This is a genomic window from Tatumella terrea (assembly GCF_039523755.1).
GTDB lineage: Bacteria > Pseudomonadota > Gammaproteobacteria > Enterobacterales > Enterobacteriaceae > Tatumella > Tatumella terrea.
Genome location: NZ_BAAAFX010000013.1, coordinates 173,015 through 230,685, shown reverse-complemented (window position 1 = coordinate 230,685; position 57,671 = coordinate 173,015). Strand labels below are relative to the sequence as shown.

51 protein-coding genes and 2 pseudogenes (1 of these 53 cut by a window edge) are annotated in these 57,671 nt (G+C 48.7%); 7 read left to right on the top strand and 46 right to left on the bottom strand.

Annotated features, from left to right (window positions below; all coding sequences use genetic code 11):
* From rfbB to ABD035_RS09130, 13 genes and pseudogenes are all read right to left on the bottom strand, one after another.
* Positions 1 to 787: the 5' portion of a dTDP-glucose 4,6-dehydratase gene (rfbB, locus tag ABD035_RS09190; RefSeq protein ID WP_343869896.1), read on the bottom strand. Its footprint begins 281 nt before the window's first position; only the first 787 of its 1,068 coding nucleotides appear in the window; the start codon lies at positions 785 to 787; its stop codon lies beyond the left edge, outside the window.
* A gap of 388 nt (positions 788 to 1,175) precedes the next feature.
* Positions 1,176 to 2,342, bottom strand: a complete 1,167-nt coding sequence (locus tag ABD035_RS09185) for a nucleotide sugar dehydrogenase (protein ID WP_343869554.1) — start codon at positions 2,340 to 2,342, stop codon at positions 1,176 to 1,178.
* Between the two features lie 158 nt (positions 2,343 to 2,500).
* Entirely contained in the window at positions 2,501 to 2,962 is a 462-nt protein-coding gene (locus tag ABD035_RS09180; RefSeq protein ID WP_343869552.1) for a DUF986 family protein, read from the bottom strand.
* 51 nt (positions 2,963 to 3,013) lie between these two features.
* Positions 3,014 to 3,862 (bottom strand): PTS mannose transporter subunit IID, encoded by an 849-nt coding sequence (locus ABD035_RS09175; RefSeq protein WP_212714197.1) that lies wholly within the window; start codon positions 3,860 to 3,862, stop codon positions 3,014 to 3,016.
* A 12-nt stretch (positions 3,863 to 3,874) separates the two neighbouring features.
* Positions 3,875 to 4,675, bottom strand: a complete 801-nt coding sequence (locus tag ABD035_RS09170) for a PTS mannose/fructose/sorbose transporter subunit IIC (RefSeq protein ID WP_212714198.1) — start codon at positions 4,673 to 4,675, stop codon at positions 3,875 to 3,877.
* Between the two features lie 51 nt (positions 4,676 to 4,726).
* Entirely contained in the window at positions 4,727 to 5,692 is a 966-nt protein-coding gene (manX, locus tag ABD035_RS09165; protein WP_343869549.1) for a PTS mannose transporter subunit IIAB, read from the bottom strand.
* Positions 5,693 to 6,060: 368 nt separating this feature from the next.
* Positions 6,061 to 7,242, bottom strand: coding sequence for a mannose-6-phosphate isomerase, class I (manA, locus tag ABD035_RS09160; protein WP_343869547.1), 1,182 nt, complete (start codon positions 7,240 to 7,242; stop codon positions 6,061 to 6,063).
* A 377-nt stretch (positions 7,243 to 7,619) separates the two neighbouring features.
* Positions 7,620 to 8,057 (bottom strand): hypothetical protein, encoded by a 438-nt coding sequence (locus ABD035_RS09155; protein WP_343869545.1) that lies wholly within the window; start codon positions 8,055 to 8,057, stop codon positions 7,620 to 7,622.
* Complete coding sequence (locus ABD035_RS09150; RefSeq protein ID WP_343869894.1) at positions 8,054 to 8,353, bottom strand: tlde1 domain-containing protein; 300 nt, start codon at positions 8,351 to 8,353, stop codon at positions 8,054 to 8,056. Before ABD035_RS09150 ends, ABD035_RS09155 begins: the two co-directional genes overlap by 4 nt.
* Positions 8,354 to 8,519: 166 nt before the next feature.
* Positions 8,520 to 8,951 carry a hypothetical protein gene (locus ABD035_RS09145; RefSeq protein ID WP_343869543.1) on the bottom strand — a complete coding sequence of 144 codons (432 nt, stop codon included), beginning with the start codon at positions 8,949 to 8,951 and terminating at the stop codon, positions 8,520 to 8,522.
* A pseudogene (locus ABD035_RS09140) lies at positions 8,948 to 9,184 on the bottom strand (tlde1 domain-containing protein); the annotation flags it as partial. The pseudogene ABD035_RS09140 and the gene ABD035_RS09145, both read right to left, overlap by 4 nt.
* A gap of 488 nt (positions 9,185 to 9,672) precedes the next feature.
* Entirely contained in the window at positions 9,673 to 10,107 is a 435-nt protein-coding gene (locus ABD035_RS09135) for a hypothetical protein (RefSeq protein ID WP_343869541.1), read from the bottom strand.
* The gene (locus ABD035_RS09130) at positions 10,104 to 10,469 is read right to left on the bottom strand and encodes a tlde1 domain-containing protein (RefSeq protein ID WP_343869539.1); all 366 of its coding nucleotides are present in this window, start codon (positions 10,467 to 10,469) and stop codon (positions 10,104 to 10,106) included. Before ABD035_RS09130 ends, ABD035_RS09135 begins: the two co-directional genes overlap by 4 nt.
* Before the next feature lie 455 nt (positions 10,470 to 10,924).
* Between ABD035_RS09130 and ABD035_RS09125 the strand changes: the two are divergent.
* Both ABD035_RS09125 and ABD035_RS09120 read left to right on the top strand, forming a co-directional pair.
* A pseudogene (locus ABD035_RS09125) lies at positions 10,925 to 12,004 on the top strand (IS3 family transposase).
* Positions 12,005 to 12,448: 444 nt separating this feature from the next.
* Positions 12,449 to 14,734, top strand: coding sequence for a phage tailspike protein (locus ABD035_RS09120; RefSeq protein WP_343869537.1), 2,286 nt, complete (start codon positions 12,449 to 12,451; stop codon positions 14,732 to 14,734).
* Between the two features lie 506 nt (positions 14,735 to 15,240).
* On the opposite strand, the gene ABD035_RS09115 is transcribed toward ABD035_RS09120, so the two are convergent.
* The 20 genes from ABD035_RS09115 to ABD035_RS09020 all read right to left on the bottom strand — a co-directional run bounded on the left by ABD035_RS09115 (position 15,241) and on the right by ABD035_RS09020 (position 39,684).
* Positions 15,241 to 16,074, bottom strand: coding sequence for a beta-1,6-N-acetylglucosaminyltransferase (locus ABD035_RS09115; protein WP_343869535.1), 834 nt, complete (start codon positions 16,072 to 16,074; stop codon positions 15,241 to 15,243).
* Positions 16,075 to 16,089: 15 nt separating this feature from the next.
* Positions 16,090 to 17,037 carry a glycosyltransferase family 2 protein gene (locus ABD035_RS09110; RefSeq protein WP_343869533.1) on the bottom strand — a complete coding sequence of 316 codons (948 nt, stop codon included), beginning with the start codon at positions 17,035 to 17,037 and terminating at the stop codon, positions 16,090 to 16,092.
* 2 nt (positions 17,038 to 17,039) lie between these two features.
* Positions 17,040 to 18,335, bottom strand: coding sequence for an oligosaccharide flippase family protein (locus ABD035_RS09105; protein WP_343869531.1), 1,296 nt, complete (start codon positions 18,333 to 18,335; stop codon positions 17,040 to 17,042).
* Positions 18,328 to 19,305, bottom strand: coding sequence for a glycosyltransferase family 2 protein (locus tag ABD035_RS09100; RefSeq protein ID WP_343869529.1), 978 nt, complete (start codon positions 19,303 to 19,305; stop codon positions 18,328 to 18,330). Before ABD035_RS09100 ends, ABD035_RS09105 begins: the two co-directional genes overlap by 8 nt.
* Positions 19,306 to 19,315: 10 nt before the next feature.
* Positions 19,316 to 20,425, bottom strand: coding sequence for a glycosyltransferase (locus tag ABD035_RS09095; RefSeq protein WP_343869526.1), 1,110 nt, complete (start codon positions 20,423 to 20,425; stop codon positions 19,316 to 19,318).
* Entirely contained in the window at positions 20,415 to 21,218 is an 804-nt protein-coding gene (locus ABD035_RS09090; protein ID WP_343869892.1) for a glycosyltransferase, read from the bottom strand. The genes ABD035_RS09095 and ABD035_RS09090 overlap by 11 nt, the downstream gene beginning before the upstream one ends.
* Before the next feature lie 37 nt (positions 21,219 to 21,255).
* A complete protein-coding gene (locus ABD035_RS09085; RefSeq protein WP_343869524.1) occupies positions 21,256 to 22,473 on the bottom strand; it encodes an EpsG family protein in 1,218 nt (405 codons plus the stop codon).
* A gap of 16 nt (positions 22,474 to 22,489) precedes the next feature.
* Positions 22,490 to 23,920, bottom strand: coding sequence for an undecaprenyl-phosphate galactose phosphotransferase WbaP (gene wbaP, locus ABD035_RS09080; RefSeq protein WP_343869522.1), 1,431 nt, complete (start codon positions 23,918 to 23,920; stop codon positions 22,490 to 22,492).
* A 121-nt stretch (positions 23,921 to 24,041) separates the two neighbouring features.
* Complete coding sequence (locus tag ABD035_RS09075) at positions 24,042 to 26,207, bottom strand: polysaccharide biosynthesis tyrosine autokinase (protein WP_343869520.1); 2,166 nt, start codon at positions 26,205 to 26,207, stop codon at positions 24,042 to 24,044.
* 17 nt (positions 26,208 to 26,224) lie between these two features.
* Positions 26,225 to 26,659: an arsenate reductase/protein-tyrosine-phosphatase family protein gene (locus ABD035_RS09070; protein ID WP_343869518.1), complete on the bottom strand. Its 435-nt coding sequence runs from the start codon at positions 26,657 to 26,659 to the stop codon at positions 26,225 to 26,227.
* Positions 26,659 to 27,798, bottom strand: coding sequence for a polysaccharide export protein (locus tag ABD035_RS09065; protein WP_343869516.1), 1,140 nt, complete (start codon positions 27,796 to 27,798; stop codon positions 26,659 to 26,661). Before ABD035_RS09065 ends, ABD035_RS09070 begins: the two co-directional genes overlap by 1 nt.
* Positions 27,799 to 27,924: 126 nt before the next feature.
* The gene (locus ABD035_RS09060) at positions 27,925 to 29,418 is read right to left on the bottom strand and encodes a capsule assembly Wzi family protein (RefSeq protein WP_343869514.1); all 1,494 of its coding nucleotides are present in this window, start codon (positions 29,416 to 29,418) and stop codon (positions 27,925 to 27,927) included.
* A gap of 1,015 nt (positions 29,419 to 30,433) precedes the next feature.
* Positions 30,434 to 31,954, bottom strand: a complete 1,521-nt coding sequence (gene lysS, locus ABD035_RS09055; RefSeq protein WP_343869512.1) for a lysine--tRNA ligase — start codon at positions 31,952 to 31,954, stop codon at positions 30,434 to 30,436.
* A 9-nt stretch (positions 31,955 to 31,963) separates the two neighbouring features.
* Positions 31,964 to 33,062, bottom strand: a protein-coding gene (gene prfB / locus ABD035_RS09050) for a peptide chain release factor 2 (protein WP_343869510.1) whose coding sequence is annotated in 2 segments (ribosomal slippage) — positions 31,964 to 32,986 and positions 32,988 to 33,062 — 1,098 coding nt in all. Because the reading frame shifts where the segments join, the coding sequence is not laid out codon by codon here.
* A 141-nt stretch (positions 33,063 to 33,203) separates the two neighbouring features.
* On the bottom strand, positions 33,204 to 34,940 hold the full coding sequence (gene recJ, locus ABD035_RS09045) for a single-stranded-DNA-specific exonuclease RecJ (RefSeq protein WP_343869508.1): 1,737 nt from the start codon (positions 34,938 to 34,940) through the stop codon (positions 33,204 to 33,206).
* Positions 34,941 to 34,943: 3 nt separating this feature from the next.
* Complete coding sequence (gene dsbC / locus ABD035_RS09040; RefSeq protein ID WP_212714221.1) at positions 34,944 to 35,648, bottom strand: bifunctional protein-disulfide isomerase/oxidoreductase DsbC; 705 nt, start codon at positions 35,646 to 35,648, stop codon at positions 34,944 to 34,946.
* A gap of 28 nt (positions 35,649 to 35,676) precedes the next feature.
* Entirely contained in the window at positions 35,677 to 36,591 is a 915-nt protein-coding gene (gene xerD / locus ABD035_RS09035) for a site-specific tyrosine recombinase XerD (protein ID WP_212714222.1), read from the bottom strand.
* 1,483 nt (positions 36,592 to 38,074) lie between these two features.
* Entirely contained in the window at positions 38,075 to 38,509 is a 435-nt protein-coding gene (locus ABD035_RS09030; RefSeq protein ID WP_343869504.1) for a hypothetical protein, read from the bottom strand.
* 81 nt (positions 38,510 to 38,590) lie between these two features.
* The gene (locus ABD035_RS09025) at positions 38,591 to 39,229 is read right to left on the bottom strand and encodes a glutathione S-transferase family protein (RefSeq protein WP_343869502.1); all 639 of its coding nucleotides are present in this window, start codon (positions 39,227 to 39,229) and stop codon (positions 38,591 to 38,593) included.
* Positions 39,230 to 39,483: 254 nt separating this feature from the next.
* Entirely contained in the window at positions 39,484 to 39,684 is a 201-nt protein-coding gene (locus tag ABD035_RS09020; protein WP_343869501.1) for a hypothetical protein, read from the bottom strand.
* Positions 39,685 to 40,437: 753 nt separating this feature from the next.
* Between ABD035_RS09020 and fldB the strand changes: the two genes are divergently transcribed.
* On the top strand, positions 40,438 to 40,956 hold the full coding sequence (gene fldB / locus ABD035_RS09015) for a flavodoxin FldB (RefSeq protein WP_343869499.1): 519 nt from the start codon (positions 40,438 to 40,440) through the stop codon (positions 40,954 to 40,956).
* A gap of 6 nt (positions 40,957 to 40,962) precedes the next feature.
* Here fldB and ABD035_RS09010 read toward each other — a convergent pair whose 3' ends face one another.
* Both ABD035_RS09010 and sdhE read right to left on the bottom strand, forming a co-directional pair.
* Positions 40,963 to 41,391: a protein YgfX gene (locus ABD035_RS09010; protein ID WP_343869497.1), complete on the bottom strand. Its 429-nt coding sequence runs from the start codon at positions 41,389 to 41,391 to the stop codon at positions 40,963 to 40,965.
* Positions 41,354 to 41,638, bottom strand: a complete 285-nt coding sequence (gene sdhE, locus ABD035_RS09005; RefSeq protein ID WP_212715139.1) for an FAD assembly factor SdhE — start codon at positions 41,636 to 41,638, stop codon at positions 41,354 to 41,356. The genes ABD035_RS09010 and sdhE overlap by 38 nt, the downstream gene beginning before the upstream one ends.
* A 390-nt stretch (positions 41,639 to 42,028) precedes the next feature.
* Between sdhE and ABD035_RS09000 the strand changes: the two genes are divergently transcribed.
* Positions 42,029 to 42,646: a LysE family translocator gene (locus ABD035_RS09000; RefSeq protein WP_343869494.1), complete on the top strand. Its 618-nt coding sequence runs from the start codon at positions 42,029 to 42,031 to the stop codon at positions 42,644 to 42,646.
* A gap of 149 nt (positions 42,647 to 42,795) precedes the next feature.
* Positions 42,796 to 43,776, top strand: a complete 981-nt coding sequence (gene ygfZ, locus ABD035_RS08995; RefSeq protein ID WP_343869492.1) for a tRNA-modifying protein YgfZ — start codon at positions 42,796 to 42,798, stop codon at positions 43,774 to 43,776.
* 111 nt (positions 43,777 to 43,887) lie between these two features.
* Here the strand turns inward: ygfZ and trhA are convergent, their stop codons facing one another.
* The 6 genes from trhA to ABD035_RS08965 form a co-directional block, all read right to left on the bottom strand.
* Entirely contained in the window at positions 43,888 to 44,541 is a 654-nt protein-coding gene (gene trhA, locus ABD035_RS08990) for a PAQR family membrane homeostasis protein TrhA (protein WP_343869490.1), read from the bottom strand.
* Between the two features lie 149 nt (positions 44,542 to 44,690).
* The gene (locus ABD035_RS08985; protein ID WP_343869488.1) at positions 44,691 to 45,230 is read right to left on the bottom strand and encodes a GNAT family N-acetyltransferase; all 540 of its coding nucleotides are present in this window, start codon (positions 45,228 to 45,230) and stop codon (positions 44,691 to 44,693) included.
* Positions 45,231 to 45,307: 77 nt separating this feature from the next.
* Positions 45,308 to 48,181 (bottom strand): aminomethyl-transferring glycine dehydrogenase, encoded by a 2,874-nt coding sequence (gene gcvP, locus ABD035_RS08980; RefSeq protein ID WP_343869486.1) that lies wholly within the window; start codon positions 48,179 to 48,181, stop codon positions 45,308 to 45,310.
* A gap of 102 nt (positions 48,182 to 48,283) precedes the next feature.
* On the bottom strand, positions 48,284 to 48,667 hold the full coding sequence (gene gcvH / locus ABD035_RS08975; RefSeq protein ID WP_212715133.1) for a glycine cleavage system protein GcvH: 384 nt from the start codon (positions 48,665 to 48,667) through the stop codon (positions 48,284 to 48,286).
* A gap of 24 nt (positions 48,668 to 48,691) precedes the next feature.
* Complete coding sequence (gene gcvT / locus ABD035_RS08970) at positions 48,692 to 49,786, bottom strand: glycine cleavage system aminomethyltransferase GcvT (protein ID WP_343869483.1); 1,095 nt, start codon at positions 49,784 to 49,786, stop codon at positions 48,692 to 48,694.
* Positions 49,787 to 50,398: 612 nt separating this feature from the next.
* On the bottom strand, positions 50,399 to 50,839 hold the full coding sequence (locus ABD035_RS08965) for a GNAT family N-acetyltransferase (RefSeq protein WP_212715131.1): 441 nt from the start codon (positions 50,837 to 50,839) through the stop codon (positions 50,399 to 50,401).
* Positions 50,840 to 51,051: 212 nt separating this feature from the next.
* Between ABD035_RS08965 and ABD035_RS08960 the strand changes: the two genes are divergently transcribed.
* Complete coding sequence (locus ABD035_RS08960) at positions 51,052 to 51,294, top strand: hypothetical protein (protein ID WP_343869480.1); 243 nt, start codon at positions 51,052 to 51,054, stop codon at positions 51,292 to 51,294.
* Positions 51,295 to 51,468: 174 nt separating this feature from the next.
* Here ABD035_RS08960 and pncA read toward each other — a convergent pair whose 3' ends face one another.
* The 5 genes from pncA to ABD035_RS08935 form a co-directional block, all read right to left on the bottom strand.
* The gene (pncA, locus tag ABD035_RS08955; protein ID WP_343869478.1) at positions 51,469 to 52,125 is read right to left on the bottom strand and encodes a bifunctional nicotinamidase/pyrazinamidase; all 657 of its coding nucleotides are present in this window, start codon (positions 52,123 to 52,125) and stop codon (positions 51,469 to 51,471) included.
* 667 nt (positions 52,126 to 52,792) lie between these two features.
* Positions 52,793 to 54,001 carry an FAD-dependent 2-octaprenylphenol hydroxylase gene (gene ubiI / locus ABD035_RS08950; RefSeq protein WP_343869475.1) on the bottom strand — a complete coding sequence of 403 codons (1,209 nt, stop codon included), beginning with the start codon at positions 53,999 to 54,001 and terminating at the stop codon, positions 52,793 to 52,795.
* Positions 54,002 to 54,014: 13 nt separating this feature from the next.
* Entirely contained in the window at positions 54,015 to 55,193 is a 1,179-nt protein-coding gene (gene ubiH / locus ABD035_RS08945; RefSeq protein ID WP_343869473.1) for a 2-octaprenyl-6-methoxyphenyl hydroxylase, read from the bottom strand.
* Between the two features lie 18 nt (positions 55,194 to 55,211).
* Positions 55,212 to 56,540 carry a Xaa-Pro aminopeptidase gene (pepP, locus tag ABD035_RS08940; RefSeq protein ID WP_343869890.1) on the bottom strand — a complete coding sequence of 443 codons (1,329 nt, stop codon included), beginning with the start codon at positions 56,538 to 56,540 and terminating at the stop codon, positions 55,212 to 55,214.
* Positions 56,541 to 56,592: 52 nt separating this feature from the next.
* Entirely contained in the window at positions 56,593 to 57,171 is a 579-nt protein-coding gene (locus ABD035_RS08935; RefSeq protein WP_212715126.1) for a YecA/YgfB family protein, read from the bottom strand.
* Positions 57,172 to 57,336: 165 nt separating this feature from the next.
* On the opposite strand from ABD035_RS08935, the gene zapA reads away from it, so the two are divergent.
* A complete protein-coding gene (zapA, locus tag ABD035_RS08930) occupies positions 57,337 to 57,666 on the top strand; it encodes a cell division protein ZapA (RefSeq protein ID WP_025902723.1) in 330 nt (109 codons plus the stop codon).
* Positions 57,667 to 57,671: the final 5 nt, after the last annotated feature.

Sequence of the window (57,671 nt, the reverse complement as noted above, 5' to 3'; positions counted from 1 at the left end):
CAACGTCCAGATTAGTCAGCTCATTGCTGCCACCAATGTTATAGGTTTCTCCGACACTGGCGTGATTGATAACTTCCCAGAGCGCCCTGGCGTGGTCTTCTACATATAACCAGTCCCGGATTTGCTGCCCGTTACCATAGACAGGGATAGGCTTACCCGTTAATGCATTGATAATCGTGAGCGGTATTAATTTCTCAGGGTAATGATACGGACCATAGTTATTTGAGCAATTTGTCACAATCACGGGTAAGCCGTATGTTTTACCCCAGGCCCTGACCAGATGGTCACTGGCAGCTTTGGAGGCGGAATAGGGACTGCTGGGGGCATAAGGTGTATCTTCCCGGAAGAAATCATCGGAACGTTGCAGATCACCATAGACCTCATCGGTGGAAATATGATGGAAAATAAATTTTTCATCGGCCCGCGTTCGGGTATGTTGCAGGTAGTGACGGGTCGCTTCCAGCAGATGATAAGTGCCCAGAATGTTGGTATTAATAAATTCAGCCGGACCGTCGATGGAACGATCAACGTGGCTTTCCGCAGCAAGATGCATAATGGCATCCGGCTGGAAATGTGTCAGCAACCTGTCCAGTCCGGGACGATCACAGATATCAAGATGTTCAAAGCTGAAACGATCATTACCGGAAACAGGGGCCAGTGAGTCCATATTGCCTGCATAGGTGAGGCTATCAACAATGGTTACATGGGCGGTGGTATTCTGAATAATATGGCGAACGACTGCCGAGCCGATAAATCCTGCACCGCCAGTAACAATAATTTTCATAATAATAGATTCACTTAATACAGAGGTATAACACGTAAAAACCGTTGCCGGAACCAGAACGCTGCTTATCCACATGGCATACGGTAATCTGACCGGATAAACTGCGTTAGTTATTCTCCCATACTATTGAGGAATCACCTGCATTTATCCGCTCAGCAAGACTTTTCGTTAGCGCCCGGGCTCCGAAGATTCATACTTAGTCTAGCGTGATAACGAAAACACTGATTATCAGAATAGGCCTTATTTTAGCGATGAAGTGCTGCTATAGCTCATTGGCAGTAAGGATAGAGTTCAGGTAAGAAAGGTCCACTACAGGCAGCCCGACGGCTGGCAGCGGGATACGCTAAGGCGACAACACCAGCCCGGAGAGCCGGGCCAGTGTCAGTAACAGTTAGTCGCTGCCAAACAGATCGCGGGTGTACACTTTATCGCTGACATCTTTCAGCTCGTCCACCAGGCGGTTAGCAATAATGACATCACACTGCTGCTTGAGCTCGTTGACATCATGCGTCACCGGGGAATTAAAGAACAGAGGCTCGTTCAGCACCGGTTCATACACCATCACCTCAACCCCTTTGGACTTCAGGCGTTTCATAATGCCCTGAACAGCAGACGCACGGAAATTATCGGACCCGGCTTTCATCACCAGGCGGTAGATCCCGACTTTTTTCGGTTTACGTTTCAGAATACTTTCGGCAATAAAATCTTTGCGGGTGCGGTTAGCATCGACAATGGCATTGATAATATTGTTCGGCACGTTCTGGTAGTTTGCCAGTAACTGTTTGGTATCTTTCGGCAGACAGTAACCGCCGTAGCCAAAGGACGGGTTGTTATAGTGGTTGCCGATGCGCGGATCCAGGCCAATACCTTCAATAATCTGGCGGCTGTTCAGACCATGGTGTTCTGCATAACTGTCCAGTTCATTGAAATAAGAAATACGCAATGCCAGATAGGTATTGGCGAACAGCTTGATGGCTTCGGCTTCAGTGTCATCGGTAAACAGCACCGGGATATCTTCTTTTTCGGCCCCTGCGACCAGCAGTTCAGCAAAGACTTTACCTTTTTCTGACTGACTACCGACGACGATACGGGATGGATAAAGGTTATCGTACAGGGCACGGCCTTCACGTAAAAACTCCGGAGAGAAGATAATGTTCTCTACCCCCAGACGCTTTTTCAGCTGGCGGGTAAACCCGACCGGTATGGTTGACTTGATGACGATGGTCGCCTGCGGATTCATCGCCAGCACGTCGGCAATAACAGATTCGACACTTTTGGTATTAAAGTAGTTAGTAACGGGGTCATAATCCGTCGGTGTGGCAACAATCACAAAATCTGCGCCCTGATACGCCTGCTGCTTATCGGTAGTCGCTGTAAAGTTCAGTTCGCGGGTCGCCAGGTAGTGTTCGATTTCCTGGTCTGCAATCGGGGAGATCTTCTGGTTCAGTTTATCGACTTTAGCCTGATCGATATCTAATGCGACCACTTCATTATGCTGTGCCAGCAGAATACCATTCGAAAGCCCTACATAGCCGGTACCGGCAATTGCGATTTTCATAGTACATAAGTCCATTGAGTAAGCATGACTGTGCCAGGCTCGGCTTTGTCACTACAGAGCAAAATAATCGCTATTGTGCCGTCCGGAGCGACAACTACCAAACAAATCATACGTTTTTTATTTACAGTCAGTGTCGTAAAGTCTCCGGCCACTCAGGCTCAGGCCCGCAGGGTACTGAGTGTATGATAAATCTGTTGCAGGGAATCAATATCCCTGACACGGATCAGCAGGTTACGCTCCCCCAGCCCGACCACCAGGACTCCGTCTTCGGACAGATTCAGCTGCTGAATTCGTGAATAGGCAATATACATCATGCCGTACCACAGGCCCGCCGGTTTAAATAACAGCACCGGTCGCCGTATCCACGCCAGATAAATCCCACACAGCAACAGTAACGAAAGCAACCAGTTTGTCAGCGGACTGCCGGCCGATACCACGTTGTTATAGAGCAGAATGCCCACCAGCACGATAAATATTGTGCTATCGGTAGCTTTGGTGCGCAACAAACTGACCCTGAGTAACGTCTTTCCTTTCAGCCAGCCGGTGAGTACCTGTTCAAAGAACAACCCGCCCATCAGGCTGACGGAGAACAGTAACAGGGCAGCATCTGTCAGAGACATAGGTAGCTCCTGAAAAAACGGGGGCATGGCTGCCCCCGTATGAGTTTTACATTACAACCCGAGCAGACCGACGGAATACCCGGCAATACCGATAATGAAGAAACCAATGATTATCCATAATGCATTCACTTTCTTGCGTAACAACCACATACAGGCAAAGGTCAGCAGTAAAGGCATCATCCCCGGCATTAACTGGTCCAGTATCGTCTGAACGGTGGTAACCTTTTCAGCGCCGGTCTGATCCGTAATGGTAGAAACGACCAGCGGGATATTCACATGGGTCCATTTATTGACCAGCGCACCCATCACGAACAGCCCGAGAATCGAGGCACCTTCGGTCAGTTTTTGCAGAAATCCGCCGCCCATATCCTTAACAATATCCACCCCTTTACGGTAACCATAGGCCACTCCGTAATACCGTGTCAGCAGACGCACGGCGTTAAACAGAATAAAGAACAACAAAGGCCCAAGCAGGCTGCCACTCATGGCGATACCGGCCCCCAGTGCCGCGAATACCGGACGGACGGTTCCCCAATAGATAGGGTCACCGACCCCGGCCAGCGGCCCCATCAGACCCACTTTGATGCCGTTGATGGCACCGTCATCTATCGGCGCACCGTTCGCACGCTGCTCCTCAAGGGCCAGTGTCACCCCCAGTACCGGCGCGGCAACATACGGGTGGGTGTTGAAGAATTCCAGGTGACGTTTAATCGCCTGGCGACGCTCCTCATTGTTTTCGGGATACAGGCGACGGATAGCCGGAACTATCGAAAAACAGAACCCCAGCGCCTGCATACGTTCAAAGTTCCATGACCCCTGAAACAGATTCGAACGGATAAATACGCCTCGAATATCGCCGGGGGTGAGTTTTTTAACTGTCGGACGAGCTGAATCAACCATTTCTCTCACCTCTTAGTCGAGTTCGTTATCAAGGTCATTACGGCCCGGTGCGGCGGCAGGCGCTGCAGCAGAGCGATTATATTTCGGGCTGAGCTGGATATAGAGAATAGCCATCACTGCACCGATAACCCCCAACGCCACCAGGTTGAAGCTGGTGAAGGCGGCGGTCACAAAACCCAGGTAGAAGAAAGGCATCAGGTAGCCTGCACGCATCATGTTAATAACCATGGCGTAACCGACAACCACTATCATGCCACCGGCAATATTCAGACCGTTGGTCACGACTTCAGGAATTGAGTTCAGCAGACCCTGAACTTCGCTGGTACCGACTGAGATGGCGACAATGATCGCCGGAATAGCGATACGCATTGCCTGTAACAACAATGCCGAGACATGTATCCAGGACAGGGCCGTCAGATTGCCGTTATTTGCGGCTTTATCTGCCGCATGCTGGAAGCCGACGGTAATGGTACGAACAATAATGGTTAACACCTGTCCGGCGGCGGCCAGAGGGATGGCGAGTGCAATACCGGCACCGATCCCCTGATGCCCGGCGATGACCAGAATGGTTGAGATAATCGAGGCCAGCGCAGCATCCGGCGCCACGGCCGCACCGATATTCATCCATCCCAGAGCGATCATTTCCAGTGTACCGCCGATAATAATCCCTGTTTTCATATCACCGAGGACAGCCCCGACTAAGGTACAGGCCACCAGCGGACGGTGAAACTGAAACTCATCAAGTATCGATTCCATACCGGCGATACAGGCTACGATGAATATCAGTACAATCTGAAGTGTGGTGATCTCCATTGTACTTCTCCTGTGAGGTTAATCTGATTCAATGGCATCTGCGACAGCCGATCACTGTGCGATCTTGCCAATGAGATCCATCATTTTAAGTTTCTGATCGCTGGAAACCTTCCGCACTTCCAGCTCAATGCCACGGGCATTCAGCTTGTTAAAGGCATCAATATCCTGCTGATCCACCGAGACCGCATTGGTTACCTGGGTCTTACCCTGCCGGAATGCCATCCCCCCGATGTTGACCGAGGTGATTTTTACGCCGGCTTCCGCCAGACGTTCTACATCCGCCGGATTAGTAAACAGCAGCATGACGCGCTGACCGGCATACTTCGGGTTGTTATAAACCCGGATCATTTTGGCGACATCCACCACATGGGCGGTGACTCCCGGAGGGGCTACCTGAGTCAGTAACGTTTTACGGACTTCATCAGCAGCGACTTCGTCACTGACGACAATAATGCGCGAGACATTTGTTTCTTTGGTCCAGCGGGTCGCTACCTGACCATGGATTAAGCGGTCATCAATGCGGGCCAGACCAATCTTCATGTAATCGCTATCGGACATGGGGGTTGCAGGAACAGCAGAGGCAGCGTTAACCACCGGTTTTGTGGCCGGGACCGTCTCTGGAGTGTGTTTTAATGCCTTAACCCCTTCCCTGCCGGTTTCCAGCGCAACAGCCACCAGAGCCTCCAGGGTCGGGTGATCATCACGAGCCATAAAGGTTTCGACCAGCATAGGAACATTGACCCCGGCCACCACCTCGTAATTCTCTTTATCGACCACCAGCCGGCTGGCGGCATTAAACGGGCTTCCTCCCCAGGTATCGACGAGGAAAAGCACTCCCTCTTCAGTATTCAGTGTGTTTAAACGAGCGTTATACTTTTCAATTAATGTGTCAGCATTTTCGCCGGGCACAAAATCGATCCAGCCGACGTTATCCTGCTCACCTAATAGCATTTCTGTGGTTTTCAGCAGCTGTTCGGCAGCCCAACCGTGAGTACCAATGACAATAGCAATAGTCACTTGCTACCTCCCGTATGCACTACATCTCAAAGGTCCTGTATCTGCCATTGTTATCTTCAAATCCGCGCAGATATCAGGAAAGCGGTTTCAAAACGAAGTTATTTTATTACCTGAAAAAAATAAAATATGTGATGACACACGGTAAACTGAGGGAATTAATTTAATCCGCGCACGAAAAAACATTATTAAAAATAAAGTATAAAAATAAAAACCGTTGCTGAATCACATTATTTCCCGGCATAAACGTGTTAGCGCTGGCTGATGATAAGCTTCATTAAATTATTTTTATCTGAGTGATTAATTTATTTCTTAAATTACTCTTATGAGAAAACAGTGCTCATGTTCCCCCTGCGTCACCAGGTTAGCGGCTACCGGGGAAGGCATGAGGTATAGGCCACGGCAACCCTGCCTTGCCCGCTGAGTAAAACCTCCTGCTCTGAGGCCGGAATAAATAATGATTCCCCCGGGGATAAACCCAGGGTTTGTCCCCCGGCGGTACAGCGGGCACTTCCCTGCAGACAAAAGAATATCCTCGGCCCCTGCCAGCGGACCGGCTGTGGCGATGGCGGTAATTCTGCCACCGAGAAACAAAAATCAGGGACCGGGACCGGGAAAGCCTGCTCGCCGGGCAGTAACTCCGGCGGGGTAAGCAGAGAGGACGCGGGACGGCTACTGAAATCCACAGAAGCGACTAATTCATCAATATCTATATGCTTACTGGTAAGGCCGGCCCGTAAGACGTTATCGGAATTAGCCATAATTTCCAGCCCGTTGCCGGAAAGGTAAGCATGCGGAGTTCGGGCATGCAGAAACATAGCCTCCCCCGGTGCCAGCTGCAGCACATTTAACAATAGCGGCATAAAACGCCCCGCGTCATCGGGGTAATGCTGGCGGAGTGTTTGTACCGCGTCCCAGGCGGGCCCCTGTTGTCGCTGACAGCAGTCATCAAGCTGTTGCAGCGCCTGTGTTCTCTCTTCCCCCTGCAAACGCAGCAGACAGGTAAACAGCTGTTGCAGGGCATTCCTGTCCGGGTGCCGGACGAACGCGGCGATCTGTGGGTGGATAGCGGTAAGATGACGAAATAATGCCGTGATTTCACTCAGCTCACGAAAACCGTTCATCGCCAGAAACGGGGTCAGCGCATAAAGCAGCTCCGGCTTATGATTATCGTCTTTATAATTACGTTGCGGGGAGCCTTGCGGAATACCGGCCTGATTTTCCCGGGCAAATCCCAGTCCGGCCGAACGCTTATCCGGATGTACCTGAACTGAGAGTGCGCTCTCAGCACAGAGGACTTTAAACAGATACGGCAGACGCCCAAAACTTGCTGAAATTGCCGGGCCGAGCATCCCGGTGTTGTCGGCCGAGATCAGCGACTGCAGGCTTTGCGGCTGGCCGTCAATCACCACCCCGGAACTGGCTGCCGGATGAGCCCCCATCCAGAGTTCGGCCATCGGCTGGTTATGCGGATTACTGATGCCATATAAGTCAGTTAATGCTGTTTTACTGCCCCAGTCATAATGCTGTACAGGATTGATAAGTTTCCACATGGGTTACTCTCTGTTTCTGAAGTTTTTCAGCAACAGAACGTAACCTAATCATTCCGGAAAGAAGCGCTCTTTCTGGCGAAAGATATTAAAACCGGGATCCAGCGCAAATTAAATTTCCATCAGGACAAAAAAACGCTTTAAATAAAACCCCGGATAATAAAAAACAAAATATTAAAGATATCTGAATCACAAAATGAAAAAATATTGATAATCAGAAACAGATTTAATGGAATTAAACGATAGACCGAAATCACTGCACGGCAGATAACAGACAGAATAGTTAATAACATCAGTCAGCTGCTGATCAATACACCCTCCGCACAGTGAGTATGGATTTTTCAATATCCAAAAATTCTGCTTAACTCATCTCCGTTAGCTCAGAACTCACGCTGCACCGTGATATAGCCGTTAAAACGGATGGAGCACTCTTCTTCGTTAACCAGGGAAGACCCGATAAAAATATTTTTTTTACTGTCCGGTGAAAGATAAGTGTATTTCACAACCAGGTTAACCGCGTGATAATCATAAAAAGTGCTGAAATAATCGTCCAGTGTTAACACAATATCTCCCAATCGCAACTGATCCCTCGTGCGGGAAGCTGCTGCGTATTGCAATGCCAGTGGCTGGCTGACAGGCGTTTCTGCCAGTTGCTCCATGATCGGCAAGCCCGATACAGCCGCAGTGAGCCCCGTATCCTCCAGCATTTTCCGGGTCATCTCAAGTTCCACCGCCGACCCTGGCACCACACAAGGGTTGGCGGCAATCGCTGAGCCGGGAAGCAGAAAAAGTAAAAATATACCGCGGATAATTTTCATTTGATGACCCGCCGATGATCGCCACTATTCCATATCGTCCGGCGATAGCCGAAATCTGCAACAATACAACCCTTTGAGGCCGTGCCGGGAAACTTTTGGCTATCACCATGGATCACAAACCCCGTTCTGCCGCACATCGCATTATCTCTATGTGGAATGAGCGGAAGACTGTAAGGTCCGGTGAGTGGAGAGTATCGCGGAGGATTAATGGTATAAGTCCCTGCAGGTAACGGCCCTTTATTTTTTATACACTGGAATGCAGGAATATTTTTAAACCCGGGGGCACCCGCATACATTGCATCAAACTGATAAACGTCATTCAGGTAGAATTTTCTCTCCGAAACAATGTACGTCCATGTCATAATTCACCTCACAATAATATTTTAACGTTAAGAACTGATTTAACGCGGCAAGGCAGGCATCCTGTTAAAAATTCAGGCAGGTATGTCCAGACTGAATACATCAAAATTCACGCTGCACCGTAATATAGCCATTAAAACGGATGGAGCACTCGTCACTATTCACAATTGACGTCCCGATATATATGTTCCTCTTACCTGCCATTGAGGTATAGGTATATTTCACCGTCAGGTTGACTGCCTGCTGACCGAAATAAATATCATGATAACGGTCGATACTAAGAGTGGTGACGCCAGGTCTTTTTGTGTCACGGGTATGGTCAGCGACAGCATACTGCATCGCCAGAAAATGGCCGACCGGCACAGAACTTAATTGTTCCATTTCTGCTGCGCCTAAAACTGCATGACTGAGGCCTGTGTCCTCAGATAACTGAGAAGTCATGCCCAGTTCAACCGAAGCCCCTAAGACCACACAGGGATTGCTGGCATAAGAAACCCCGGGGATCAGTATTAATAATCCGGCTAACGCGTTCATTTTACAACCAGCCAGCGGTCCCCGCTTTGCCAAATCCGCTCTCTGTAAGAACGTGCCATCACGATACATCCTTTCGAGGCAGAGCCTGGTAAGGTCAGACTGTCTCCATGGATCATAAACGCTTCCCGCCCGCACATATTATTATCGGGGTCCGGCAGTAACGGCAGAGTGAAAGGCCCTGTGGCAGAAGAAATATAAGGCGAACCAATGCGGTATGTACCCGAAGGTAATGGTCCCTTATTTTTAAGACATTGATAACGGTCCTGATCTTTATAACCGGGAGCACCGGCATAACGGGCACTGAACTGATAACCCCCTCACGAAGAAATTGTCTGTCAGATATAATGTACGTCCATTTCATAAACACTCTCCTGAATAAAAGTAATCAGTGTCAGAATTACTTTTAAATCGATATGTGAAAAGTGTATTCGCTTGAAATGACGACCAGGATCACAATAATAATGCAAACAATGTAGGATTTTAATTGAGCTATTGCTAAAAGGGTTACTAAGAAAAGTAAGGAGGGTTAAAACAGCGGGTAGAAGGCAGAAAGTAAAAAGGCCATTAAGAGAAAAAATACCGGAGATAAGAATAAAATAGAAAATTCAATATAAAATGAAATCCCCTTTACCCTGCCGGCAGATAAAAAAGGCGAAGAAATTTCAGCCCTGGGAAGTTAAGGGCTGATACCCACACCAGGAGACATTAAAACACCAGGACATCAGAAATCCCGTCGCTGAGTAATATACCCTGCGAATGCCACCGAACATTCATTATCATTGATAATCGAAGCCGCAATATAAATATTCGTCTTGTTATTCGGGAAATGATAGATATAACGAACCGTCTCCAGCACGGGATGCGCCTCTGTAAAGATGCGGAAATAATCATCCCGGGTAAGAATGCTTCCTCCCGGGAGCTTGCTGGCTGCCGCATAGGACGCATCCGCTAACTGGCCCGCCAGTAAATCCCCGGCCGCGACTGTAGATAACACCTTCATCACTGGAACAGGAAATTTTCGGGTGACCAATCCGGTGTCTTTTTCGATTTGGTCTTTCAGCATGATTTCCGGTGCAGCCCCCGGAACAGCACAAGGTGTGCTGTCTGCGCAGGCGTTACCGGTAAACAGCGCAAGAATTAAAGGATAGATTTTCATAGAACGATTAACTCATGGTCATTACTCAGCCAGATAGCTCTGCGGTGTTGTGGATCCATAACAATACATCCCTGCGATGCTGTGCCGGGGTCCCTGCGGCTATCGCCATGGATCATAAAAGCACTTCGTCCACACATCTGGTTAGCAGCATCCGGTATCAGTGGCAGGGAATAATAACCTGTAGTTGAAGAGTTAACCGGTGCGGCAATCCGGTATTTGCCCGCAGGGAGAGGCCGTTTGTTAATAAGGTATTGATACTGTGAATCATCCTTATAACCCTGAGCTCCGGCATACAAAGCAGAAAACCGATAAATACCGTTATGGAAAAACATCCGGGTACTCACCCGATACGTCCATGTCATAACCACTCCTGATAGCAGTTAATGAAGATACACCCCTGTCTGAATTCACCGAGAGCACAGTACAGGAAGAAGGAAAGCTCACGGTTAGGTCTAAACCGGAAGTAGTATGCTGGCTGGGGGGAGAAGGGACAAAGTGCTGAAGCCGGATTTAAGAGCAGGATCACAGCTTATATCAGTAAATCAGAGGATTACATCAGAGGGACAGTGTAGCACGAAAGGCTCTTACAAAGGCTGAAGCCGTTGCGCAGATGGAAGGAATATCGGAAGCTACCCTGTATAACTGGCGCAATCAGAGGGTAAACCGGTGCCCGTCGCCGAAAAAAAGTGAACAATAATCTGAAGAAGCTCGCTTTGTCGCAATAGTCGAAACCGCTACGCGTTCTGAAGTTGTGTAAGCATTCCTGTAAAAAGAACCATTCATTTTTAGAGATCTTCAGACATACTGAATATGTTTACTGAAGGAGGTCGCTAAACGTAAAGGCCGATTTACTGAACACCAGATTATCGCCGTTCTGAAGTCCGTTGAAGCAGGCAGAACGGTGAAGGATGTCTACCGCGAGGCCGCAATTTCAGAAGCAAGCTATTACAACCGGAAAGCTGAATATGGCCGAATGGAAGCTTCTGATATCCAGGAAATGAAGGACCAGGAAGAAGAAAACCGGCGTATCAAACAGATGTTCGCTGATCTAAATCTTTAAAACCACGCACTGAAAGACGTTATCGAAAAAAATCTTTAAAACCAGTGATAAAGCGTGAGCTCGTCCATTATCTGATTTCGCAGTTTACAATGAGCACACGCCAGGAATGCAGGACATTATCACTGAGCAGGACGGTATTCTTCTACAAACCGGATACACGGCGTAATGACGGTGTTATTGAAGCCCTTACGGAACCCGCCGGGCGCTATCCGTGATACGGTTTAAGAAGCTTTTCAGGTCATTTGCCGGCAAGGCCATGTATGAAATCCTAAGCGGGTTTACTGCCTGCTGAAACTGAATTTCAGATGTAAAGGAAAGCAACGTTTGCCAGCACGTAATCCGGCCTGGCTGGTGACACCAGAGGCAATAATCCAGACTGGTCGATTGATTTTATGCACGATGCTCTGGTCAGTGGCAGACGTTACCGGACCTTCAATGTGATGGATGATTTTAACCGTGAAGCTCTGACGATATAATTTGATTTGAATATCCCGGCTCAGCGAATCGTCAGGGTGCTGGACAGGATCTTGATAAACCGCAGCTATCCTCTGAAGATGCGGATGTACAAAGGACCGGAACTGGTCTCACTGGCGCTGGCTCAATGGGCTGAAGAACATGGCGCGCAGCTCGAATTTATCAAGCCGTGTACGCCAACACAAAACGCTTTTAACGAACGGTTCAACCGGACATAAGTCCTTGATTTTTACCTGTTAAGAACACTGAATGAAGCACGGAATTTACATAGCGCTGACTGATAGAAAATAACAACGAACGGCCTCATGAATCCCTGAACAACCTGCGCCGGAAGAGTACCAACTGATGGCAGAAAAACCGTAACTCTCAGAAAGTGTATGGAGATAAAATGGGCATGCTTACTCAAACATATTAGTATAAATTATAGCACACTAAGGAGATATCTCTTCCCCTAAGCGGGTAAGTTAAGGGTGCCTTAGTAATACTCTATCCAATGTCGGAAATCTACTATTAGCAATACATCCTTACCCCCCCTGCCGCTCAATAATATAAAATACAATATAAATTCTCAAATTTTCAGCCGCTAGGTGTTTAACATAAATCGCACGGCGACACTGTACAATTCAGAGAGGTACGTGAACTGCAATGCCTTTGTATAATTTTCTCTTATGATAGCTGTTCATTTTATAAACTAACATATCAGTGTGTCATCTAATGCCATTTACAAAGTTCACTAACTATCAGAAACATCCATTAATTGTATTAACATATTCAAGCTATACTCCTTATTAATAATAAGGGGGTTTTATGAATAGACGTATATTTTTTAAGGGGCTAGCTGCTCTAACTGCGGGTTTCACAGGTGTTTCATGTAAATCAGAAGATAAGCCTGAAATGCCAGAAAGACCTGCCAAAGGATTAGTCTCCAATCCGGTGACGCCTTTTACTATGTCTCATTCTTTTGAGCCCTGCTCAAATGGTAAGATTTTCATCGGTAAACCAGATACAGATCCTACTCTTCGAAGGAACCAAATTCCAGTTTATGTAGAAAATCAATTTGGAAAGACCGTACAGGTCCCGCAACCTATTGTTATTAATACTGCAGGTTATCCGACATATCATAATCAAATAGTAAAATTTTCAACCATACAAAATTACTCGATGGCTGTATTCGATAGCAATATGATAGAGCAGTTTTATTGGGCTAATTTGTCCTCAATAGAATCCAGTGTATTCCAGTCATCCTCTGGATTTGGCTCGATAGGTCAGGTAGTTTCATTCGCTGATCTTCGCCAATTAGTGCCCGCTTATGAGGGACAGCGTGTGCTTTTGGCATCCTGGAATCAATGTGTAACATCTTTGGGTCCGTCTTCATCTTCATTCGGAGGAGATGAGTTTATCGCTGTGTCAGGGAGTTACGCGGACGATGGAGGTTTTACTGCAAAGGTTTCTAATTCCTGGGCATGGCAACGTTGCCGTAATAAAAACGAAGCTACGGTTCTACATTTTGGTGGTGTGCCCGGAGGTACTTTCGACAATCATGATGCAATCATGAGAATGCATCTGTGGTCCCAGAGATTAGACGGATCTGCTGCACCGGGCATAATATTTCCCGCGGGTGTTTTCTATACTTCTCCTATTGATTTCACATCAGCATCAGTGCCTGATAATAATCATACATTCAATCTTCATGGCCCGGAAGTTACACATGGTAAGCATTGTCAGTTAACAATTCTCAGTGATAAATCATCTTCGCCGGTTTTCAAGATTGAAGCGTACGACGGAGATATCGCCTTTTTTAATTTCGACGGACAGGCAATTATTTCCGGGACAACGCCAAGTAATGCTCAACCTTTTTTAGAGAACATACAATCAGGCCCTCAAAACATTCATATTCGCTTTTGGTATTTGAAGAATGTAGGCGGACTTGGATTTAAGCTGTCAGACACACTCGATACTCGCTTCGACGAAACATATTGTGATGGTGTTTACGGCGGACTATATGACATTGGCTTTGATAATCAGGCATCAGGAAACTGGGACCATCCGACGGCCGTCGAATGGTCGAATTTTAACTATCAAAATGTTTATCCGTTACCAGTATTTAAATCTCCACGGCTTCGTCAGGCGATTATTAAAAATGGATGGATTGAGAAGTCGAATCCAGGAAAACTGACAGATTCACAAATAACTATGATTACGTTCTGTATCGAGGACTGTTACAGGGATGCATCAGGTACTGCTTCTTATCTGGATTTACGGAATTCAAATTTTACATTGATTACTTCAGATATACAGCCACAATACTTAAAAACAGGTTATAACGTAGACACGGCCTGGAATACGTCGTACTTACCCGGACAGTCCCTGCTTGAACCACATGGGCTGTTCACTTCCCATGGTACCGTTGCATCGCGTATGGCTGCCGGTCCTTTACTCATTAATACTTATTCCAACTCTGTTGAAACATGGTATTACGTCGGTAAATTTTGGTTCCAGGACATAGGAAGTTCTTTACAAATAAAAGTCACCGGCGATGCCGGTGCTGCTTGGGATAAGACTGCTATCTATCCATGGTCCGCGCAACATGGCGGACATTCACAAATAAATATACAAAGGAAATCGAATGGTACTGCTCAACACATTAACTGGTCAAATCATGGAGGGCCAGTAACAGATGTTAAGTTCACAGGAGGGGGCGGTGAAAATATAAAGCTTTGGATAAAAGTCGGTATGAATGCAATGTGCTCACTACGTGCAGATGTTAGCACGCCGGGAGATGTCGTAGCACAATACCACAATACTAACCTATGTGCGACGCTTTGGTTTGGTGACATCATCAAAGAAGAACCACCATCTGATGCAAAAATACCGATGACTTCATGGATCAATCAGGCCGGATGGCAGCGGGATAATGCAGGTAATGTTATACGCGGTGGGCTTGGCATAGCAAGTGATGGGCGTTTAATTACCGGAGCAGCGACGCTGGATCTCAAGTCAGGAGAGTCGCCGTCAGGTGCAAACCGAAATCTAGTTATCTACATTGATGGTGTACCTTATGCAATTAATGTAACTGAAATAAAATCGGCATAGGTATTTAAAATGAATCTATACATTCATAAATTCACTTTGACAGAAAAATATAAAATTGGATCACTTATTCTTAAACGAAAAATAAAATAATTTGAGTTATGTCTAAAAATTCACAGTAAACAAATGGAAGTAAATGATAAAAGTAAGGGTTTTATGGGGATACTAGCTAATGTAATCTTACAGCCAGAGCCCCGTAAAACTCCTTGATCAGTTCAGGTTGTCGAACTAGTAACGAGCTAAGTCATAAATTTTTTATTCTTAGTCAGCTTCGACCAACATAATAAAATGACTTAAAAAATAAGCTTACCATTAAAATTCAACCTGTAGGTAAACACTATGAATATCCAACAATTACAATCTCATCATTAAGATAAAAATAACTGGACATTAAATATTACCATGTAAAACCAACAGGATAGATAACCATATAATTTAAAATCTTTTTTAGGATGAATAATTAACTGAACATTAATCAAGCAAAAAATAAAGCACTAAAGCTAACGAAATCAATTCGACTTTCTCTTTGAGAGATAGTGAAGTATTTCATCCGCTTCAAATTTACGGCTGGAAATTATAGATGTGTGTAAATTTTTTGGAAGATCATTATAAGTAATCACTAATGGGCTTCTACCATTTTTATATTTCTTATCGAATATAATATACCTAAGATTTCCTTGAGGTGATACTTTAGCTTGGAGATTAGCTTTTTTAATTATATATTGAAAGAAATGTTCATCCGGACATAACTTTCGTCTGAAAAAATTAATATCATCTATAGTTATTGAAGAAAGAACTGTAATTGCATCTTCTTTCGAAATTGAAAACCACTGACTACCAAAGAGAGAGTTTATTTTATGGTGCCATGGAGTTAACCTATCTAATGCTTTCAACAAAAAAGTATACACTTTACCGAAGAAACTGGTTTGCCATTTTTTATCTGCATGGAATGTATTAAAACGCAATCTATATCTATGCTTTATGGATTCTTTATATTCTATATATATTTTCTTATGGTCAATTTTTTCACGACAATTTTCAATGAAAAGCATATCATCGGCACTGACGAAATGAAAGTAGTCACTTCTGGATAATTCAGTAGCAAACCTGAGGAGGTTAATCATAGCCAGTACCATAGAGAAACCAGCCCATCTCACATCAACTCTCATATCATCAGGAAGTATAAAAGTATTTTTACGAAGGCTTTTTTTATCGAATAAATCATTGACTTCAACTTTCATATCAAAATGAATATAAAAATCCACATCCGGATATAAATCAGCATATTTTAATATGTGAGGAATTGGCTTATGCGTTAATATAAGGAAAGCTTGCCTGCTCATACTCACTCCTAAAAATTATAAAAATATCGTTAAGACTTTTATTGAATCTTTAAGTTTATAACTTAACGCTGTCTTAATAGATAAAAATCTAATATTTTTTAAAAAAAACACCAAACAACCACGCCTTTGCGTAATAAAGATATCGTTATACTTTTTTGATTTTTTCATATCATAAAGCAATAAAAACATCCTCATAAAAAGAAATGTATTAAATTTCTTTTGCGACTTCGAATCCACTAATTTAAAATCCTTGGATAAGATAAAACCCTTAATTAAATGAATGCGCTGCAATAAGCCATCATAATATTTCTTGCTCATTAATGAATTATCGTGACTATTATATAAATAAGTAACAACATTCTTAAATACTGCACTTCTCGTGGATTTCAAAAAGTCTAGATTAAAGAAAAAATCCTCACTCATACTTATATCTTCATTAAACTTGATACTATCTCTAACCAATAACTCTCTGCGAAAACACTTACCATGCAAATAACCTAAGGCATCTCCTTTTTCGAGCTTTGAAGCATAATCGAAAATATCTTTTCTGAGGTATAATTTTTGGCTGATTTTCCGAGTATCTATTAAATCACTATCAACAGCAGAGGATATAACATCTAGCTCGACATCTCTATAGGATGATATTATATCGTAAAATGACTGTAGGGCATTGGAGGGTAAGGAATCATCCGAATCGAGAAATATAACAAAGTCACCTATCGCGTGAGTTATGCCGTTATTTCTCGCCACGCTGACGCCTTGGTTACTTTGTGTGAAACACCTTAAGATGGGGTTATTACTTTCAATTTTAGATACGATATCAAAACTACCATCGGTACTTCCATCATTCACTATTATAAGATCAATATTTTTATAAGTCTGATTTAATACACTTTGTACAGTATCACCAATAGTATTTGATGCATTATATAATGGGATGATTACACTGAACTTTATATCCATAACTAGTAACTTCTCTGTTTAATTTTTTTTGCCAAATCATACAATCTTAGTGGATTAAAAGCTTGCTTTTGCAATCTGAAGACAGAAGCGTTCCTAAAAAAATAATTTACAAAAGTAAAGGCGCTAAATTCTGTAATAAGTACACTATAAGCTGCACCTTTAACACCGAACATATTAATTAATATCACTGAGCTGATTATGCATATAAGAAGAAGAGTAAAGGATTTTTTTATTAGAAACCTGAACCCATTCATTTTCATAATAAATCTATCCATTAAACCACTTAATACTGCAAACATTGCTGAAAAAGAGAGAGGCATTATCAATATGTTTGCTTCAGAAAACCCCTCACCATAAAGTTTATTAATAAAATATCCAGAAAAAAGCCAGAAAAATAAAATTATAAATAAGGAGACAATAACAACCATTACAGTCAAGTTAGATACTTTCTCATTGACTGAGGTGTTGTTCCGATCACCAAATACGGAGGGGTAAAATGAAGACAAAATTGCATTTGGCAGAAATATCCATGCTGTAGCAAGTGTCATAGCGACACTAAATATCCCTGAAGCTTTTATATCTATAAAATAACTGACGCTGAATTGATTAATTCTTGTATACAGTGCTACAGCGATGAAAGATAAAAGAACCGACCCTCCGGAAATCACTAAGTACGAAGAGTAAGTTTTTACCTCTTTATACGTAATAATTTTTTTTAAACTAACCTCGCACCTAAACAAGTAAAACTTTATAATAAAAGGAATTAAAGTAACGAGAACTATTGGAATCGATAGTAACCTGAAATCCATCTTAAAATATGATATAAAATAACGGAAAACAAGAGCTACAACAAGACCTATAACATTAGCAATAACATTTATTTTAGCTCTTAATAGTGCTTCATTATAAGAGTTAACTAAATCCAAACTTGAAAAAAGACATGCAATAAGAGAAGCCAATGCAAATACTAAAAAAAGGTTGGTTTTGTGTTGAAAAGTGAGAAACAATAAAGCGAATATTGACAGCGTCATATACAGAACAAAAACAAACCCCAGGGTTATTATTAATAACCTGACACCTGATTTTTTATTTTCTGATACTCTCTTAAGTATCAAAACATCACTTCCCATTTGGGATATTGACTGTACAAATTGAAATGTTAAGAGCGAAAGAGCCATAACCCCAAAAATCTCAGGGCCAACATACTTTGCAACATAAGAGTTAACAAAAATAAGTCCGAACACAGAGATTATTTTTTCTAACACCATCCAGATGGAATTTTTTAACTTATCAATCATCACCCCGCCCCTTAATAATATTAAAAACCCGTGGTGATAATAAAAAAATAAAAAACTGTGTATTTTTTTTGAACCCTGGCAATGGTTTCTTTAAATATTTGAAAAAATTTTCCTTATAAAAACCGTTGAGAGATTTATAACATCCTTTCAAAGCTTTTTTATCTTCAGCCGTCGAATCACAATTCATTACTCTTAACATGTAATCCATACTAATAATCATATTATTATAATAAAAATAGGGTAAATTTTTATCTGCTAATGTTCTCTCCATTCTGCTCAAAAAAGGCATGAAAGCAAGTTGATTCATATTCAAAGTAGATCTCGTCAAAGAAAACTTTGACTCAACATAGTTGTATACTACTTCATTAGTAAAAACAACCTCATTGCCAAAACTCTTTTTTAAATATTCTGTTAAAAAACAAAAATCCTCAAAATTACTAAGGCCTTTCTCGAAGTGAATGTCGTTATTTTTTATAATTTCTACTCTGAAAACTTTATCACAAACACCAAATTTTCTATCTTTATAAATCAATCTATTCAATGCAAGGCTAGATTCCAAAAATTCATCATTTTTTTTATAGCCTTTTTTTTCTGTTATTTTTTTTAGGTCATAAGTATAATGTTGGCTTGCTCCCACAACCATACAAACATTAGATTTCATAAAACCCTGATAGATCTCAAGACTATTATCTGAGAGAAAATCATCTGAATCCAGAAAACAAATAAACTCTCCCCTAGCCGTTTTAATTCCTAAATTCCTGGAATATGAAACCCCATGATTATCATTATTGATTACTTCGACAAGACCATCATATTTTTTTAAAAGTTCTTTGGTATTATCTGTTGACCCATCGTTAATAACAATTACTTCTTTCGAGACATTTTGCCTTAAAGCACTTGATATGCACTTATCGAGTGAGGATTCAGCATTATACATGGGGATTATTATTGAAAATAAAGGTGTATGCATCTTTTATCTCTTATAATTTTAACATTTCACAAATTCTATGCACGTATGAATCAGGGTAAAATTCTGACATTGTTTTAGAAATTGAATAACGATCATAATCACCTGATTGATAACATGAATCAATTATTTTTGATAAAGCTGAAATATCAGATACTGGGTATATATATCCGTTTTCTGGTGTTACAAAGTCTCTAGGCCCTGTTTTACAATCAGAGGTGATAACCTTAATACCTCTTGATAGAGCTTCACCTAAAACAGTTGGTAATCCTTCATATGCAGACGTGAGTATCAAAAAGTCTACATTTTCAACTTTCTCCCATGGATTATCATGCCATCCTTTCATAATTTTTACATTATTTTCTAATTTTTTTCCCTTTATATAATCGACTATTTTATTGTAGTCTTGTCCATCACCTATTATAGTTAACTTAACAGGATTTATAGTTTTAGATATGGCTTCTAATAAATCCTTTACCCTTTTTTGCCCTTCGAATAATAATCTTCCAATATACACCAAATTCACACTATCATTAGTTGTCTTTTTGTAATTCTCGATCTCATTAGAAAAGTCATAAAAAGGATTCGGGAAATATATTATTCTATTTTCGTTAACACCCAAATCGGAAAATTGCGGAATTATATCTTTACTAATTGCTAGAAAATAATCTGCGTGCTTAATTAATTCATTTTTTCCGTGACCTGCATCCAGAGAAAAATGTGGCCATGCATAAATAATATATTTCTTTCTAAATATTTCTTTTATTCTCTTCAATAAATAAACTTGAAAAGGGCCTGTACATAATACATATGAATATCCGCCAAATAATATCTTAAAGAGCAGGGCAACACTATGCATAAATAGCGTCACAATTTTAAATTTAGAAACTAAGGGGACTCTTGTGCTATTTAATCCATTTAACCATTTCTCATTTCCTGTGCCTGATATCCAGCACTTACGAGCTTTTTCAACACAATCACCTCCGCTGAGTGATAAAATTTCACATACTAATTTATCACTTAATTTATCTTTTAAAATTGAATCCATTTTCTGGATTACTCTCTCAATACCTCCATTACCTGATATATAAGATGTAACAATAAGTAACCTTTTATTTCCCATTTTTCCCTCTCGAACGGTCGATCACATATAACCTTTTCAAAATACAACTAGGTAAAACCCTGGTTATTACTCTCATAAAAAGTATATAATAGGAATTCAGTCCAGTTGTGATCCCCAACTCTCTTTTTAAAGAGAATAACTGAAGCTCACTTTTTATATACTGAAGCCCTTTCCTTTTTGCCAATGTACTTTCATCTACGCTCGCATCCACTAAGATGTCAGGCATATTTTCAACTCTAAACCCCTTACTTATAACCCTCAACCATAGATTATAATCTTCCATATACAAGTGGTGCTTATAGCCTCCTGCTCGCTCTATAATATCTTTATTAAACACAACAGTCATATGGTTAAAAGGATTTTTTATTTTAGAAAAAATTTTAATATGATCGGTTTTTAATGGTAATATTTTTTCCCTTCTCTCAAGAGTTTCAGGATTTATCTCGTTTATTTGGGAACCAAGTATAGCTATATCTGAATTATCGCTCAGATATGAAATTTGTTTTTCAAACCTACAAGGCAAACAAACATCATCCGTATCCATTCTTGCAACAATATTGTTTTTACAATACTGAATACCATAATTTAAGGCATTACCTAACCCTACATTTTTTTCAAGAGGATATACTTTTAACGGAAGCAAATCCTTCCATTTATGAAGTATATTTTCTAATTCTTTAGTAATAGGTCCATCGATAACTATTACTATATCATCGCTCATCCTCGTCTGTAGTGATAAACTTCTCAAACATGATTCTAGTCGATGAGGTGATTCTTTTACATACAAGGACATCAATACTGAATATTCCATATTTTAATAACCTCCTGATTTACAAAAACACCTTTTCGAAAACATTGATTATGTTATCAGTTGTTAATGACTTCAGATCACCGAAGTAAAAAAACTGCACACCTACATCATTTATATAAAAATAAACCACTATAGATCCTGCTGCCATCAAATATAATGAAGCGAGTCTCAACACAGGTTCTTTAAGGTGAAATGCATAGAATGAAACATATAACATAAAGAAAGCCATAATATTTACTGAATAACGATTGGCTACTTCCTGGAAGGAAATCGTCAACAAGAAAATACATATTGTATAAATGGCACAATTTCTTATCTTATCAAGTACGTCAATCCCTTCCTTTAAGAGCTTGTTTTTGAATAAATTTAACACTTCAATGGCAATACAAAAAATTGAGGTGACAAATATTTTCCTGTGTATATCATTACCAAATACTCCAGCATCATAAGCGTCTACTCTCGAAAGAAAAAATGTATTCAGCCCTCCAAGATAGCTCATAAATACGGGAAAAACAAATCCACCAATCAAATATGATAGAAGATAGATAACAAAACAAGTATGTGTTCTTATTGTTTTTATCTTTTTAAAAAAATAAAGTAATGGAATATAAATAAGATACGAGAAGTGGGAGAGGAACGCCAAAAACCCAAACAGTACTCTTTTATAGAGTGACTTATTAGAAAGAGCAAAAATAAATATTGACAGTGCCAAGCTTTGCCTAAGAAGATTCCCGTACAAACCCTCATAATTATACTGAGGAATAAACATGAACATCGCTAATACAATTGGCTTACCTATTAATCTATATCCTCCTATAAAAATAAAGGCGAAACTCACAAAATAAAAAAATGAAAATGCCAAATTATCATAACCAAATAAATCTGACGATAATTTAAACATAAAGTATGAGAAAATATCATACCCTTTATAATTCACAATCCAATCATACCAACCTGTACCATAAAACCTCTTCATGTAGATCCAATAGTTGACTTTATCATTCATGAATGGATTTAGGGTTTTAGTTGCAATGAAAAGATCACTAACTAAAAACATAACTACAAAGAAAAGAAATATTATTATCTTCTCATTTATATAAACTTTATTAGGCAGTAGAAAAAAAATTACACTAAAGCTTAGAGCTACAATTACTGTTACATACGGTAAGAATAAAAACGAAAATAGTAAAAGAGCTAGAATTCCTGAGAATTGTAAAATTTTTTGTTTTTTAATCATAATATACCGGATATGTCTAGTATGCGCCATCACGCTTAAATACAACACCCACTGTTTTGAATAGTATCACTATATCATTCCACATGGACCAGTTTTTAACATACCAGGCATCAAAGTAAACACGAGTTTCATAATCGACATCGCTACGCCCGCTTACCTGCCAGAGCCCGGTCATACCTGGTTTACTCATCAGATAGTAATCGACCTGGTCATGATAGCGTTCCAGCTCGGCCTGAATAATCGGTCGCGGGCCGACCAGACTCATTTCACCTTTCAGTACGTTAAACAACTGAGGTAACTCATCCATACTGGTACGGCGTAGTAAATTACCGATACGGGTAATACGTGGATCATTTTTCAGTTTAAAGGTCGCGTCCCATTCAGCTTTTGCTTCCGGATCTGAAGCCAGTAATTGTTCAAGCAGCTCTTTTGAGTTAACTGCCATCGATCGGAACTTCAGACACTTAAAGGTTTTACCGTGCTTCCCGATGCGTTCATGGCCATAAATAGCCGGACCGCCATCTTTTTTTACTTTACTGCGGATATAGAGCAGTAATGGTGATAACAGCACAATAATCGCCAGCGATGCAGTGATATCAAAAGCACGCTTCACAAAACGGGAGGACCATTTTGCCAGGTTCTGATGCACACGGAAGATCATCACTTCGTGGCTGAAGATAAAAGACATATCCGTACTGTCCAGTGGCATACCACGTAATGTGGGGATCACAGAAACATAGCGATAGCCTTTAATCATAAGATCACGCAGCCAGGTGTTTCGTAACTTACTCTGATGGTTTTCGACGGCAACAATAAACTGCATTCGTTTATCTACCGCATCGCCCAGCCAGTCACTTTTATGGTGTAGCAGAGGTATCCCATGCAGTTCATTCTTTTCAGTCAGGCCCGGGTCGCTGTTAATAAACGCGGTCACCCGCAGCCCCAGATTAGTCTCACTCGATATAGCCTGCCAGGCATCAATAGCATTTTTGCCGCTACCGATAATCATAGTATCCCGCTGCCAGAGCCCGGCTCTGTTCAGCAGTTTTTTGGTCAGCATCCGTAATGCCGGCACCATAATAAGGATCAGTATCCAGGTCAATACCCACAGATAACGTGAAAAATACCATTTTGCAAAGGCAACAATCGCAATTTCAAAAATTGCAAAAATAATCAGGGTACGCAGGATCTCTTTCAGTTCAAACCAGAAGGTTTTACGATAAAAATAATGACGCAGACGAAAGGCAAACCAGCCAATACAGCATACCGCCAGTCCCCAGTGCAGATTAATCCAGCCCTCGGTAGGGCCTTCCGGAATACGTTGCGGAAAATGGCTCAGGGTAAGTTGCAGTATTCCCTTGGCAATATATATCGCCAGAGTAAATCCTATAAAATCTGACAGGATCAGCATGACACTGACCCAAAAATTACGTGTTACGCGCGTCATGGTTTCCTCACCAGTATCCCGTAACCGGGGGTGATAAAAAGGGGCGGGGTAAAGAACTTAGCTAAAAGAAAAGAATAGGTTCTCTTATATAAGAAACAGCCCGCAGAGCGGGCTGTTACTACTACTTATTATTTTCGTAAGAATAGCCGTAATGGCTGTAGCCGTAGCCATAATAGCTGCTGGCCTTTTTGATCACACCGTTCAGAATACAGCCTTTAATATCAATCCCGCTTTGCTCGAAACGTCTCACACTGACTTCCATCTCTTTCGCGGTATTCTGCTCGAAGCGGGCCACCAGCAGGGTAGTACCGGCATAGCGGCCGATAATGGCGGCATCGGTTACCGCCAGGATTGGCGGGGTATCTACCAGTACCAGGTCATAGTTCTGACTTGCCCATTCCATCAGTTGCTGGAAGCGTGAGTGCATCAGCAGTTCTGCCGGATTCGGCGGGTTAGCACCCCGCGAGATAAAATCAAAGCCGGCAGTAGCTACCGGTTTGATCCCCTGCTCTACCGTTGATTTTCCGGAAAGAATATCCGACAAGCCATGTTCAGTACTATGGTGGAAGATCTGATGTGCATATCCCTTACGCATATCTGCATCGATAAATAATACTTTCTGACCACTCTGGGCGATCACAGCCGCCAGGTTGGTGGTGACGAAAGTTTTACCGGCATTCGGGCTGGCACCGGAAATCATTAGTACATTGTTACCCGCTTCCATCATCGCAAAATGCAGGCTGGTACGCAGGCTACGTATCGCTTCGATTGCGAGATCGGCGGGGTTATCCACTGACAGGAAACTGGTATTTTCCTGCTTCTTACCTTTAACTTTCAGAGAACGTTTAGGATTTTGACGTGCCATCCACTCAGAAACCGGAACACTGGCGTAAACGTTAATACCCATCTCTTCCAGTTGCTCTGGTGATTCGATTCCACGACGCAGGAATACCCTTAATAAAACAAGTCCCACTGAAATAAAACCACCTAGTACCCCTCCGATAAGTACAATCAATACTTTTTGTGGTTTAACTGGTTTAGGCTGAGTCACTGCATCATCAACAATACGCACATTACCGATGGCACTATTTTTGGCAATATCGAGTTCCTGCTGTCGATTAAGTAACTGCATATATACTGCACGATTTGATTCCACATCCCGGCTCAGTTGTAATACCTGCTGCTGGGCACCTGGCATTTTTGAAACCTGCTGGCTTAAACGGGCCTTCTCTTTTTCCAGAGTCGCTCTTTTTTCCAGCAAGGCTTTGTAGGTTGGGTGATCTTTCGTATACAACTGAGAAATTTCCGCTTCGCGGAAGGTCAGTTCGTTCAGCTGATTATCCACATTAACAATCTGGTTTAATGCGGATTGAGTCTGCATATTTAAATCAACTGAGTCGCTTCGCTTACGGTAAGCACTCAGTTTATCTTCAGCACTATCGAGTTGTGCTCGTACTTTAGGCAACTGTTGATTCAAAAACTGCAGACTTTTACTGTCCTGTGCAGCCTGTAAATCGACATTTTGTGCCAGATAATTGTCACCAATACTGTGGAGGGTCTCCTGGATCAAAGTTGGATCGCTTCCTGTTAGAGTAAGGTTCAGCATGCCACTATCCTTACCCTGGTCTACAGCTATAAATGACTTTCTTAAATCACTAATAGCATCAAGCCAAGTAATATATTTGATGGTAAATTGGGTACCAGGCTTGGCTTGGATATCATTAATAAGAAGTGATAATCCCTTGGCACTCAATAACTCACCTACTTTACCATCAAGGTTATAACCCTGACCCGATAAATGATATGTTCCTCTGTCATTAACAGTTAAGTTTAGTAAAGGTTCTTTACCATTTTGCTGCCCTAAATAAATCCTTCCTACAGATATGCTTCCGGGCTTATCTCCAATTAATCTTGACCATCCTCTTCCAAAAATTGGAAAGTATTTTTGCGTGACCTGAGCCTGTAAGTTCAGGTCATCGACAGTTTTACCAAGTATCATGCGCGACTGTAATAATGCTATTTCAGGAGCAGACTGAGGCTGAGTGTCAGGTAGCATCTGGCTCAGGCTGCTTAGTAAAGCATTACCTTGTTTCTGTTCTACCTGGACCAGTGCATCAGCCTCGTAGATCGGGGTAGCAAATAAAGCATAAAGAATTGCCAACACAGTAAACAGTGCGGTAATACCGATAATCAGTTTACGGTGATCAATCAGCTCGCCTACCAGGCGACCCAGATCGATTTCATCGCTATCCGGCGAAGCCGGCTTATTTGTTAAAGAAGGAGACATGCATTTACTTCCTAAAGTTAACCGCCCAGCTTCCGGGTCCATTCCGTGGCGGACTGGTCCAGCAGCTGATACACAAATTCAAACGCTTCCATACTTTGACGGTACGGGTCCGGGATTTCTTTATTTCCGAGCCAGTGGCCGAACAGCAGTGTCTTACCCCGGGCTTCCGGGGCAATTTTCGTCACCTGCTCAATATGGTGTTTTTCCATTACCAGGATCAGGTCATACTGACGGCCCAGCTTACCGGTAAACTGCTGGCCTTTATGGTCATCCAGGGAAAGCCCATGGTTCTCCGAGACCGCAATGGCCGAGGCATCGGCTGCATGATCCACCAGCGCCCCGACCCCTGCCGAGTCTATTTTTTTCCCCGGCAGAGCACGGCGAAGCAAGCGTTCGCCAATAGGCGAACGGCAGATATTGCCGGTACATACCACTAAAATTGAATTAAACATTAATTTGGCCACGTTTTGATGTAATGAGCAGCTTCTGTCAGGTCATGTACTCCGGTAATGGTCGGTACCAGCTGGGAAATCACACGGTTCCAGCGAACCACCGGGGCAGTAGTAACATAAACGATATCGTAAGGCTGCAACTGAAACTCAGCAGACAGCACCATCGTCGAAGCATCTTTCGCATTCAGCTGATAGATATTGGCAATACGCCCGCCTTTATCTTTCGGGATCTGGCGGATAACAAAAATCCCGGAGGCATCGGCATACTGCTGATTAATCCCCTGGGCATTACCCAATGCTTCAGCCAGGGTCATACCACTGCGATCCATTTTCAGGGTGCTCTGCTGACCGACTTCGCCCATCACAAACACTTTCTGGTCATCATTACGCGGTACAAATAGGATATCGCCAGGATACAGCAGGTGGTTCTCCATCAAATCACCTTTCTGCATCAGAGCCTGCAGAGAAATAATCTGATCTTTACCGTTATGGGTCAGTACCACATGACGCCAGTCGGCATCGGCAGAAAGTCCGCCGGCGGCATTAATCGCATCCATCACCGTTAACGGCACGTTGGTAATAGGCTGCTGACCGGATTTATTAACTTCACCGGTCACATAGGCTTTCTGGGATCTGAAGGCGGCGACCGCAACATCCACCTGCGGGCTCTCGATATAGGTGGACAGACGGCGGGCTATCTCAGCACGAACCTCATCCAGTGTTCTTCCCGCAACCTGCACTTTGCCAATATAAGGATAAAATATATTGCCGTCGGCTCCGACCCAGTTACCGGTATCGCTGGCACTGCGGTAGGTACCTGCCGGGTTGGTCAGCTCCGGATGGTCATAGACGGTGATCATCAGTACATCACCCGGCCCGATACGGTACTGATAGCTGCTAAGCAGGCTATCCAGTTGCGGATTAGGCTGCGCCAGTACCGGTGCCGGACGCTGCTGATCAATCAGATCCGGAGTCATCGGGTAAACATTCACCAGTTTATCCCAGTCGTAATCGCTGTCCGGCAGTTCCACCACATTTTTGCGCAGGCTATTCAGGCCCTGGCCGGGGATCATGGTACAGCCGCTCAGCAACCCCACCAGGGTTGCAGCGACCGTCAGTTTAATTGCGGTATTTTTCATCAATTTATTTCATCAGTTAATAGTAGACACTTCTGACGGCAAACGGTCCGTTATAATTTTTTACAGCTCAATGGCGGCTGTCCCTGCCGCTTAGCCTGAGCTGTCATTGTCCGGCGTCAGTGTTAGTTACAGATTAAACGGAATTTCCAGGGCGGCACTGGCCCCCAGGTCGTTATTATCATTATGGTTTGCATCGGTATACCAGGTGCCCAGGTTCAGGCGGACAGATTTATACACATCCCCGCTCCACCCCGCCTGTATCCCTTTCAGAGTATCAGCATGCGGGAACGCACGGTTCATACTCTGGTTATCCGGGTTCACCTTGGCGTAAAACATTCTCAGGCTCCAGCGCTGGTTATCTTCGGTCACCAGTTCGGTTTTTGCCGCCAGTAAACGACCGTCGCCGCCCATGCTGTCACCCAGTGCATAGCCCTGCTGATAATAGCCATCGGTATAAATATGATGGTTATAGCTGTAGTTTGTACGTTTGCCGAGATCGGTACGGGTATCATGCCCTTCCACATACCAGTTCAGCGCATTTTTCCCCAGGCTGTAATGACCTTCAATCCCCGCCAGATACATATTGGCGGATGGCAGCATCCCGGCCTCATCTTCACCAATCATCTGGCCATAAAGACTGATCGGGATCCCCAGGGTCGGCTCCAGTTTAAGACGGGCATCAAACCCGGCCAGCTGGTTACCTGGTTCATTAGGGTCATAAGGAGCTGTATTATCATCACCGGCAAAACCATCCCAGAAGTTACGTAGTGATTCCGGACGGTTTTCACCGCCCCACTGCATAATGCGGCTGGCACCCAGTTCCAGAGACTGCCACGGAGAAACAGATAAACGCATACCAATAATTTTAGTGTGCGGTACAGCCGTATACTGCGCTTCCTGAGCCGCAGAAAGCTGATACTGCCAGGGGCCAACCCAATTCAGCCACCAGGTTTCCGGAGCCGTCTGCTGGTCACGCTGCAGCATAAAGCCGGTCAGCGGGCGGGCGGCATCGGAACGGATCAGGCTGCCTTCATAACCCGGCCCCCACCACTGTGGCGTCTGACCAAACGACAGCCATTGTCCCCAGATTTTAACTGCACCATAACTGTTGTTCAGATTGGCCCGGGAAGGGGACTCGATCTGCTCACCACCTTCCAGGTTACCCTGCAGGTTAACATCCCACCAGTCGCCGCTGTTACTGGCGGTCACCGACAAACGGTTATCGGCCGGCGTAGACTGCGCAAAAGGCTTAGGCTGTCCGGAGTTGCCGGTGGAGGTATAAGCGTTGACGCGAACATCTGATTTCAGTGTGCGCAAACGCTGCTGAACCCGCTCGATAGCCAGTTGTTCAGAAGCATAAGAAGGATGGGCTTTGTTCAGAGCTGCTTCAATAGCATCCTGGCTGAGCGGCCAGGTACTCAGGCTAAGGTTAATGACCCCGCGGTCGGCCAGCCAGCTCAGATCTGAGCGCAAATCACTGTCCGGTAAAACCAGGCCGGCGGCGAAACTATGGGTAGCAGGTAATACTGCCAGGCCGATAGCCAGAGCCAGCAGGCATTTTTTAATGCCGCGCTGCTTTGTGGCCGGCGGCAAATCCGCCCCGGTAAAGGTTTTCTGCATCTGAGCTCTCTCCTTTCCTTTGCTGTCCCGCCGCGAAAATCTCTGGATGTTCGGCGACGGATTAATATAAATGATAGTGAAATAAGATTCTTTTTTGTACCAGTCATACTGGATACAACAACACCGCTTATTGAAATATCAAGGTCACTGGCTGTCGGCAGGATGACAAACCGCTTTGCCGGAATGGCCAATTTTTCTCTGCTGAATGCCTATGAAAATAGCAGAAACCGACAAAAATCAGGCGTTTTTTTGACGTAAAGTGGCAAAATTATCGATACCTTCAGGCACGCTACCGCCCCTGGCTCGCAGCTACCAGTGCACTCTCTGATAAAACAGGGCAAATTTTTCCTGCGGATTCCGGTCGCAGGCGGGTGATGGTTCAGCCATTACCCGGATAAAAACCTGATAAAATCTGAACAATCACCTGACAATCCAGGAAATTCTGAACAATTATTAAGAATTAATAAAGGCAAAGATATAGATAAATTCCTGGTTTTTTACTGTTGCTGACAATATTGATTAAAACTCCACCACTCTTACATTTTATTGCCCGTAAGTCTCTGATTTTTACACCCCACAGAAACATTATTCTGACAGATATATTTACTCTTTCATGAGAGTGTGGCTCTTATGTGACGCGCCCTGTCCCGGCTGAAGGTGTTCAGACAAAGGGTGGCAGGTATAAGCGAGGAAGTTCAGGGATCAGCACCTGCTATGGGTTATCGAGAAAACAGCGACATATCATCCATCCAGAGCGGCATCCCCCGGGGACCCGATGTCTGTCTGCGGGTCCCCCCGGGAGGGCAAACAAGGTACGAATATCAAAGCGGTGTAATACAGATAAGAAGGTACAGCGACCTGCCTGTCAGGGGGTGGGGTTAAGCAGGCAGCAGAGGATGCAGCCGACAACGGGTGACGGGATAAACTCCAACTCAGTTCGGAGAGTTACAGGGGAAAGTTAAACGCCTGGCGTGTGCCAGGCGTTTAAGGGAATGCAACGATCAGGCCCGCAGGCTTATTTGCTTTCCGGGCGCAGTGCCGGGAACAGGATAACGTCGCGGATGGTATGGCTGTTAGTAAACAGCATCACCATACGGTCGATACCAATGCCCAGACCGGCGGTCGGTGGCAGACCATGTTCCAGCGCGGTGACATAATCTTCGTCGTAGAACATCGCCTCATCATCTCCGGCATCTTTCGCGTTGACCTGCTGACGGAAACGTTCCGCCTGATCTTCAGCATCGTTCAGCTCGGAGAAGCCATTACCGATTTCACGGCCACCAATAAAGAATTCGAAGCGGTCGGTAATTTCCGGGTTTTCATCATTACGGCGGGCCAGCGGAGAAACCTCTGCCGGGTACTCTGTAATAAATGTCGGCTGGATCAGCTGGCTTTCGGCGGTCTCTTCAAAGATTTCGGTGACCACTCGGCCCAGACCCCAGCTTTTCTCTGTTTTAATTCCCAGAGATTGTGCCAGCGCCACCGCTTTATCAAAATCATCCAGATCACTCAGTTCGGTTTCAGGACGGTATTTTTTGATAGCTTCGCGCATGGTCAGGCGGGCAAAAGGTTTACCGAAATCGAAAATCTGATCCCCGTAAGTCACCTGGCTATGGCCCAGTACGGACTCTGCCAGCGTACGGAACAGGCTTTCGGTCAGTTCAATCAGGTCATTGTAATCCGCATAAGCCATATAGAGTTCCATCATGGTGAACTCAGGGTTATGACGCGGAGAAATGCCCTCATTACGGAAGTTACGGTTAATTTCGAATACCCGGTCGAAACCACCCACGACCAGACGCTTCAGATACAGCTCCGGCGCAATACGCAGGTACATATCGATGTCCAGCGCATTATGATGCGTGATAAACGGACGAGCGGAAGCTCCCCCCGGGATCACCTGCATCATCGGCGTTTCGACTTCCATAAACTCACGCTCAACCATGAACTGGCGGATGCCGGCCATGATTTTCGAGCGGATACGGAAAGTATTACGGGATTCTTCGTTGGCAATCAGGTCCAGATAACGCTGGCGATAGCGCGTTTCCTGGTCCGCCAGACCGTGGAATTTATCCGGTAACGGACGCAGAGCCTTGGTCAGCAGACGCAGTTCGCTACAGTGAATGGATAATTCGCCGGTTTTGGTCTTAAACAGCTTGCCGCGTGCACCGAGGATATCGCCGAGGTCCCATTTTTTAAATTGTTCGTTATAGTAACCTTCCGGCAAATCATCACGTGACACATATAACTGAATACGGCCACCGGCGTCCTGCAGGGTCACAAAGGAGGCTTTACCCATAATGCGGCGGGTCATCATACGGCCGGCCACACTCACCTCGATACCGGTCTCTTCCAGCTCTTCGTTTTCCTTCGCGTCAAACTCAGCATGCAGTTTGTCTGACTGAGTATCACGACGGAAATCGTTAGGGAATGCCACGCCATTCTGGCGCAGTGCGGCCAGTTTCTCACTCCGGCTTTTCAGCTCGTTGTTGAGTTCCCGGATGGCATCAGCCTGCTGTGGTTGTTGTTCAGACATGGGTTTTCCTTATAAACCTGCTTTCAGACTTGCTTCAATAAACCGGTCAAGGTCGCCATCCAGCACTGCCTGGGTATTGCGCGTTTCCACGCCGGTACGCAGATCCTTGATCCGCGAATCATCCAGTACATACGAACGGATCTGGCTGCCCCAGCCGATATCGGATTTGTTATCTTCCAGTGCCTGTTTCTCGGCATTTTTCTTCTGCATTTCCAGCTCATACAGCTTCGCTTTCATCTGCTTCATCGCCTGATCTTTGTTCTTATGCTGAGAACGGTCATTCTGGCACTGGGTAACGGTATTGGTCGGAATATGGGTAATACGCACCGCCGACTCGGTCCGGTTGACGTGCTGACCACCCGCACCCGAGGCGCGATAAACGTCGATACGCAGGTCGGCCGGATTAATGTCGATATCAATATTTTCGTCCACTTCCGGGTAAACAAACGCAGAACTGAACGACGTATGACGACGGCCACCGGAATCGAACGGACTTTTACGCACCAGACGGTGAACACCGGTTTCGGTACGTAACCAGCCAAAGGCGTATTCGCCGGAAATACGGATAGTCGCCGACTTAATACCGGCCACATCCCCTTCGGATTCTTCGATAACTTCGGTTTTAAAGCCTTTAGCTTCCGCCCAGCGCAGGTACATACGTAACAGCATGTTGGCCCAGTCCTGTGCTTCTGTTCCCCCGGACCCGGCCTGCAGGTCGATATAGCAGTCCGCGCTGTCATATTCGCCGGAAAACATACGACGGAATTCAAGATCAGCCAGTTTCTTATCCAGCTCGTCCAGTTCGGCTATCGCTTCATTGAAGGTCTCTTCATCGTCCGCTTCAATAGCCAGTTCCAGCAGGCCATTAACATCTTCCAGCCCCTGAGCCATCTGATTCAGGGTACTGACAACGGCTTCCAGAGATGAGCGTTCTTTGCCCAGCGCCTGGGCGCGTTCCGGATCATTCCAGACATCGGATTGTTCCAGCTCGGCGTTTACTTCTTCGAGACGTTCGTTTTTAGCATCATAGTCAAAGATACCCCCGAAGCAGCAGGCTGCGTTCGTTGAGGTCCTGGATGCGATTTTTAACCGGATTAATTTCAAACATGGCTTCAGATATCTTTTAGTTGGTCGGTTAATGGCTTAATTCAGGCCACATAGTCTACCGGAAAGGTGGTGTTTCGGGTATCCCTTAAGCCATCGCATAATGGCTTTTGTTTCCGGGAAAGTCCCGCCGGATGTCTGCGGCTCAGGTGACGGGCCACAGATGCTCAATCAATAACTGCACATTTCGCTGACCGCGGAATTCGTTAATATCGAGCTTATAAGCAATTTCGGCCTGCTGAACGCTGTTATCCGGCCACAGACGCGTATCTATATTAAATGCGATACCATCCAGCAAGGGGCCGCCGCCGACCGGCTCCAGCATCAGTTTCAGATGCCGCTCACCCACCAGTCGCTGCTGCAGAAGCCTGAATTTACCGTCAAATACCGGTTCAGGGAACGCCTGGCCCCAGGGGCCGGCCTCACGCAAGATCTCTGCCGTTTGCAGGGTCAGTTCACTGCCGGCAAGCTCGCCATCAGACCAGATTATCCCCTGCAGTTGCGCAGCATCCAGCCATTCACCGGCAATCAGAGCAAACTGCTGACGGAATGTTTCAAACTGGTCTTCCTGCAGCGATAGTCCGGCCGCCATCGCGTGTCCGCCGAACTTCAGGACAACGCCCGGGTTCAGGGTATCCAGCCTTTCCAGCACATCGCGCAGATGAAGGCCGGGCACCGAACGACCTGAGCCTTTCAGTGTGCCATCCCCCGCCGGAGCGAAAGCAAATACCGGCCGGTGGAAGCGTTCTTTCAGCCGTGAAGCCACAATGCCGACCACGCCCTGATGCCACTGCGGATGATAAAATGCCAGTCCGTGAGGTAATTGCTGATGCTGCTGTACCAGGGAATCGCACAGGCTCAGGGCTTCCGCCTGCATGCCCTGCTCAATCTCTTTACGGGTCTGGTTCAGGGCATCCAGTTCGCTGGCCAGCATCCTTGCCTGCTGGATATCGTCGGTTAACAGCAATGACACCCCGACTGACATATCATCCAGACGCCCGGCGGCATTTAAGCGCGGGCCGAGGGCAAACCCGAGATCACTGGCGACCAGCCGCGATGAAGGACGGTTCGCGACCTCCAGCAAGGCACGGATCCCCGGGCGGCATTTGCCGGCCCGGATCCTTTGTAACCCCTGCCAGACCAGAATACGGTTATTGGCATCCAGAGGCACAACATCGGCGACTGTCCCGAGGGCAACCAGGTCCAGTAATTCCGCCAGATTCGGTTGCGGACGGTCGGCAAAGCCGTTGTGATCACGCAAACGCGCCCGTAAAGCGAGCATCAGATAAAACGCGACCCCGACCCCGGCCAGTGCACGCGAAGGAAAACTGCAGCCGGTCAGATTAGGGTTAACAATGGCTGCCGCCTCCGGCAGAGTATCGCCGGGCAGGTGGTGGTCGGTGATCACCACAGGGATACCGTACTGGTTTGCCAGCGCCACACCGGCGTGTGAGGAGATGCCGTTATCCACGGTCAGTATCAGTTCGGCGCCCAGGGTTTTCGCCTGTTCGACGACCTCCGGACTGAGTCCGTAGCCATCCTCAAACCGGTTCGGCACCAGAAAGGTGACATTCTCTGTCCCCATCGCCCGCAGAGCCAGCAAAGAAAGCGCGGTACTGGTGGCGCCATCGGCATCAAAGTCCCCCACCACGACAATCCGCTGACCGCTGAGGATCGCCTGATGCAGCAACGCGGCGGCAGACTCGATTCCGTTCAGTGCCTGCCAGGGCAATAAGGCCGACGCCCCGCGTTCCAGTTCACTGGCCGCGGTGATCCCGCGCAGATGATACAGACGACGCAATAATGCCGGCATATCTGCCGGTAACTGCACGTCCCCTTCCGGCTGACGACGGCGCAGCTGTGAAACCTGTTGTCCGGTCAAAAGTTACTGCCCTGCTTTCAGACTATCGAGATATTTTTTCAGATCTTCCGGGCTCTGGTAGCCGGGAATAAGTACACCGGTATCCGTCAGGATGGCCGGGGTCCCCTGAATACCATACATCAGGCCCAGCTGATACTGGCGGGACAGGTCGATATTGCAGGTTGCTGCCGGCGGTACATTACCGTTCATGGCCGCATCGAAGGCTTTTTTACGATCCGCAGCACACCAGACGGAAGTCATTGCTTTTGCAACTTCTCCGCCCATTCCCTCACGCGGGAAGGCCAGGTAACGTACGGTGATCCCTAACGCGTTGTAGTCTGCCATCTGCTGATGCAGCTTATGGCAATAGCCACAGGTAATATCGGTAAATACGGTGACCACATGCTGTTGCTTCGCCGCTTTATAGATGATCATCTCCGGTACCATCTGCTCCACTTTCTTATCCAGCTGACGGAAAGTGACATTGACCGGGTGCTGACCACTGACATCATAGAGTGGTCCCTGAATCATCTGTTTGCCGTCGTCGGTCATATAAAACACACCACTGTCGGTCAGCACGGTTTTCATGCCTGGCAGCGGGGAAGGCTGGATATCGGTGACCTTCACCCCCAGTTTCTGCAGGGTGCTCTGAATGGCGGAATCATCTGCCTGCGCCAGTCCGCTCAAGGCGGAGCACAGCAGTGCGACGGCTAAGAGAGTTTTTTTCATGAAACTGATGTCCTTTTCATCCCGGAGCTCAGGCCCGGGGATGGTGCTGTTGATGTAACTGACGCAGCCGTTCATTGGCTACATGGGTATAAATCTGAGTCGTCGAGAGATCACTGTGACCGAGCAGCATCTGTACCACCCGCAGATCTGCACCGTGGTTCAGCAGATGTGTGGCAAAGGCATGGCGCAGTACATGCGGTGACAGGCTTTCACTGTCGATGCCGGCGATCACAGCATAATGTTTAATCCGGTGCCAGAAGGTCTGCCGGGTCATCTGCCGGGCCCGGGTACTGGGAAACAGCACATCCAGTGTCTGCCCCTGAATAAGCCATGGACGGCCGTACTCCATATACTGTTCCAGCCAGTAGATCGCTTCTTCGCCCAACGGGACCAGCCGCTCTTTGTCGCCTTTACCTAACACCCGCACGACCCCCTGGCGCAGGCTGACATCGCTCAGCGATAAGCCTACCAGTTCTGAAACCCGCAGACCGGTGGCATAAAGCAGTTCCAGCATCGCTTTATCACGCAATTCCAGCGGAATTTCGGTCGAGGGTGCCTGCAACAGGCGTTCTATCCGCGACTCACTTAAATCTTTCGGTAAACGTTGTGGCAGTTTAGGAGAGGATAGTATGGCCGTCGGATCATCGCTACGCTGTTTTTCACGGTACAGATACTGAAACAGTCGTCGCATCGCACTCAGTTGTCTGGCCGAACTGCTTGCTTTTGCGCCATGTTCCAGCCGTTCAGCAAGAAAGTTCTGTAAATCCGCTGCGCTAACGGTCAGCAGAGAGAGTTCTTGCGGTTTCATCCAGTCGGTAAGTTGTTGCAGATCCTGACGGTAGGAAGACAGAGTGTTTTCCGCCAGATTACGTTCAATCCAGACAGTATCGAGAAACACCTCTACCCTGCGCAGATTGTCATCGTGTTGCTGATTTTCCTGCACTGTTCCTCCGCTCTTTTTGGTGCTTTTCCACAAGTTTCGCTGCGCTATTATGCCTGAAATCCCCGGCCAATGGCTAAAACAATGTGGGACGGGAGAGCGGTTTTACAAATACATAGGAGGATTCCGGGGAACACCGGAAGCGTTTTTTATTATAAGCACGGTGAGTGTTCCGTTCGCTTTATCTTAAGGCAGGCTGCCTTAGCCCCGCCGGGGGCGACCGGGCAAAGGGCGCAGGGCCGCGCCCTCTGCACTCCGGGCCTTGCGACAAGCCTGCCCGCCGCTGCGCGGTACCTTCACTCACTCATTTGTCCTTTACGGACCGGTCATGATTCGCTCCTGCTCAGCATGACCTCTCGCCGCGTCCATGCGGCTCGTCCTGGACGCATTCACTCGCTCAGCGGTGCGATGTCGCGGTAAGTCAACGGCTGTGGAACCGGTGAAAACCGGAGGTTTTTTTCTCAGGCCTGTGGCTAGTGAGTTCGGCTGTGGGTTTTTATGGTCAGACCGTGAATATTCCGTTCGCTTTATCTTAAGGCAGGCTGCCTTAGCCCCGCCGGGGCGACCGGGCAAAGGGCGCAGGGCCGCGCCCTCTGCACTCCGGGCCTGGCGACAAGCCTGCCCGCCGCTACGCGGTACCTTCTCTCACTCATATGTCCTTTACGGACCGGTCACGATTCGCTCCTGCTCAGCGTGACCTCTCGCCGCGTCCATGCTGCTCGTCCTGGACATATTCGCTCGCTCAGCGGTGCGATGTCGCGGTTAGTCAACGGCTGTGGGACCGGGGAAAACCAGCGGATTTTTTTCTCAGGCCTGTGGCTAGTGAGTTCGGCTGTTGTTTAATGTCAGATCGTGAATATTCCGTTCGGCTGTGGTTTTTTATAATCAGGTCGTGAGTGTTCCGTTCGCTTTATCTTAAGGCAGGCTGCCTTAGCCCCGCCGGGGGCGACCGGGCAAAGGGCGCAGGGCCGCGCCCTTTGCACTCCGGGCCTGGCGACAAGCCTGCCCGCCGCTGCGCGGTACCTTCGCTTACTTATATGTCCTTTACGGACCGGTCACGATTCGCTCCTGCTCAGCGTGACCTCTCGCCGCGTCCCTGCGGCTCGTCCTGGACGCACTCATTCGCTCAGCGGTGCGATGTCGCGGTAATTCACCGGGTGTAAGACCGGTGAAAAAACGGAAACGCTTTTTATTATCAGCACGGTGAGTGTTCCGTTCGCTTTATCTTAAGGCAGGCTGCCTTAGCCCCGCCGGGGGCGACCGGGCAAAGGGCGCAGGACCGCGCCCTCTGCACTCCGGACCTGGCGACAAGCCTGCCCGCCGGTACGAATTCCGGGTAAACCGGATGTGTTTTTTATTATAAGCACGGTGAGTGTTCCGTTCGCTTTATCTTAAGGCAGGCTGCCTATGCCCCACCCTGATAGCGCTATTTTTGTTGGCAGGGCTGAAGCTTATGCTCTCTCAAGGATGATTTCCTTTATCCGGCTTATTGACCCGAATATAAACGTCGATACACCTGCACAAACACCCCTGTCTGAGAATGAAGATAGCCCACCGTGACTTCATCATGGGTCGCCCGGCTTTTCCAGCATTGGGCTTCAACATCACAAGATGCCTGGGGTTCATACCCCTCTGATTTCAGGTAGTCCCTGATACTCCGTGTGTCTGAAACACCATAAAACTTCACGGTGAAGACGTTAGCTTCTGTGCCGGTGATCCTCCCGAACCAGAATTTATAATCCTCTGATACCTCTGGCATTTTTTTTAATAACTCAGGCGTGTAATATTCATACTCCCGATGATTTTGCCTGGTATAATATGCGCTATCGGCCAATTCCATCCTGATATATGGCCAGCCAATAACCAGGCCACTACCAGCTATACCAATCACACCCATCAGAGTGACGATCACCTTCCTCATAATCCCATCCTGCCATTGCTGGCACCAGAGACCACACACGTTCTGCCTGCCTCTGGATTGTCATACTCTCCGGGCGACGCACTAAGCACGTAGGTCTTCATAAGATACGATGACATGCTCCTGAAAAGCAGGACGAGAAGCCAGGCGCTGGTAATAAGAATGCAAATGCCGGAGCGGTTGCCGGACCACATCAATATCGTAATAACGGAATAAAACATGACCAAACTGAATATCGGCCAGTGAAAACTCATCGCCTGCCAGAAAGTTATACTTACTGAGTTGTTCCCCGGCGATCGAAAGGTTTTTCTCCAGGGTTAACATCGCTTGCCTTATGGCCGTTTCATCGCGTTCACTCTCCGGAGTCCGGACAACTCGCCAGAACACAGGTGCAGTAAATGCCATTGCAACGTTAATTTTCGCCCACTCCGCCCATCGGTCCACGTTGGCCTTTTCCTGCGGATCGCGGGGCCAGAAAGTATCCGAAGCATAGCGATTAGCCAGGTAGCGTAAAATAGCCCCCGTCTCCCATAAAGGAGGGGCTGAGCCATCCTGTAATACCGGCACGGTGCGATTGGGATTCAGCGAATAAAAAAAGTCCGTGTCAGTCCCTTGATACTTATGCCCCACATCATGCCTGATATAAGGCAACTGTAGTTCTCCAATGCACCACATTAACGCCTGGACATTGGACGATGTTTTCCGGCCCCACACAGTTAACATTTAGATTCCTTTTGTTTATGTCATTCTGGTCAATGTCCCCTGACAGATGATACGTACACCGTCCGGAGACCACTTAGCACTTTTAAGTCCTAAGAGTAACAATACCGCCACCCGGAATCCCGCCAGAATCGAACGCAGAAAATTTCACAGGCATGAGTGATTATTTACCGGACCTCCGGGGGAAGAGATAGCCTGCAAAAGAAGAGCAGTATCAGGCGCGGTGACGTAGTCGTTATAAGAACTTTAAGATAGTACTAGCGCTTTAATCTGACAATTTCATAGATCGATACAACAACCATCACAAATACAAAGAATAACGGAACAAGCCAGATTGGGCTCTCCGGGAAAAACACCCCCTGAACCATAGCAAATATTATTGTCAGTGCTGCAGGCCCATAATACGAAATTAATGACCTGAATATCCGGCTTAAAACTCTCTTAATAACATTCATCATTATCGAATCATCCTGGTAATGATGCCTGCGATTTCACTATCCATGTCCGGATAAATTGCCCCCGACACCCTCTGCGTGTACTTCCTAAGGCTCACTCAGAGCCAGTTACGTTCTGAGACCTAACACTCCCGAAAGCCCGCCAGAATCGAACGCAGAGAATTTTACAGACATGAGTGACTCTGTACCGGGCCGGCTAACGGAAGATTTCAGCCTGAGGCCTGGCCTGAAGACGCGAAAGTAACATTACGTCAGCCAGAAAACAGTGAACGGTTGCGCAATTTATTACGTGCCCCTTAGGCGGTTGGGCAACACGGAGAAAAACAGGGAGATTTTTGTCTCAGATCTGTGGGTAAGGAGTTCAGCTGTTGTTTTTTTATAATCAGGTCGTGAGTGTTCCGTTCGCTTTATTATCAGGCAGGCTGCCTTACCCGCGCCACAGGCGACCGGGCAACGGGCGCAGGGCCCTCTTCATCCCGGTACTAAAACCGGGGAAAACGCGAATTAGGGCTTTGCCTTACAAGACTGTACACGAGGAGCAGGGATCCGGGAACTCTCCCAAACGGACAGGAACGGGCGGAACCTGTTCAGAGTAAAAAAGGAAAACTGTTCCGGCCAGTCAGGGCTCAGAGCGCTATCCGTTGCGCAAAAGCCATTAATTGACGGCAGAATGTATTTTTTCTTAGGCTTTATCAGGCATTATTAGATAATTCACTCACGGCACTAAAATTGACTGTCTGAATTAGCAAGGTAATTATGAAAATCGGATTATTCTACGGTTCCAGCACCTGTTATACCGAAATCGTCGCGGAAAAAATCCGTGATTTTATCGGTGACGACCTGGTGACATTGCACAATGTGAAAGAGGGACCGGTAGAAGCGATGCAGCAGTACGACCTGCTGATTATGGGGATCCCGACCTGGGATTTCGGTGAACTTCAGGAAGACTGGGAAGCCATCTGGCCCCTGCTGCCTGACCTGCAGCTGCGCGGTAAACCCGTGGCACTCTATGGCATGGGTGATCAGATTGGTTACAGTGAATGGTTTCTCGATGCGCTCGGCATGCTGCATGATCTGCTGAAACCCATGGGCGTTCAGTTTATCGGGCACTGGCCGACCGAAGGCTTCGAATTTATCAGCCTTAAAGCTGTGCTGCCGGCAGGGGATAAGTTTGTCGGGCTGGCACTGGATGATGTTAACCAGTTCGAAATGACCGATGACCGCGTCGAACGCTGGTGTGAACAGATCCTGACCGAAGTGGAAAAACTGCTGTAAATCCGTTTAGCGCGGATCACTCCGGCAATAAAACCAGTGCATTCGTAAGGCCCGCCAGTCCTGCGCGGGCATCGCATCCTGCATCAGCCAGAAACGCAGACGTTGCCCGTGTTCATTTTCCAGAGAAAGCAACACAGCAAAGGGTAACCAGCCAGGTTCCCGCCGGGTCCGCCAGCGCTGTTGCTGCCAGCGCCACCTCCCCTGTGCATCCACTTCCAGCGGGCCGCGACGCTCACGAAAACGTCTTCGCCCCAGTCGCCCCTCCTGCCATACCAGGCAAAGAGCTATTACTTTTAAGATGCCGCCGCCCCAGGTCCAGGGGGTAAAAGCAACAGCCAGCACGATCAGCGCCTGAACACCGCACTGAATACGGCAGGCCAGCCGGGAAGGGACTAATTCACTCTGCCACCGGGCCGCGTTGCTGGTTACGTTCACGGATCAATTGCACCATGTTACGGAGGTCCGCATCCGCCGGCTCTCCGTTGCCCATCATCCAGTTAAATAAATCCGGATCGTCTGCCCGTAACAAAGCGATGAACGTCTGCTTCTCAGGGTCGGTGAGCGTGTCATATTCATATCTGAAGAACGGCATAATAGCGATATCCAGCTCCAGCATGCCCCGACGGCAGGCCCACTGAATACGGGCTTTATCATTGATACCCGGGGAAGTTTGTTCCGGCATGATTTGTCCTGTGTAGGGTTCCTGAGGATGCTCAGTTTACCCCGTAATGCACAGACAGGCGACAATAGCCGCTGCCGGTCATTAAAAAACACGTGCGGGTACGCAGTTATTCAGGAATACTGGATTTTCATGCCCGATCCTGTCGCTGAGTGCGGCCTGACATTGTCCCGGACTTAAGAAACGCCTGTGACATCAGATTTTGCCACACTTACGCTTATCGGCTTTACCACCCTGCCCGATCCTGTCACAGGGTGCGGCCTGACATTGTCCCGGACTTAAGAAACGCCTGTGACATCAGATTTTGCCACACTTACGCTTATCGGCTTTACCACCCTGCCCGATCCTGTCGCTGGGTGCGGGCTAACATTGTCCCGGACTTAAGGAACGCCTGTGACGTCAGATTTTGCCACACTTACGCTTATCGGCTTTGCCATCCTGTCCGGCGCAATGAGCCCCGGGGCCAGTTTTTTGCTGGCGGCGAGGACTGCAATCTCTTGTTCGTTTTCTGCGGCCGCGGCGGTCGCGGTCGGGCTGGCCAGCGGGGCGGCTATTTTCGCTGGCGTTGCGCTGTCAGGCTTACATGCCGTGCTGCTCTGTATCCCGGGCCTCTGTCTGACGCTGAAAATCGCCGGCGGGCTTTATCTGTTATGGGGCGCGATAAAAATAGTACGCCGCTCTGTCGGGGCTACCGTCAGCGGCGGGCAGAATATCCATCACAGTCCCGGACGGGCTTTTCTCTCCGGATTGCTGACACAGTTAAACAACCCGGCGACCGCACTGGTGTTTGTCAGCCTGTTTTCTTCGGTATTAAGCTCAGCTTCCGCGCCCCGGATGTCGGTGACTCTACCCGCGATGGCATTTATCATCGATGTCTCGTGGTATTTACTGGTAGCCGCTCTGCTTTCTGCCCGCAGCCCGCGTCATGCTTATCTCCGTTACCGGCCCCTGATTGACCGCTGCAGTGCCGGTCTGCTGGCCTTCACCGGCCTGAAATTACTGTTCAGGTAATCTTTTGCGGACAGGCACCCGCCATATAACGCATTTCCCGTGTGGTTTCGCCCTTTTCAGCGGTCGGCCTTTGGTGAATAATGCCCTTAATACGACTGCGAACCCGGCTCAGCCATGCGCTGATGCTCACTTAAGCCACAGGATGTCCTATGCCAGAAAATACTCTCTCTCAACCGGCAGCCGCAGAGACTCTGCCTCTGACTATCGTCGACCTTGATGACTGGGCGCTGGTCACTGCCCGCGGCCCGGACAGTACCAGCTATCTGCAGGGGCAACTGACGCTGGATGTTGCCGCCCTGCCGGAAAATGACCACCGGCTGGCCGCCCATTGTGATGCCAAAGGTAAAATGTGGAGCAGTCTGCGTCTTTTTCATGATACGGAAGATTACGGCTATATTCTGCGCCGCCAGGTGCGTGATGAACAGCTGGCCGCGCTGAAAAAATATGCGGTCTTTGCCAAAGTGACGCTGAGTGACGACGACAGCCGTCAGCTGACCGGCATTGCCGGACAAGGTGCCCGCGAGGCTCTGGCGGTTCATTTCGGTGTGTTACCGGATCACGACCAGCCCCGCGTACTGGCAGAGGATCAGCTGTTGCTATGGCAGGGCCACCCGACCGAACGCTTTATCCTGATCGCCGGCAAGGAACAGACCGCCGCCCTGCGCCAGGCTCTGAACCCTGCACAGACCGGAGACAGTCAGCAGTGGCTGGCGCTGGACATTGCCGCCGGTCAGCCGGTGATCGACCAGGCCACCAGCGCTGAGTTTATCCCGCAGGCCACTAACCTGCAGGCATTACAGGCGATCAGCTTTAAAAAGGGCTGCTATACCGGCCAGGAAATGGTTGCCCGGGCGAAGTATCGCGGAGCCAACAAACGGGCATTGTACTGGCTGCTGGGCACAGCAGAACACCTGCCGACGGCCGGTGCTGCGCTGGAATTACAGATGGGTGAGCGGTGGCGTAAAACCGGTACCGTGCTGGCCGCCGTGAAGCTCAATGACGGCCGGGTGTCCGTACAGGCGGTGCTGAATAATGACCTGGAAGCAGAGAGTGTATTGCGTCCTGAAGGCGATGAAGGCGCAGTATTAACGGTACAACCCCTGCCTTATTCTCTCACCGACGAAGAGTAATCGGCCACGGGTCCGTTCAGCATCCTGACCGGGCCCCGGGATTCACGATGCCGGGCAGTTGCCCGGCCTTAAAACGGTAACAGCGGAGCCTTTATGGCGCCGCTGTGCAGTTTAGTGAACGTAGAAGTAGATAGCGCAGAAGTGACAGATTGCTCCTCCGAGCACAAAACCATGCCAGATCGCATGATTATAAGGGATGCGCCGCGATACATAGAATATCACCCCCAGCGAATAGACAATGCCGCCCATCGCCAGCAGCCAGACACTGGCGGATGAAAGCCGGGTCGCCATCTGATACACCACGATCAGTGACAGCCAGCCCATCAGCAGATAAGTGACCAGCGACAGGATCTTAAAACGATGGGCTATCGTCAGTTTAAAAATAATGCCCGCCAGGGCTAATGCCCAGATCACGACCATTAACGTATGTGCCAGCGGCGATTTCAGCCCGACCAGTAAGAAAGGGGTGTAAGTCCCGGCGATCAGCAGATAGATCGCACAATGGTCGAATTTTTTCAGCCAGGGCCTGGCTTTCGGCGAAGGAATAGCGTGATACAGGGTTGAGGCCAGAAACAGCAGGATCATACTGCTGCCGTACAGGGTATAACTGATAATGGTGATCGCCCCGGCATTGTGTTCAATGGCCCGGGTCAGTAACAGTACAAGTCCGACAACTCCGAACAGGCATCCCAGTCCGTGGCTGATGCTGTTAGCCACCTCTTCGGCCAGAGAATATCCCTTCGGAAATAAACGATATTGTGTCATGCAGGCTTCCTGATTTCAGTACGTTGTTTCCGGTAATGCACAGGTAGCGTAGCGAAGAATATTTTCAGTGTACAGGTGTAAGCTGAATTTTTTTTGTGAATGCCTGTGTCTGCCGCCTGCGAAAAATCCCGGCACTAATGGAAGCACTCTTACCCCGGTATCTCCGGTTTCGGGTCGCTAGCGTAACGAACAAAATGCAGGTCATCATGCCATTGTCCTGCCAGATAAAAGCTCCGTGACTGCCGTTCTGTCAGACGAAAACCACAGCGCTGCATCAGCCGCTGACAGGCCTCATTACCTTCGGTGACCTGACAGCATAAACGGTCGCCGTAACCCTCGCTGAAAAAACGCGCAGCCAGGGTATTCAGCGATTCGGCAGCATACCCTTTTCCCTGCCCCTGCGGGGAGAAGATAAAACCGGCCTCAGCGCCGGTTTCCTGCAGACAAAAGCCGGTCAGGCCGACCGGCTCTCCGCTGTCGCGTTCACTCAGCAACAGACACAGCCAGTGATCGCTGCTTCTCTGCCATAGCGGCAGACGGCTGTTAAATTTCTCACGGATACTTTCTTCACTCAGCGGGTCGCTGATAAATCGCATGACCTGCCGGTCGCGGTACAGTTGCAGGAAAAATGGCCAGTCATCTGCCTTCAGCTGACGGCCGGATAAGCGGGGGGTAATAAACGGAGTCATTGCTATTCCCGGGTAACAAACAGATCAGATTCATCGTAAAACAACGGCTGTCCCGGAAGACAGCCGCGCAGAGCAGGTTACTGATAATCGCTGACGGGGACGCAGGAACAGAACAGATGACGGTCCCCGTAAACATCATCCAGACGTTTCACTGTCGGCCAGTATTTATTATCACTGCCCGCCGGGAACACCGCCAGTTCACGGGAATAACAATGCGACCATTCAGCGGCCAGTTCCTGTTGGGTATGTGGCGCATTGACCAGCGGGTTATCCTCCGCAGGCCATTCACCCGCGATGACCTTCTCTATCTCGCCACGGATAGCCAGCATCGCCTCAATAAAGCGGTCCAGCTCATGCAGGCTTTCCGATTCGGTTGGCTCCACCATCAGTGTCCCTGCTACCGGGAAAGACATGGTCGGTGCATGGAACCCGTAGTCAATCAGTCGCTTAGCGATATCCATTTCGCTGATACCGCTCTTTTCTTTCAGCGGACGAATATCAAGAATACATTCATGCGCCACGTGCCCCTGCTCTCCGGTATAGAGAATGGTATAAGCCTCACCCAGACGGCGGGCAATATAGTTAGCATTCAGGATAGCCACAGAGCTGGCCTGCCGCAGGCCTTCGCTTCCCATCATTCGGATATACATCCAGCTGATAGGCAGAATAGATGCACTGCCAAAAGGTGCCGCAGACACGGCCCCTTCACGGGTCAGGACGTCTGCCACCCGGACGATACTGTGCCCGGGCACGAACGGTGCCAGATGCTCCTTAACACCGATTGGCCCCATCCCCGGCCCGCCGCCGCCGTGCGGAATACAGAAGGTTTTGTGCAGATTCAGATGCGAGACATCGGCACCGATAAAGCCGGGTGAGGTCAGCCCCACCTGAGCATTCATATTTGCGCCATCCAGATACACCTGCCCTCCGTACTGATGGACGATGCTGCAGACTTCACGGATCGTCGACTCATACACCCCGTGGGTGGAAGGGTAAGTCACCATAATGCAGGAAAGCTGCTCACCTGCCTGCTCTGCCTTCACACGCAAATCATTCAGGTCAATATTCCCCTGTTTATCGCAGGCGACCACCACCACCGACATGCCTGCCATCTGTGCAGACGCAGGGTTGGTCCCGTGGGCCGAGGCCGGGATCAGGCAGATATTACGCTCCGGCTGGTGACGGCTTTCATGATAACGACGGATTGCCAGTAAACCGGCATATTCTCCCTGTGCGCCCGAGTTAGGCTGCATACACAGTGCATCGTAACCTGTCAGTCGGACCAGCCAGCGGGACAGCGTGGCTATCATTTCCAGGTATCCTTCTGCCTGGGATGTCGGGCAAAACGGGTGCAGTTCTGAAAATTCCGGCCAGGTCACCGGTAACATCTCAGCGACCGCATTCAGCTTCATGGTGCAGGAGCCCAGCGGGATCATGGCCTGATTCAGGGCCAGATCCTTGCTTTCCAGCCGGTGCATATAACGCATCATTTCCGTTTCGCTATGATAACGGTTAAACACCGGATGGGTGAGAATGGCTTTCGTGCGATATAACGCCACCGGCACGGAGGCACTTTCAGCGGCTGCCTGAGCATCCAGCACGTCAAAATCGATCGGCACATCATTGCCGGTAAGAATGGTCAGTAATACCTGTAAATCTTCCCGACGGGTCGTTTCATCCAGCGTCACGCCGATGGCCTGAGGTAAATCGGTCCGCAGATTTACCTGATGATCGGCCGCCCGCTTCAGTACAGCGGCTTTATCTTTGACTTCCACCATCAGCGTATCAAACCAGTGACTGTTATGGAGTCTGAACCCCTGCTGCTGCAGGGCGGCAGCCAGAATATCGGTCAGACGGTGGATGCGTTCGGCAATTTTTTTAAGTCCCAGCGGACCATGATAGACCGCATACATACCGGCAATATTGGCCAGTAACACCTGTGAGGTACAGATATTGGAATTGGCCTTTTCACGGCGGATATGCTGCTCTCGTGTCTGCATCGCCATACGCAGTGCCTGATTACCGCTGACATCCCGGGATACCCCGATAATGCGGCCAGGCATCGCGCGTTTATGCTCATCCCGGCTGGCAAAGAACGCTGCGTGCGGTCCGCCGTAGCCCATCGGTACCCCGAAGCGCTGGGAGGAGCCAAAGACAATGTCAGCTCCCTGTTCACCCGGTGAGGCTAACAGCACCAGCGCCATAAAATCGGCCGCCATGCTGACAATGACTTTGCGTTCCCTGAGGGTCGCGATAAGATCCCGATAGTCATGCAGATGGCCCCGGGTGCCGCAATACTGCAGCAGTACACCAAACAGATCCTGATGATCCACCGCCTTCTCTGCCGCATCGATAATCAGTTCAAACCCGAAGGTTTCGGCGCGGGTGCGCACCACATCGAGGGCCTGCGGATGCACATCTTCCGCCACAAAAAACTTATTGGCATTTTTAAGCTTACTGACCCGTTTCGCCATCGCCATGGCTTCAGCCGCAGCCGTGGCTTCATCCAGTAAGGAGGCCGAGGCAATATCCATCCCGGTCAGGTCAAGAGTGACCTGCTGAAAATTAAGTAGCGCTTCCAGACGCCCCTGCGACACTTCCGGCTGATAAGGGGTGTAAGCGGTATACCAGCCCGGATTTTCCAGCAGATTACGCAGGATCACCGGCGGGGTGATCACCGCGCTGTACCCCATACCAATCCAGGATTTAAAGCGCTTATTACGCCCGGCGATCGCCTTCAGTTCAGCCAGCGCCTGTTGTTCCGTGACGGCCTCACCGACCGCCGGCAGTTCAGGCAAACGGATATCCTGTGGCACGATGGCATCGATCAGTTCCGGCAGAGAGCCGGCACCGATAGATTGCAGCATTTTTTCCTGCTGCTGTGGTGAGGGTCCGATATGGCGGGTAATAAAGTCATTCTGATTTTCGAGCTGGCTGAGTGTCCGGGTCATTCGCTTTGCATCCTGAATCAGGCGGGAAGATAAATAGCAGGACGCAGAGTTCCTGCTCTGGCAGAGGGCACCGGCAGTATTCTGCCGGTCACCGGAGGGCGTTTATTCGCCGATAGACGCGGTATAGGCTTCCGCATCCAGCAGTCCCTGCTGACTGTCGCTGGCTGGTTTCAGTTTAAACAGCCAGCCGTTCTCATAAGGCGCGCTGTTCACCAGTTCCGGGTGCTCACCCAGCGCCTCATTAATCGCAATCACTTCACCGCTGAGCGGTGCATAAATATCAGAAGCGGCCTTCACGGACTCAGCTACCGCACAATCTTCTCCCTGGGTGACCTGAGCGCCGACATCCGGCAGGTCAACAAACACCATATCGCCCAGTAATTCCTGCGCATGTTCGGTGATCCCGACGGTAACGCTGCCGTCAGCTTCCTGACGCACCCATTCATGACTCTCGCGGTATTTTAATTCAGCCGGAACATTGCTCATTCGGGTTATCTCCTGAAATTATTGTTATACCAAAGGTTTACCAGCACGAACGAACACCGGTTTGCAGACGGTAACCGGCATTTCGCGCTGTCTTATCTGTACCACGGCACTGTCGCCGATGGAAGCGGGCACGCGGGCAAGGGCAATGCTGACGCCCAGGGTCGGTGAAAACGATCCACTGGTGATAATGCCCTGCTGACGGACGCCATCGGTATCGGTAAACAGCACCGGTTGCGCGTGACGCAGGACGCCTTTTTCTTTCAGCACCAGACCGACCAGTTTTTCGGTCCCCCGCTCACGCTGCGCTTCCAGGGCCTCACGGCCAATAAACTGTCTGTCTTCCGGCTGCCAGACAATGGTCCAGCCCATATTGGCGGCCAGCGGCGAGACGCCCTCATCCATATCCTGCCCGTAGAGATTCATCCCGGCTTCCAGCCTCAGTGTGTCACGGGCACCCAGCCCGGCAGGCCTGACACCGGCCTCCTGCAGACGCCGCCACAGATCAGGTGCCTGTTCTGCCGGTAGCGCTATTTCATAACCCGACTCACCGGTATAACCGGTGGTAGCAATAAACCACTCTCCGCTCTGTACACCGAAGAACGGTGCCAGCCCTTCAGTGTCCTGCCGCTGGCTCTCTGTCAGCAGGCCCTGTACTTTTTGCTGAGCATGAGGCCCCTGAACGGCAATTAACGCCAGTTCGCTGCGTTCCTGTAAGGTGACACCAAAAGGCACCGCATGAGAGCTGATCCAGGCTAGATCTTTTTCGCGGGTCGCAGAGTTGACCACCAGCCGGAAGTGATCCTCTGTCAGAAAGTAAACGATCAAATCATCAATCACGCCGCCGGAGGCATTCAGCATGGCGGTATAGAGCGCTTTGCCGGGGTGTGTCAGCCGTGCGACATCATTGGCCAGCAGATAACGAAGAAACTCACGGGTCCGGGCACCGTGCAGATCCACGATCGTCATGTGGGAGACGTCAAACATTCCGGCATCCTGCCGCACCGCCAGATGCTCATCGATCTGCGAGCCATAATGCAGCGGCATCATCCAGCCATGGAAATCGACCATCCTGGCACCACAGGCCTGATGCTGTTCAAATAAGGGGGTGTGCTGAGTCATAACCGTCGTCCTGTCGAAAAGTGAGAGGTTTACCGGTGGTGATTTACGTGTTCCGGGGTTAAAACCCCGGGCGCAAACGATACCCTGTGAAAAACTTACCACCGAATTCGGTACTTCACCATAAGCAAAATAATGGCAAAAAACCGTGATGCCCCCTGATGGTGCAGAACCTTCTGCAGCAAAAAACACCAGATAACCGACGGTTCCCTGAACAAATCACCGTCAGACACTCCTTAGAGCAGAATTTAAAGACAACTGACCGGCGAATGCCGGTGACAAATTAATGACCGTGTTTTTGCTAAGGATTAGAAAAAGTATGGCAAAGGAGGACGTCGAATTAGAATAAATCAAATGAGGTTCAAAAGTGGTGCAACACGACCTGTTGTCCCGCGACTGAATGACAGGAAGCTGTTCTCGCGGGAAATGCCCCATGGTTATGCCGGAACGCTATCATAAAGAGGTATTCCGCTTATCGCCGGACGATCACTAGTCTGTTCTTCCCCGGCCCGGCCCGGGACAACGGCATCGGGGTCATAACAGACCGGTCACTCAGTGGTCAGACGCTCTTCTGTCCGGCAGATGCCCGGTCTGTGTATGTTTACAGGGTGCAGTTTACAGACTGATACTGTAACGAACAAAATCGCCCAGTTCAGCCAGCCTGTCGTAGAGCTTTCTTGCCGGATTGGACTCACGGGTTATCCAGTAAACTTTCGCCCAGGATTTTTCTTTAGCTTCGTCACGGATGGCTTCGATCAGCGCTTTACCCGCACCCAGCCCCCGCATGGTCTCGTCCACAAAGAGATCTTCCAGATAACACAAAGGCTGCGTATACCAGGCTCCTTCATGTAAAACAAAGATAGCAAACCCGATAATCTGCTTATCTGTCTCCGCCACCCTGCACATCAGTGAAGAGTCTGGCGACAGTGCTCTTTCCCAGGTCGATAAGGTCACCGACTGATCAAGCTCACTGCCGGCAAAGGCCAGATATTGCTGCCACAGTGTCATCCAGGCGTCGTAATCCCCGGCCTGAACCTCGCGTATACGAACCGTCATTCTGCCCTCTCTTTCTTTTTGTGATAAGTCAGAATAACCACCGGAATACCGCTTGTATATCTGCTTTCGGGGAATGACAGACGGGTTAGCCGGAAAAGCGTACGGGTTCCGTTCAGCCCCTGTCTCTGACATAACTGAAAGACGGCACTGTACAAAATCAGTCCACATTAGCTATGTTATTTCTGACGACACCATTGTTCGCGGGGGAAACCATGCCGGAGTTCTGTTTTTTCAAAAAGGGTAACCACATCGCCGCCACAGACAGGCAGGATGTGGAAAAATCCGCGCAACTGGCCGCGGAAGGCTGGCAGAAATGCTTTGAAGAAGTGAATGCCATGGATGCGGAGAGCGCACTCCGCAGACTGGCAGACCTGAGCCAGCAGACAGTCACCACGGAGCACGCGTTTATCACCGGGTCCGTATTCAGTAGTCTTCTGACCGCCATTCTGAAATAACTGCAGCCAGGCGGCCTTCCCCGGTAAACCGCCGGATTGCACCCGCCAGGTTTACAGAGAAATGTCGTCATGCTGCCCGGTCATTCACGCGGCGGCCTGAACTCAGGTAAAGGTCATCCCGTAAACACCGCTCCGGCCCGGTGTCACGGTGCATGGGTGAATAAAGGCTGCCGTTTATAGGTCGGCGGGCAGCAGTTCAGTCGAATTCGTCAGTATGACGCCATGGCTCAGCATATCGGCCCTCGCCGCGGCCAGAGAACCCTGAAAATCGATCCCCTTGCAGGCATCTTCGATTACCGTGGTAGTGAACCCTGCCAGTCGTGCATCAATAGCGGTCATTGCCACACAGAAATCCGTCGCCAGACCAACAATATAAACGCTACTGATCTCAAGGGCCTGCAGCCAGGCGGCCAGTCCGGTCGTTGTCTGCCGGTCGGCTTCGGTAAAGGCGGAGTAACTGTCGATATCCTGATGGCAACCTTTGCGGATAATCAGCCGGGCGTGCGGAATGTCCAGCTGGCTATGAAGCTTTGCTCCTTCACTTTCCCACACCGCATGCACCGGCCAGAGGTGCTGAGGGCCATAACGGGTTTCGATGATATCGCCGGGCTGTTTACCGGGATGATTTTCGGCGAACGACAAATGGTTATGCGGATGCCAGTCCTGAGTCAGAACAACGTTACTGAAACCACGGGCCAGCTGGTTGACCCGTGGAATGATCGTTTCGCCGCCGGGAACCGCCAGACTCCCGCCGGTCACAAAGCAATTCTGCACATCCACGACAATTAACGCCCTGTGCCGGTCCGGCGCGAAGGGTTCAGGTAAAGACATAACGTTATCTCCGTCAGTTCACTGTAAGGCTCCGGGCCCCCGGGAGCGGTGTCAGAAAGCCAGTATAAACAGAGTTCCCGCCTGAAAGCGACAGGCATACCCGGTGTAACTCTGCTCCGGTTCACGGCCGTCAGTTAATTGCGGCAGCATATTTCCTGCTTAACGGATTGTCGTGGCGAGTGAACATTAAAAAGGGGTGATCACGGAGGTTCCCGCAGCACTCAGCAGTCAGCAGTCAGCAGTCAGTAGTCAGTAGTCAGTAGTCAGTAGTCAGTAGTCAGTAGTCAGTAGTCAGTATAAACAGAGCATTTGTCCCGAAAGCGACAGGCATACCCGGCGTAACTCTGCTCCGGTTCACGGCCGTCAGTTAATTGCGGCGGAGTATTCCCTGCTTAACGGATTGTCGTGGAGAGTGAACATTAAAAATCGGTGATCACGGAGGTTCCCGCAACGCTGCCAGAAAGCCCGTATAAACAGAGAATTCTCACTGGCTGTGGCTGTGGCTGTGGCTGTGGCTGTGGCTGTGGCTGTACAGATGATCATTGACTAACGCCAGGAACACTCAACGATTCCCGGGTGTTTACAGAAAATAACGATGTCCCTCAGCAACCATCAGTTGGAAGAGTACGTAAAAAGGCCCGCCTGGTGACGGGCCGTTTCAGCCGGACTAGCTGTTTTTCAGCCACTCAGGCAAGTCATGCAGGCCCATTGCCTGCTGCAGCAATTTCGGCTTAACCCCGGGCAGGGTATCGGCCATCTTCAGCCCGAAATCACGCAGTAATTTCAGGGCCGGGTTGCTGCCGGCAAACAGTTCACGGAAGCCCTGCATCGACGCCAGCATCATCGCCGCGCTGTGCTTGCGACTGCGTTCATAACGACGCAGGTAGAGATGCTGACCAATGTCTTTGCCCTGCTGCTGCAGGCGACGGATCTCACCGATAAGCTCTGCGGCATCCATAAAGCCGAGGTTTACCCCCTGCCCGGCCAGCGGATGGATAGTATGGGCCGCATCGCCCACCAGTGCCAGCCGGTGCGCAGCAAACTGCCGGGCATAACGTGCCATCAGCGGAAAGGTTTGGCGCTCACTTTCCACGCTGCATAACCCCAGCTTCATATCAAACGCGACCGACAGTTGCTGATTAAACTGATCTTCAGACATCCCCTTCAGTCGTTCAGCCTGTTGCGGTTCGCAGGACCAGACAATCGAACTCAGATGCGGATCAGAGAGCGGCAGAAAAGCCAGAATGCCTTCACCGTAAAAGATCTGCCGGGCGACGGAATGATGGGGCTGCTCCGTACGGATATTGGCCACCAGCGCATGATGCTGGTAGTCCCTGAACATCAGCGGAATATCCGCTTTTTTTCGCAGCCAGGAATCTGCGCCGTCCGCCGCAACCAGTAACCGTGCCGTCAGCATAGTGCCGTCTTCCAGCGTAACGAAAGCTTCGTTATCACCGAATGCGACCTGCTGAAGCTGTGCCGGAGCGATCAGTGTCACGTCACTGCAGCGGCTGGCCCGTTGCCATAACGCTTCGCGCAGCACCTGATTTTCAACAATATAGCCCAGGCTGGTCATTCCCTGATGCTGATCGTCAAAACGGATATGACCAAAGCTGTCTTTTTCCCAGACTTCCATGCCGTGATAAGCGCTGGCGCGCATCGCCAGAATATCCTGCCAGACACCGAGGTGACTGAGCAGACGTTCGCTGGCACGATTAATCGCCGACACACGGACCGACGGGGCTGCCTGCAGATCCGGCGGGGTATGCGGTGACTTCTCCAGTACCGCAACGTTCAGGCCACTGCCCTGCAAACCGCAGGCAACCGCCAGACCCACCATTCCGCCACCGGCGATGACAACATCAAAGCTCTGCATCAGTACTCTCTCATTAACGTTTCACCCAGCCCAGGGTACGCCCGGCCAGCTGATGTTTAAGCCACGGCATTTTATCCATCACCGTTAAGCCAATATTACGACCCGCGACTAACGGCAGATTCCGGTTAGAAAAAAGCCGTACCAGGCCATCGGTAACAGCGATGGTTTTCTGCCGGTCAGGTTCACGCCGTTCCTGATAGCGCTGCAGCACGGCGTACTCACCAATATCTTCCCCGGCATCATTTGCCCGGGCGACCGTTTCTGCCAGCGTCATAACGTCACGCAGGCCAAGATTAAACCCCTGTCCCGCAATCGGATGCAGCGTCTGGGCTGCATTCCCGGCCACCACCAACCGATGGCGGGTGATTTCCTGTGCCTGCTGTAATACCAGCGGATAGTAGTCACGTTTACCGCAACGGATAAAACGTCCCTGCCGCCAGCCAAATGCTTTCTGCAGTTCATCCAGGAATTGCTGTTCACTCCAGGCCTCCACCTGTGAACGTCTCTCCGTCGGATGGCACCAGACCAGAGAGTAACGATCACCGGACATGGGTAACAGTGCCAGCGGGCCGTGCGGCGTAAACCGTTCATAGGCTCTGCCGGCGGGTAATTCGCGGGTTCTGACATTGGCGATCACCGCAATCTGCTGATAATCCTCCTGCTGCCAGCGCACGCCACAGTCCGCTGCCAGAGAAGACCCGGAACCATTGGCCACCACCAGCAACTTCGCCTGCAGTTGTTCGCCATTATCCAGCGTAACCGTAACCTGCTCAGCTGTCCGCGAGACACTTTCCGCCCGTGCAGGACAGATCACCGTCACGCCAGGGGCATGCTTAAGGCGTGAAAACAGTTGTTGTCCGGCATCATGCAGTTCGACCACATTGCCCAGCGCCGGCAGCCCGTACTCATCATGACGGATGCCGACATGGCCCGGAAAACCGCGATCACTGACGTGAATGTCGGTGATCGGCGTCGCACAGCCGGCAAGATGTGACCAGATACCAATCTGTTCCAGCTGCTGACAGGTTCCCGCTGCCAGGGCTATCGCCCGGCCATCAAAACCGGGATGCCCGCGCTCGCCGGGCGTGGTTGCTTCAATCAGTGTGACAGGAAGTTTTCCCTGTGTGAGGTGAGAGACCGCCAGCGCCAGTGTTGCACCGGCCATCCCTCCCCCTGCGATAATCATGCTCATGCTGCGCTATTTCACCTGTTAGCGGTGTGACTGTCTGGCTTCTGCCATCAGTGCTTCAATATCATCTGCATTTTTTACTACAGTATCGGTCAGGTTTTCATGACCCTGCTCAGTAATCAGGATATCGTCTTCAATACGGATACCAATGCCGCGGTATTGGGGCGGAACCTCCGCATCCGGCGCAATATAAAGCCCCGGTTCCACGGTCAATACCATTCCCGGCTCCAGCAGGCGTTCACGTGCCGGTGATCCGTAATCACCCACATCATGCACATCCAGCCCCATCCAGTGGCCCAGCCCATGCATATAGAACTGACGGTGAGCATTTTCCGCGATCAGCGTCTCAATGTCTCCCTGCAGTATGCCAAGCCGTACCAGCCCGGTCACCATGATACGCACCACCTCGTCATTCACCTCACGGATACTGACGCCGGGACGGTAGAGGGATAATGCTGTTTCCAGTGATTCCAGTACGATGTCATAGATTTCACGCTGTGCCGGACTAAAACGTCCGTTCACAGGAAACGTGCGCGTAATGTCACCGGCATAGCCGTAGAGCTCACACCCGGCATCAATCAGCACCAGATCACCGTCGCGTAATTCACTCTCATTTTCGGTGTAATGCAGAATACAGCCGTTTTCACCGCCACCTACGATAGTGCCGTACGAAGGAAACCGTGAGCCATGACGGCTGAACTCGTGATGGATTTCACCTTCGAGCTGGTATTCGTACATTCCCGGCCGACAGACTTCCATCGCCCGCTGATGGGCCAGTGCACTGATTTTCCCGGTCTGACGGAGGATCGCTATCTCTTCATTATCTTTAAACAGACGCATTTCATGGACCAGCGGCCGCCAGTCGGTCAGTGTACCGGGCGCGCGCAGGTTCTGACGGCTGCCCTGACGTAATTTATTAAGCGCGTTAAAGACTTTGCTGTCGGCTGACTCATCCTCGCCCTGCGCAAAGTACACCACATCCAGACCATTGAGCAGTTGATAGAGCTGATCGTCCAGATCTTCCCAGGGCAGCGCTTTATCGACACCGAGTTTTTGCGGGGCAGCATCCTGGCCCAGACGACGACCCGACCAGATCTCTGCGGTGACATCCCGGACCCGGTTGAACAGCACGCTGTGATTATGATTTTCATCACTTTTTATCAGTAACAGGAGCGCCTGAGGCTCATTAAAGCCGGTGAAATACCAGAAATCGCTGTTCTGGCGAAAAGGGTATTCGGTGTCGCGGCTGCGGGTGACTTCCGGGGCGGCAAAGAATAATGCAGCACTGCCCGGGACCATTTTTGCCAGGAGTGCCTGGCGGCGCCGTTGGTAATTTTCCTGCGTGATCATCATCAGTGCTCCCTGTTGACCCGGCCGGTGACGACCGGGAGATAAAAATTAATTAATGCAGCGTCGGTTTCTTAACTTCAACCGCCGTCGGCTGAGGACGATTAAACGTTTCATAGCACAGGACCGCCGCGACGCGGACATATTCGAGCACTTCTTCCAGGGACTGCTCCAGTTCTTCCTGGTCTTCGTCTTCATCGTAGCCTAACTGCGCGATAGTTCGCAGGTCATCGATGGCTTCGCCGGCTTCACCGGTCACTTTATCCAGTTTAGGCTGGGTGACGCCCAGGCCCAGCAGGAAGTGATTAACCCAGCCAGCCAGCGCATCGGCACGCTCAAAGACAGTTGTCTGACCGTCTTCAGGCATCAGTAAGCGGAACATAAAGCCATCGTCTTCCAGTGTCTGTAACACCGCATCGCGCATTTCCTGCAGCGGCTGAGAGAGCGTCTGTGAGAAGGCCAGGCCATCATTGGCCAGGTCATGGACTAAGGTTTTCCAGCTGTGATCCTGATTGCCACCACAGATGATACCACTGATCAAACCGTGCATTTCTGCCGCTGTCATTCCTACCCCCTGCGAAGAGAGTGTGGCAGACAATGCATCATAGGAAGGTAGTGCGTTCTGTAAGGACATAGTTATTCATCAATGTTGGAAAGTTAAGTTCATGGTATGCTACCACTAGCAGCCTGAAGGATTCCAGAAAAGGGGTTGTAAGTTATTATTCAGGTCTATATAGTGGCCCCCGTTCCCCGATAAAGCGTCTCGGATGCGGGCAATGTAATCAGTCAGGAAGGTGGCATGTCTGCGCAACCAGTAGATATACAAATTTTTGGTCGTTCATTAAGAGTTAACTGTCCGCCGGAACAGCAGGAAGCGCTGAATGCGGCCGCAGCTGACCTCGACCAGCGGTTGCAGGACTTAAAAGTCCGCACCCGGGTGAACAATACCGAGCAGCTAGTGTTCATAGCAGCATTAAACATCTGCCATGAACTGGCGCAGGAAAAAAGCAAAACCCGTGATTATGCATCGAATATGGAACAACGTATTCGCATGCTGCAACAGACTATTGAACAGGCATTAGTTGAGCAGGGTCGGATCACCGACCATCAGGGACCTAAATTCGAATAACACTT

What these genes read in the sequence shown, in the direction of transcription:
- ABD035_RS09170 (WP_212714198.1), bottom strand. Translation starts at nt 4,675, where the DNA reads ATGGAGATCACCACACTTCAGATTGTACTGATATTCATCGTAGCCTGT.
- ubiH (WP_343869473.1), bottom strand. Translation starts at nt 55,193, where the DNA reads ATGAGCATGATTATCGCAGGGGGAGGGATGGCCGGTGCAACACTGGCG.
- ABD035_RS08985 (WP_343869488.1), bottom strand. Translation starts at nt 45,230, where the DNA reads ATGACTCCGTTTATTACCCCCCGCTTATCCGGCCGTCAGCTGAAGGCA.
- ABD035_RS09090 (WP_343869892.1), bottom strand. Translation starts at nt 21,218, where the DNA reads ATGTCCTTGTATGTAAAAGAATCACCTCATCGACTAGAATCATGTTTG.
- gcvP (WP_343869486.1), bottom strand. Translation starts at nt 48,181, where the DNA reads ATGACCCGGACACTCAGCCAGCTCGAAAATCAGAATGACTTTATTACC.
- ABD035_RS09185 (WP_343869554.1), bottom strand. Translation starts at nt 2,342, where the DNA reads ATGAAAATCGCAATTGCCGGTACCGGCTATGTAGGGCTTTCGAATGGT.
- ABD035_RS09110 (WP_343869533.1), bottom strand. Translation starts at nt 17,037, where the DNA reads ATGGATATAAAGTTCAGTGTAATCATCCCATTATATAATGCATCAAAT.
- ABD035_RS09085 (WP_343869524.1), bottom strand. Translation starts at nt 22,473, where the DNA reads ATGATTAAAAAACAAAAAATTTTACAATTCTCAGGAATTCTAGCTCTT.
- ABD035_RS09030 (WP_343869504.1), bottom strand. Translation starts at nt 38,509, where the DNA reads ATGAGGAAGGTGATCGTCACTCTGATGGGTGTGATTGGTATAGCTGGT.
- ABD035_RS09060 (WP_343869514.1), bottom strand. Translation starts at nt 29,418, where the DNA reads ATGCAGAAAACCTTTACCGGGGCGGATTTGCCGCCGGCCACAAAGCAG.
- ygfZ (WP_343869492.1), top strand. Translation starts at nt 42,796, where the DNA reads ATGCCAGAAAATACTCTCTCTCAACCGGCAGCCGCAGAGACTCTGCCT.
- ABD035_RS09135 (WP_343869541.1), bottom strand. Translation starts at nt 10,107, where the DNA reads ATGAAAATCTATCCTTTAATTCTTGCGCTGTTTACCGGTAACGCCTGC.
- ABD035_RS09020 (WP_343869501.1), bottom strand. Translation starts at nt 39,684, where the DNA reads ATGATGAATGTTATTAAGAGAGTTTTAAGCCGGATATTCAGGTCATTA.
- ABD035_RS09120 (WP_343869537.1), top strand. Translation starts at nt 12,449, where the DNA reads ATGAATAGACGTATATTTTTTAAGGGGCTAGCTGCTCTAACTGCGGGT.
- ABD035_RS08960 (WP_343869480.1), top strand. Translation starts at nt 51,052, where the DNA reads ATGCCGGAGTTCTGTTTTTTCAAAAAGGGTAACCACATCGCCGCCACA.
- zapA (WP_025902723.1), top strand. Translation starts at nt 57,337, where the DNA reads ATGTCTGCGCAACCAGTAGATATACAAATTTTTGGTCGTTCATTAAGA.
- fldB (WP_343869499.1), top strand. Translation starts at nt 40,438, where the DNA reads ATGAAAATCGGATTATTCTACGGTTCCAGCACCTGTTATACCGAAATC.
- pncA (WP_343869478.1), bottom strand. Translation starts at nt 52,125, where the DNA reads ATGTCTTTACCTGAACCCTTCGCGCCGGACCGGCACAGGGCGTTAATT.
- ABD035_RS09065 (WP_343869516.1), bottom strand. Translation starts at nt 27,798, where the DNA reads ATGAAAAATACCGCAATTAAACTGACGGTCGCTGCAACCCTGGTGGGG.
- dsbC (WP_212714221.1), bottom strand. Translation starts at nt 35,648, where the DNA reads ATGAAAAAAACTCTCTTAGCCGTCGCACTGCTGTGCTCCGCCTTGAGC.
- ABD035_RS09145 (WP_343869543.1), bottom strand. Translation starts at nt 8,951, where the DNA reads ATGAACGCGTTAGCCGGATTATTAATACTGATCCCCGGGGTTTCTTAT.
- pepP (WP_343869890.1), bottom strand. Translation starts at nt 56,540, where the DNA reads ATGATCACGCAGGAAAATTACCAACGGCGCCGCCAGGCACTCCTGGCA.
- ubiI (WP_343869475.1), bottom strand. Translation starts at nt 54,001, where the DNA reads ATGCAGAGCTTTGATGTTGTCATCGCCGGTGGCGGAATGGTGGGTCTG.
- lysS (WP_343869512.1), bottom strand. Translation starts at nt 31,954, where the DNA reads ATGTCTGAACAACAACCACAGCAGGCTGATGCCATCCGGGAACTCAAC.
- ABD035_RS09070 (WP_343869518.1), bottom strand. Translation starts at nt 26,659, where the DNA reads ATGTTTAATTCAATTTTAGTGGTATGTACCGGCAATATCTGCCGTTCG.
- ABD035_RS09025 (WP_343869502.1), bottom strand. Translation starts at nt 39,229, where the DNA reads ATGTTAACTGTGTGGGGCCGGAAAACATCGTCCAATGTCCAGGCGTTA.
- ABD035_RS09105 (WP_343869531.1), bottom strand. Translation starts at nt 18,335, where the DNA reads ATGATTGATAAGTTAAAAAATTCCATCTGGATGGTGTTAGAAAAAATA.
- gcvH (WP_212715133.1), bottom strand. Translation starts at nt 48,667, where the DNA reads ATGAGCAATGTTCCGGCTGAATTAAAATACCGCGAGAGTCATGAATGG.
- wbaP (WP_343869522.1), bottom strand. Translation starts at nt 23,920, where the DNA reads ATGACGCGCGTAACACGTAATTTTTGGGTCAGTGTCATGCTGATCCTG.
- gcvT (WP_343869483.1), bottom strand. Translation starts at nt 49,786, where the DNA reads ATGACTCAGCACACCCCCTTATTTGAACAGCATCAGGCCTGTGGTGCC.
- ABD035_RS09100 (WP_343869529.1), bottom strand. Translation starts at nt 19,305, where the DNA reads ATGCATACACCTTTATTTTCAATAATAATCCCCATGTATAATGCTGAA.
- trhA (WP_343869490.1), bottom strand. Translation starts at nt 44,541, where the DNA reads ATGACACAATATCGTTTATTTCCGAAGGGATATTCTCTGGCCGAAGAG.
- sdhE (WP_212715139.1), bottom strand. Translation starts at nt 41,638, where the DNA reads ATGCCGGAACAAACTTCCCCGGGTATCAATGATAAAGCCCGTATTCAG.
- ABD035_RS09115 (WP_343869535.1), bottom strand. Translation starts at nt 16,074, where the DNA reads ATGAGCAGGCAAGCTTTCCTTATATTAACGCATAAGCCAATTCCTCAC.
- ABD035_RS08965 (WP_212715131.1), bottom strand. Translation starts at nt 50,839, where the DNA reads ATGACGGTTCGTATACGCGAGGTTCAGGCCGGGGATTACGACGCCTGG.
- ABD035_RS09075 (WP_343869520.1), bottom strand. Translation starts at nt 26,207, where the DNA reads ATGTCTCCTTCTTTAACAAATAAGCCGGCTTCGCCGGATAGCGATGAA.
- ABD035_RS09180 (WP_343869552.1), bottom strand. Translation starts at nt 2,962, where the DNA reads ATGTCTCTGACAGATGCTGCCCTGTTACTGTTCTCCGTCAGCCTGATG.
- ABD035_RS09175 (WP_212714197.1), bottom strand. Translation starts at nt 3,862, where the DNA reads ATGGTTGATTCAGCTCGTCCGACAGTTAAAAAACTCACCCCCGGCGAT.
- manA (WP_343869547.1), bottom strand. Translation starts at nt 7,242, where the DNA reads ATGTGGAAACTTATCAATCCTGTACAGCATTATGACTGGGGCAGTAAA.
- ABD035_RS09150 (WP_343869894.1), bottom strand. Translation starts at nt 8,353, where the DNA reads ATGTATGCGGGTGCCCCCGGGTTTAAAAATATTCCTGCATTCCAGTGT.
- ABD035_RS09155 (WP_343869545.1), bottom strand. Translation starts at nt 8,057, where the DNA reads ATGAAAATTATCCGCGGTATATTTTTACTTTTTCTGCTTCCCGGCTCA.
- ABD035_RS09130 (WP_343869539.1), bottom strand. Translation starts at nt 10,469, where the DNA reads ATGACATGGACGTATCGGGTGAGTACCCGGATGTTTTTCCATAACGGT.
- ABD035_RS08935 (WP_212715126.1), bottom strand. Translation starts at nt 57,171, where the DNA reads ATGTCCTTACAGAACGCACTACCTTCCTATGATGCATTGTCTGCCACA.
- ABD035_RS09095 (WP_343869526.1), bottom strand. Translation starts at nt 20,425, where the DNA reads ATGGGAAATAAAAGGTTACTTATTGTTACATCTTATATATCAGGTAAT.